The organism is Desulfoplanes sp. PS50, from assembly GCF_053851535.1.
Map to the genome: position 1 here is coordinate 1 of NZ_JBSPZA010000006.1, position 57671 is coordinate 57671.

Consider the following 57671-nt stretch of genomic DNA (forward strand, 5'->3'; position numbering starts at 1 on the left):
TGAACGGATGGTGGCAAACGTTTGGGGATCGGTCTTCGCATTTTGTATAACCTCCTGATATTATTGGCTATACAAAAATGCGGCCCACACTAGCTGCCTCTTGTCAAGTAAAAAATGAGCATTTTTTAAAATAATTTCAAATGGCTACATGCAAAAACCTAACCGGAAATTACTGAGTCCGACATTATCTTAATGGTATTCCCGGGGTGACCGACCGGTCGCCCCCATCCGCGATCATAGCGACACCATCTCTTGGGGTCGTGAATCTCGTCACCGGTATCTACATTCTTGCCTGGCACAGTATACGCCATGGACACCTGCATGACCGACATCACCACAATTCGTAATTTCAGTATCATCGCCCATATCGATCACGGCAAGTCCACCCTGGCGGACCGGATCATGGAACTGACCGGTCTGATTGCCGACCGGGACAAAAAGGATCAGTACCTGGACCGCATGGAACTGGAACAGGAGCGGGGCATCACCATCAAGTCCCAGACCGTCCGGATTCCCTACACGTCTCCAGCGGGAAATAAATATATCCTGAACCTTATCGACACGCCGGGGCATGTGGACTTCAGCTATGAGGTTTCGCGCAGTCTGGCGGCCTGTGACGGCGCCTTGCTCGTCGTGGACGCCACCCAGGGCGTTGAAGCCCAGACCCTGGCCAATGTCTACCTGGCCCTGGACCATGACCTGGACGTGATTCCCGTGCTGAACAAGATCGACCTTCCCAGCGCCCATCCCGAAGAGGTCTGCCAGGAAATCGAGGAGGCCATCGGCCTGGATTGCTCAAACCCCATCATGGTCAGTGCCAAAACCGGGGAAGGGGTGCCCGAACTCCTGGAGCGGGTGATCACCGACATCCCTTCACCCAAAGGGAATGCCGATCAACCTCTCAAGGCCCTTATCTTCGATTCCTGGTATGATTCCTATCAGGGCGTTGTTGTGCTCTTTCGCATTCTGGAAGGAACGATCACGAATCGCCAACCGATTCGCATGGTCTCCACAGGTAAGGAGTTCGAGGTCACCCGACTGGGTGTTTTTTCTCCCGAACCCCTGGATATCGCCGAACTCGGACCCGGAGAGGTCGGCTTTTTGTGCGCCAGCATCAAGGAATTGGACGAGGCACGGGTTGGAGACACCATCACCCATCCCAAAAATCCGACCACAACCCCCTTTCCCGGATTCAAGATGGTCAAGCCCATGGTCTTTTGTGGTCTGTACCCGGTCGAACCTGCCCAATACAATATCCTGCAATCAGCCCTGGAAAAACTCCAGCTGAACGATGCAGCCTTTGCCTATGAAGCAGAAACATCCCAGGCTCTGGGATTTGGTTTCAGAGCGGGCTTTCTGGGACTGCTGCACATGGAGATCATCCAGGAACGGTTGGAGCGTGAATTCAAGGCAAATCTCATTGCCACCGCGCCCTCGGTAATATACGAAATCCACAAGACCAATGGTGAGGTCTTTGAGATTGACAACCCGAGCAAACTGCCGAACCCGGGGGAGATCCAGACAATCAACGAGCCGTTCGTGCGCATGGAAATTCACGTACCCAACGACTATGTGGGGAACGTCTTCAAGCTCTGCGAAGAAAAGCGGGGAGTCCAGAAAGACCTCAAGTATCTGACGGCCAACAGGGTCATCATCACCTATGAACTCCCTTTTTCAGAAATCGTGTATGATTTCTTCGATCGGCTCAAATCCATGACCCGGGGATTTGCCTCCCTTGACTATGAAATCGTGGACTATCGGCCATCGGATCTGGTCAAACTGGATATCCTGATCAACGGCGATCCCGTGGATGCCATGTCCTGCATCGTTCATCGCGATACAGCCTACTACAGGGGTCGGGCCCTGGCGCTGAAACTCAAACGGCTCATCCCCCGACAGCTCTATGAGGTTATCGTCCAGGCGGCTATTGGTTCCAAAATCATCGCCAAGGAACGCAACGCCCCCCTGCGCAAAAATGTGACCGCAAAGTGTTATGGCGGAGACATCACACGCAAGCGCAAGCTCTTGGAAAAACAAAAAGAGGGCAAAAAAAGGATGAAGCGCATGGGCAGCATAGAGATCCCACAGGAGGCCTTCTTGGCCGCCATGCAGGTGGATGACAAATAGCCCGGCAGGCAAACGACTTGTCCGGTACCACCAGCTCTATTCTGCACGCTGTTTTCAAAAACATGTCACCTTGGAATTGATCAGGGTAGTGTGCCCGCACCAAGCGCAAAGGCACTCCCCGCCAAACTCATTCATCAACGAATATCAATCAGGACCTTCCCATGGAACCACGCTGGCTCACTGTTTTAAAAGAATATGCCGAAGCCCTTATCATCGCTTTCATCCTGGCCTTCATCATCCGATCCTTTGTGGTCCAGGCCTTCAAGATTCCCTCGGGTTCCATGCTCGAGACCCTGCAGATAGGCGATCATCTCCTGGTCAACAAATTTGTCTATGGTCTCAGGATTCCCTTTACCGATTTTTTTGTCACCCGTTTCTCCGACCCCGAGTTCAAGGACATCATTGTCTTTGAATTTCCTGAAGACCCTTCCAAGGATTTCATCAAACGGGTCATCGGCACACCAGGGGATGTCCTGGAAATGCGCGACAAGGTACTTTTTCGCAACGGCCAGAAACTGGATGAGCCCTATGCCCAGCATGTGGAGCCTACCTATCGCCCCACGCGAGACAATTTCGGCCCGATTACCGTTCCCGAAAACAAGTATTTCGTCATGGGGGATAATCGGGACCAGTCCTATGATTCACGTTTCTGGGGATTCGTGGATCGCGACAAGATAGCCGGCAAGGCCATGATTCTGTACTGGTCCTGGGAGGGCTTCTCGAACATCCGCTGGAATCGCATCGGCAGACTCGTGGAGTAGCCATGGTCTCCAAGGTCGAAACAACCGCCCTTTTAGGCATCGATGCCTTTACCGTTGAGCTTGAAGTCGATCTGGCCAGAAGCGGAATGCCCGCATTCTGTATGGTTGGACTTGCCGAGGGTGCAGTACGCGAAAGCAAGGAACGAGTGTTCTCGGCTTTAAAAAACAGTGGATTCCGGTTGCCGGCTTCTCGGATCACGGTCAATCTGGCCCCGGCCGATGTGCGCAAGGAAGGCAGCGGCTATGATCTGCCCCTGGCACTCGGACTTCTGGCTGGTGCCGGAGAGATTCCCGAGCATGCCCTAAATGGTTACTACATGGCCGGAGAACTCTCCCTGAACGGGGAACTCAGGCCGGTCACCGGGATTCTCCCCATGGCCCTCAAGGCCCGGGACATGGGGGCCAAGGCTCTGTTCGTACCCAGAGACAATGCAGCCGAAGCGGCCGTGGTCAAGGGACTAAACGTCCTTCCCCTGGATTCCCTGTCCCAATCCATCCAGTTTTTCCTTGGCGAAATGTCCATCGAACCAGTGGTCAACGATCTGGATTCCATATGGGCTCTGCGTGAAAAACATCTGGTGGATTTCTCCGAAGTCAAAGGCCAGGAACATGCCAAACGGGCCATTGAAATCGCATCGGCTGGAGCCCATAATCTCCTTTTCCTCGGTCCTCCTGGTAGTGGAAAAACCATGCTGGCCAAGCGTATCCCCACCGTGCTCCCGCCCCTGGGGTTTGAAGAGGCCCTGGAGGTGACCAAGATCTACAGCGTGGCAGGTCAGCTCAAACCAGACCAGCCCCTGATCGTAGCGCGCCCTTTCAGATCTCCTCATCATACCATTTCCGACGCCGGACTCATAGGTGGTGGTCAATACCCCCGGCCCGGTGAGGTCTCCTTGGCTCACAGGGGTGTGCTCTTCCTTGATGAGCTCCCGGAGTTCAAGAAACATGTCCTTGAGGTTCTCAGACAGCCTTTGGAAGATGGCAATGTGACCATCTCCAGGGCAGCTGTCTCGTTGTCCTATCCAGCCGACTTCATGCTCGTGGCAGCCATGAACCCCTGCCCCTGCGGGTATCTTGGCGATGAACGTCATCCATGCGTCTGCACACCGGGCCAGATTCAGCGGTACAGATCCCGGCTCTCCGGACCACTCCTGGATCGTATCGATCTCCAGGTCGAGGTCCCGGCCGTACCCTACAAGGAACTCCGTCAGAATGCCGGGGCGCTCGACTCTGCGACCATGCGCACCCGTATCCAGACCGCCCGGGACATCCAGGCCAAACGCTATCAAAACACCCCCCTGCTGACCAACGCCCAGCTCTCGGGAAAATGGCTCCAGGAATTCTGCCCTCTCGGTGATGCTGAGCACGGTTTTCTGGAATCCGCAGTCAAAAATCTTGGTCTTTCGGCCCGCGCCTTCACTCGCATATTGCGCATCGCCCGAACCATTGCCGATCTTTCCGGCGATCCCGGCCTCAACGCCCACCACCTGGCCGAAGCCATCAACTACCGCACCCTGGACAGGCAGAACGACTATTTTTAAACAGAGACCATTTTCCATGCAGAATCGCTTTGCGATTCTTTCACCAACCATTCCATTTGCCGACAATGACAACCATCTTCCAAAAACGCCAGCAACGCCTGGCCAGATCCCTCCAAAAAAACGACATCGCGGCCCTGCTCGTCACCCACGCGGCCAATCGCTATTATCTTTCAGGCTTCGAACTCCATGACCCCCAATGCAACGAAAGTGCGGGGGCCCTTCTTGTAACCCGAGAAGGTGAAGCATGGCTGCTGACAGACAGTCGGTACAAAGATGCTGCAACCCGGCTCTGGCCAGAGGAACGTATCTTCATATACGCAGGGGGCAAGGACGAGCATATCGCCAGCTGGATACATGATCTTGGTATCCGGACTTTGGCCATCGAAGCTGTTTCCATGCCAGTTGTCCAGTACAAAATACTTGAACAAAAAGTGGATCTGGTACCCACCAAAAATCTGGTTGAAAATCTCAGAATCATCAAGGATAACGCCGAGATCCAGGCGCTCAAGCAGAGTTGCTCGCTGAATCATCACGTTTTTTCCCAGCTGGAATCACTCCTTGTCCCTGGAATGACCGAAGCCGACCTGGCCTGGAAAATTGAACGGCTCTTCCGGGAACAGGGCGCCTCGGAACTCAGCTTCGAGACCATTGTCGCGGTCGGACCGAACAGCGCACTGCCCCATGCGATTCCGGGCAGCGCGGCCGTGACCCGGGATTGCCCGGTTCTTGTGGACATGGGATGTCGTCTGAACGGATATTGTTCGGATCAGACTCGAACCTTTTGGGTTGGAGACACCCCGAGCAAGGCGTTTCTGGATACCCTCAAGCGTGTCCAGGAGGCCCAGCAGATTGCCCTGGAACATTATAAACCGGGCGAACCGATAAAGCATGCCGACCAGGCGGCGCGGTCCTATTTCGACAAACATGGTCAAAGCATGTATTTCACCCACTCGCTGGGCCATGGAGTCGGGCTGGAAACCCATGAACCACCAGCGATAAGCCCCAGAGCACAGACCGAGTTCAGACCCGGCATGGTCGTCACTGCGGAACCCGGACTTTATTATACGGAATGGGGCGGAGTCAGATGGGAGCACATGGTTCTGATAACGGAAGATGGTCATGAGGTCCTCTAAACCCCGTCTTCAAAAACACAGATCCGGACAAATTTCGCCTCGATCCTCATTCAGCGTGTCCAGCCCGCCGACCTGGTCTGACCACATCTATGTCGAACTGGCCCGTGCGGATATCGCCTTATTCAAGTTCATTCTTGAGTCTTGTGATAATTTGGCGTATTTGTCGGTGCTTGATAAATATCGGGCCATGATTCGGCTGACCTTTGCTCCGGAGGCCCGGAAAACGGTCGAAAGCCTGCTTGAATCCCTGAACGGTGTCCTTGACCTTCGCGCCTGCTTTCACATCCCGCACAAGGACGAACCATCCTTCGCCCCTTAAGCCATCTTCTCATCCATGCACACATCACATCGCGCCACCTCTGAAAACGACCGGCAACCCCCTGGCATTGAATCCTTTGCAGAAGGGGATATCATCTTCAATGCCGGCGATCCCGCCCACCGCTTTCACATTCTTCTTGGGGGCAGCGTTGCACTGTCCAAACACAACGAGCCACCCATACACATCACGGGGCGCCATGCCTTTGGAGTGGAAGGAATCATCAGTACGGCCGGTGTGTATCCCTGCACCGCACTGGCGCTGGAACCCTGCAGAGTGGCCACCTATCAGGCCGATGTCATCGACGACATCCTGCAGAACTCCCCACGGACCATCCAGCTTATCATGGAAGGGCTTTCCCATGTTTTGGAGGCAAGCTGGACAAGGTTCGGCAAAAACAATCCCGCGAACATGCAGACCCAATTCGTGGGCCGGATCCAAACCAAAGGTCCTGGCCAATGGGTCATGAAAGATGGAGAAATGAGCACGGAAATCTACCGGATCATTTCAACGGACAAGGGGCTCGAAGTTGTTAAGAACGACAACCAGCTGGCCGTGATCAAAGAGCCGGGAGAAATATTCGGGGAAATGGCCTTCCTGCTCAACGAAGGAAGAACCGCAGGGATCAGATCCCTGGGCAATTCCGTGCTCGAGGTCTATTCGCCCGAGCAATTGACTTCCATGCTCTCGGACTACCCTGATTTTTCCCTGCGGGTGATAACCACTCTGGCCCAACGTCTTGCCAAAACCAGCCGGGAATTGGCCGAAACCAAAAACCGCATGGAAAAAAGCATGTGAGGCCGACAATCCTGTCCTGAACACCGTTGCCTTTTTTGTATTTTATCCGAACCGATCACCCCGACAAAAAAATGAAATGCCCCTTGCCAGACAACCGGTGAGGGGCAAAGACATACTGAAATCAAGGAGTATGATATGAAAGATGATAAGGGACTCTATTACTATCCCAATCCCTCAAGCAAACAGGAACGCATGTATGTCCGCGAGAACGACGGGGCCATCGAGTTCAGACTCTGGAGCAGCCGAAGCCCTGAAGTGTGGGATCGACACGGCTGGCTGGACATGGATATCATCCAACGGGCTGCGGAGATGCAGAAACAGCGTGGCAACAAGGCCCCCACTGAAATCTATGATCTGGATTCCGCTAAATTTCTGCTCAAGAATGAAAAATAGGAGAAAGGGAGCAGCGCACGGTACGTAGCAGGCAGTGCGCAGTGCGCAGCTTGAAAAAAGCCCTGAGTAACACCATGAGGATTGGGTGGCTCTGGGCTTTTTTCTGGGTTTCACGCGGCAGAGATTTACTGGAATTGCACCACAATCTTCTGATTCTTTCCTTCACGGCGAACCTGAAAGACCAGATCCTGATCCTTCTGTGCTGCGGGAAAGGCTGCTCTGTGCAGATCGAGCCCGCTTGTAATCTCGTGGCCACCAGCGGTAACCAGAACATCACCCGGCCTGAATCCCGCCCTGGCAGCCCTGGAATCGGGAATCACTCCCTTCACCACAAGCGCGTCATCCCGTGATTCGAGAACCAAGCCCAATCGGCTGCCCGTGCCTGTTGACGGGCAGAGATAGTAATAGTCGGCGCCCGCCGGCGTGATTTCGCTGCTCGCTCTCACCGGCATGACCGAAACGACACGGGCTTCCGGATCCAGCACACTCAGGCGATCTGCTATGCCCCAGCGGTTCTCCACATGCCCGGCTCCCGCCAGAATAACCACCTTGCGCCCGGTTTTTTCCCGCTACCCGACCGCGGTCTCAGCCATGGCCGTATCCCAGAGGGACTGGACCAGGAAAAACGACTCGGTAAGGGAATCTTCCTGATTACTCATCTGGGCATGCATGAGCAGCATGGGGCCAAGAGCCTTTTTCTGTTCCTCGGGTGCCAGAATCAACGGATCAGGAATATATTTCTGGTCCGGCTCTACAACGCCTTCCAGCCCGTTTTTCCGGACCGTATCCACAATCCTGCGGGGAATGTTCAGGGCTGCCATGGGAAGGCCGAATTCCCGACAAATCTCGAAAACAGGCTTGTACAAATGAAAAGGATGTCCCCAGCGATCCTTCCACTCAAGACGGGATGGAATGTCAGCCATGGAAATCGTCCCATTATTCCACGCATCCAGCACAGGCTGCATGTCCCGTGAAACCATTTCCAGGCCAACCACGGGCCGATCTTTGCTTTCGGCCAGGGTGCGAAGGATCGTTGCCTGCCCCAGATGATCGCAGGCGTTGGTATGTCCCTCACCGAGAAGGATGTAATCGGCAGTGCCGACCTGAGCCGACAAGCAATTCGGGGAAATGGTTTCTCCCTGGTTGGTATGCAATATGGGATTTGGAACCGGTTCGTGGACCGTACGCATTGTCTTATGCCCGGCACACCCTACAGCCGTCACGATCATCCCGGCAAAGGCGACTGCCAGTAAAATCTCTTTCATATCCATCTTCCTCTCCATGCTTGGATTGGTACAAACATTGGCAACCCTACCCCGTGCACGGCATAATCACCAAGCTCTTTCTCAACGCTTACCCGGCGGACAGTACATGCGCCACATCGTTTTCTGCAAGCCATCCAAATGAAAAACCGGCAAGGTCACCCCTGCCGGTTTATATATCGGATTACAGGATCATGCCCCTAATCCCACTTGCGCTTGTCCTCGATAAGACGGATCTGGGGAGGCAGACTTCCCGGATCGAGAACCTTGAGCAGAGGACGGATCTTGATCTTCTCGCGGAAGGAGTGGAGCAATTCGTCTTCACGGCTGAAACTGCTGGCCTCGATGGACAGGATCATTTCATCGATTCCGCCGGGATTGGTCACCTCGATCTGCCACCGTTTGACCTCTTCGAAACTGGCAAGAACCTGTTCCACCTGATGCGGATAGACGAACATGCCCTTGATCCTGGCCGTGGTGTCCACACGACCGACAATCGTTCCGAGCCGCGGAGAGGTTCTTCCACAGGAGCAGGGCTCACGATCGATATAGGAAAGATCCCCGGTGGCCAGACGGATCAGGGGATAGGTCTTGTTGAAGGCAGTGACCACGATCTCGCCCACGTCACCGTCTTTCAAGGGGATACCTGTGTCCGGATGGCAGATTTCCACAAAACAACGATTGGCCACATGCAGCCCGTTCTTCTGAAAACACTCGTAGCCGATGCACCCGACGTCAGCGGTTCCGTATCCCTGGCGCATGATCAAATCGAATTTCTTCTCTATGGTCGTGCGCATCTTTTCGGAAAACTTTTCCCCGGTGACAAAGGCCACTTCGAGATAGAGCTCCTTGCGCAGGTTAAGCCCCTTTTCTTCTCCCTTCTGTGCCAGATGCATCAGATAGCTCGGTGTGCCCACATATCCGGTCACCCTGAGTTTCTGCATGATATCCAGCTGGTTATTGGTATTGCCCGGGCCTGCAGGAATGACCGCGCAATTGAGATTCTTGAGAGGCTCCTCAAACATGAGCCCGGCAGGATTCATGTGATAGTTGAAGGTGATCTGCGCCAGATCGCCGGGTCTGAAACCGGCTGCATAAAAGCTCTCCGACCATCCCCAATAATCCTCACTGCGATCCTCGGGATCGAAAATCGGGCCGGGTGACAGAAAAATGCGGCGCAACTCCCCGAGATCCTTGGTCAACAGTCCACCCAGACGGGGTCCCATGGACTGGAGAAAGATAAGCTCTTTTTTCTTGAGAATGGGTATATGCTTGAGATCGGACAATTCTCTGAATTTTTCCACATCGAACTGGGCCCGATCAAACCGTTTCTTGACATCCTCGGAATATCTATACGCATAAGAAAGCAGATCTTTGAGCTGAATCTGATAAAATTTTTTGCGCTCGCTCTCGTCGAGAACCTCGCGTCGGCTGTAGATTCCTTCTGTGCGGTCTTTGCGGGTCATGTGCCGCCACCCCCTTGAAATGGATTGTATTCCCATCCCTTGCGATCTATCTGCAAACCACAGGTACGGGTACTCTGATGTAAACCGTGTCTGATAGAGTTTTTTGCCCCAAAAAGCAAGTAGCAGCCGGACCACTTTCAGCGGTCCCTGCACCTATTCAGGATAATTGGCGTTTCAAAAAACTGCTGACAGCATACCCGTCATCCCGATGCGCGCCAACGACGCAACGTTCCCATGCTCCCCCACACGACTACCGGCCAGTGACCCCGTATACGTCCCTGGATCAAACCGGGGATAACGCTTTTTTCTTCGAGTCCTGAAAAAAATTGTCGCGTTCCGGTTTGGGCGAACACGAGGTTCGCCCCGGACATTCACCTTCCATTCGCCTTTCCCGTCAGCTTTGCATAAGGTCTGCTAACCTCGCAAGCTCGCTAAGCATTCACTTTTACTCTGCATAAGGTCTGCTAACCTCGCAAGCTCGCTAAGCATTCACTTTTACTCTGCATAAGGTCTGCTAACCTCGCAAGCTCGCTAAGCATTCACTTTTCCCGCCCTTCCTGCGCACTGCGCCCTGCGTACTGCGCACTTTTTTCCTGTCGAGTCCTACCACCTCTCCCTCCGCCCCTTTTTTCCGGGCAAAAATCAGGAAACCGGTATGGGCGACCATCCGGTCATCCGGGCGGAATCGCTCGCCGTTGATCTTGTATTTGCGCAGCAGGATCTCGAGCACCTCGACATCGCCAAAAGGCGCATGCTCAAGGGCAAGGAGCAGGTCCTGAACCTGATTGGTGGTTGGAAGCAGAAATCCAATCGGGGCACCTGGACGCATGGCCGCGGCTGCCTGCTCGAGATACTCCCAGGGCGTACGCACATCCAGAAAGAGTGCGTCCACATCGGTCTGCAAAAACCCTTCTGTAATGTCCCGGTTGAACCATTCGACCCGCGAAGCAAGCCCGGCCCATTCGAGATTCTGGGAGCACAGGTCGCTGAATTCCTCCCGTCTGTCATAGGAGAAAACCCGTCCCTGTTCACCAACACTCCAGGCCAGGGCCATGGTCATCCCGCCGGAACCGCTTCCCGCCTCGATGATCCGCCTCCCCGGGCCCACGCCCAAACGCAGCATGGCATAGCCGATGTCCTTGGGATACATGATCTGGGTATGTCGTTTGATCCCCTTGATCAGATCGTACAGCGTGGGCAATAAAACAGAATAGGGACGTCCAAGATGGGTGTTCACGCTTGCCCCGAATCCCTGATCCAGAACATCGGCGAGCTCGAGCTTGCCGTCATGGGTGTGCAGGGTTTCTTCGGGATCGAGAACACGAAAGTATCGCTTGCCCTTGGGGCTGACTAACATTACCAATTGACCGGCTTGTAACATGGGGGTTCCTCCTCGAGAATAAGGGGCGAGGTATCCCGGGTTCAACAATCCTGTCAATAAAGGGTTCTGACAAAAAAGCACCCAGGGCACATTTGTTCGAATGCAGGCACCTGAAAGACGGGGCCGGCGAGAGAACTTCAAACCGCCCGGAACGGGGCGAGCTGGTCATGCGAACAAATTGGCCCTGAAAAAGCACCTCCATGCCCTTGTCATTTCCCCAAAACGACCTATATTTACCTATTGTTTTTGATACGCACTCACTCACCTCAGGCAAGGAATTTCACTGACGTGGATTTCACATATATTTTTGGACCCGTACCCTCGGGCAGACTCGGCCGCTCTCTTGGCCTCGATCTTCTGGGCCACCCTATCTGTGACTTTGACTGTTTGTACTGTGAAGTGGGCAAAACCCGAGTCCACACACTGACGCGCAAACCATGGGTCAAGGCCGGGACCATTCTGAACGAACTCGAGGCATGGCTCTCTCTCGGCCTGCCGCTTCCCGAATACATCACCCTGGGGGGAAAGGGGGAGCCCTGTCTGAACAGCGAGATGGGTGCGATCATCCAGGGCGTGCATCGCCTGGCTCCACGGATTCCCGTTGCCGTACTGACCAATGGGACGCTCCTTGGAAATCCCGAGGTCAGTGAGGCCATCAGCCAGGCCGAGGTCGTCCTGCCCTCCATGGATACCCTGATCAACGATGAATTTCTCAAACTCAATCGCCCCTGTCCCGGGCTGAATCTGGAAGCAATCCGCACAGGGATTCTGTCGTGGGGCTCCACCTATAATGGGTCCATCTACCTGGAAATCCTTCTTGTAGCCGGAATCAACGACACGGAAAACAATCTCCGGGCCATGGTCTCGTTCTGCAAAAAACTGGCACCGGAACGTATCGACGTGGTCACCATGACCCGACCAGGTGCGTATTCCGCTGCGCGACCCGTTGACGCTGCCACCCTTGATACATGGCGAGCCGCCCTGGCCCCAGCCCAGAAGAACGCTTCCTTCACCCATACGGCAAAACATATCGATCCTCGCCTCTTTGCTACCATGGATGACATACAGCTGAAAAAGGCTATTCTGAACTCCATTGCCATCCGCCCCCAGACCGTCCAGCAACTCGGTCTGGCCATGGACATTCGCGAGAAACAGATCAAAAAGGTCATCGATCATCTCGTTGCCACGCGCCAAGTTACCGCGATCATCGATGCCGATAGCACATTCTATTCCTGTCTCGATCAAGATCGGGAATAGTCGATCAACAAATTTCCGTCGTCTCCAGACCCGTATCGAACCAGTTTACACGGAAATCGATACCTCCTGCCGAACCGTTATCGTCGAGCAGGGAAATGGATTTGGAGATGATTCCAACTTTTTCAAGCATATAGAGGAAACTATGGCCTCCAACAAAAACCGTCGCAAGATGTTTATCAGCGTTCTTCCCGGAGAACAGGTCGAAGTGGTCCTGACCCAGGACGGCCGGGTCGAGGAATACTATCTGGAAATGGTTCATCAGAGCAAAACCAAAAGCAATATTTACAAGGCAAAAATCCACAACATCGACGCAGCCCTGCAGGCAGCCTTTATTTCCTATGGAGCCCCAAAAAACGGCTTTCTGCAGGTAGACGAGATTCATCCCGAGTACTACCAACCCGGAACCAGACACAAAAAGGGAAGCAAATATCCCCCCCTCCAGGAAGCCCTCAAACCCGGTCAGGAAGTTCTGGTCCAGGTTGTCAAAGACCCTACAGGCTCCAAAGGGGCTTTTTTGACCACCTATCTCTCCCTGCCTGGACGATACATCGTTCTCACCCCGGGACGTGAGCAACTGGGGATTTCGCGCAAAATCGAAGACCCCAAGGAACGCGAACGCCTCAAAAAGATTTTCGAAGAACTCAAAGTTCCCGAAGGCCTTGGACTCATCGTGCGCACCGTCAGCGAGGGCCAGAGCAAGACCACCCTTGGCAGGGATCTGCAATTTCTGAAACGGTTATGGAAGGAAGTCCGCAAGAAGGGGGTCGAGGCATCCGCTCCGAGCCTGGTCTATGAGGAAAAGGATCTGGCCTTCAGGGCCGTGCGGGATTATTTCACTCAGGATGTGAACGAAATCTGGGTGGACCACGAAGACACCGCCAAAATGGTCAAGGATACAGTTACCTTGCTCTATCCCCGGCGGACCAAGATGGTCAAACAGCATACGGATTTCGAGCAGACCCTGTTCGAACGATTCAATATTGAAAACCAGCTCATCCAGATCTTTCGCCGGGAGGTCAACCTCCCCAGTGGCGGGCAGCTCTGCTTCGACCAGACCGAGGCCCTCATGGCCGTGGACATCAACTCAGGCAAGATCGGCGGCAAAAAGAACTTCAAGGAAATGGCCCTGCGAACCAACCTTGAGGCGGCCGAAGAAATCCCCAGACAGCTCCGTCTGCGTGACGTCGGCGGGCAGGTGGTCATCGACTTCATCGAGATGAAGGACAGAGGTCATATCCAACAGGTGGAAAAAACCGTGCGTGCCGCCATGAAGGGCGACAAAGCCCGGACCGATGTGGGCCGACTTTCCAAATTCGGACTCATGGAACTCATTCGACAACGGCTGGGCACATCGGCACTCTCCCTGAGCATGGAACCCTGTCCCTGCTGCAACGGGGTGGGAATCCGGAGGAACCTCGAATGGCAGGCCATCCAGACTCTCAAGGAAATGTACAGGCAACTGCGCCGCAAACAATGCCCCTCGCCCTTTGAATACTGCACCAGCCCGGAGTTGGCGGCCTATATTCTCAATCACAAACGGGATATGATCCATCGGTTCGAAGAGGAATTCTCCAAGGACATCTTTCTGGTCTCAGCCAACAGCCCCGTAAGCACGTAGACGTCATGGCCAAAAAACGCCTTCTGTTACATATCTGCTGCGGCCCCTGCGCCATCTACCCGGTCCAGGTTCTCAGGGACCAAGGGTATGACGTCACAGGGCTGTACTTCAATCCCAACATCCATCCCCTTCAGGAGTATCTCAAACGGCGTCAGGGGGTTGTGGAAACCGCCGAAAGACTCGATCTCCCGGTCATTTACAAAGACAAGGACCATGATCCGGCCTCGTACCTGCGTGCCGTGGCCTTCCGGGAAAACAACCGCTGTTTCCACTGCTATACCATGCGGCTCGAGAAAACCTGGTCCGTGGCCAAACGGGGCGGGTTCGATTGTTTCACCTCCACCCTGCTGTACAGCAAATTCCAGCAGCACCAGACCATTGCCGATCTGGGTCGCGATATTGCGGGCAGGGGCGCGACCCAATTTCTGTATCAGGATTTCAGGGAAGGCTGGAAACAGGGTATTGACATCTCCAAGGAATGGAACATCTACCGGCAGCAGTATTGCGGATGTATCTATTCGGAAATGGAACGGTATAAACGAGAGTTGGAAGGGCTGTTTTAAGGATTAAGGGTTAAGGTTTAAGGGGGGAGGACACTGGAACCTGGGGGTCTTTTCGATAAAAACGTCATTCCGGACTTGAACCGGGATCTCTCCGGGTTGGGCACTGCTTGGACGTTTCAGCCTCATTCTTTGCCTTCAAGATCCCGGCCTGCGCCGGGATGACGGGTATCGTCGGGATGGCGGATTTCTTGATTCCCGGAACATCAGGATTTGTCTGAAATCGGGAAAAGGGCACGGCGCGCCGTGCCCCTACGGGTGTTGTTTCCCGTCTCCAGACTCACCCACCTTAAAACCTAAAACCTACACTCGCCTTTGCTCCTCTACCTCCACGTCCCCTTCTGCCGCAAAAAATGCCGGTATTGCGCCTTTGCTTCAGGCCCTTTTTCCCAAGGGGCGATGCAAACCTATGTGGATCTCCTTCTTCAGGAACTCGCATTCTGGAGCGATCGCCTGGAATACCCCGTTTTCGAGACCATCTATTTCGGCGGGGGTACCCCCTCGCTCCTGCCTGTCAGAAATATCGAACGTATCCTGGCCACCATTTCCTCCCGATTTCACATAGCTGCGGGTGCCGAGATCACCCTGGAGGCCAATCCGGAATCAGCCAACGATCAAACCTATCTCCGCGTGCTTCACCAATTGGGTGTGAACCGCCTGAGTCTCGGGGTACAATCCCTTGATCCCAAACAGCTGCAAACCCTTGGACGTATTCATTCGCCGGATCAGGCAATCCAGAGCCTGGACAACGCCCGTGCAGCCGGATTCACCAATATCGGTCTGGATTTCATCTGGGGAATCCCCGGACAGACCACGGCCCAATGGCTTGATCAATTGGAAACCGTTGTCACTCTTCGCCCTGATCATCTTTCCTGTTATGGATTGACCGTTGAGCCCGGGACATTGCTCGAGCAGGATATTGCAACCGGAACTCTCAGCCTCCCCCCGGAAGACGATCAGGCATCCATGTTTCTTGAGGGATCGGCCCTGCTTGCCTCCCAGGGGTACGACCATTACGAAATCTCCAATTATTGTCTCCCCGGAAAACAGAGTCGCCATAATACCGGATACTGGGAGGGAAAGGAGTATCTGGGCGTCGGTCCTGGCGCGGTATCTACAATCTCTTCAAATCGCTGGACAAATCCAGCAAGTCTACCAGCCTATACCTCGGCCCTGAAGCACAAGGAACTCGATGCAGACAGGGAATTTCTTGCGCCCGCTACCCTGAACAATGAACGAATCATGCTCGCATTGCGCACCCGCAAGGGGCTGAATCTCGACATGATCCAAGCCGATGTACCGGAAGATCCGACGCGCAACCATGCTTACTCCATCGAAACCTTGCGCAGGCAGGGGCTCGCCTATACAATGGGGACTTCCTTGTGCCTGACCACAAAGGGGATGCTTGTGAGCAACGATATCATTTCTGAATTTCTCTTCCCGCAGGACATCGACCAGAATGGGTGATCTTCCATGTACGGAAAACTTTTCGGGCAATTTCTCTATGACCAGGGTGTTATCTCGAAGTCACAACTCAGAGATGGCCTTCTCCAGCAGGACAAGATCAACCATCCCCTGGGGGTCCTGGCCCTGGAACAGGATATGCTTGTTCCGGAACAACTGCGAAAGCTTCTGGCCCTCCAGAAGAGATCGGACAAACAGCTCGGTCTGCTCGCCATTGAACAAGGCTATCTCAATGCCGAGCAGGTTGATTTTCTTGTAAACATCCAGAAGCGGGCCCACCTTTTTATCGGCGATATCTTGGTTCGACAGGGGAGCGTCTCTCCCGAGGTTTTGCAAACCCAGCTCACTCTTTTTCATGAATTCAACCGCGAGATAGCATCCCGAATCAAGAATCGTCTCAAGAGCCTGCCCGCTTCCGTGCTTATCGAACACATACTGGAGACCACCCAGGCCTATATATCCCGGGCCATCTGCGGCAAGGCAAAGGCCACGGACATTCTTTCCTGTCACCATCCGGACCTGAAAGACACATGCATCACCGCACACCTTACCCTGCATGTAGCCGCATGCAGGGTGCACATCAGCTTTGGATTCAGTCTGGACAGGAGAGAGGCTCTCTCCCTATGCTATTGTCTGACCGACCGAAGCATTCAGGGGCAGAACCGGGTGAGCTCTGTGATAGGAGAGTATGCTGATTCCCTCGGCTATCTGGTGGACAATGCCCTGCGCCGAGCCGGATATCCGGTGACCGGCAGCTGCATGACCATGCACACAGACACCGAACCCGCTCGAAACGCCATGCTCTGTCTGCGCATGAGCACGACCATCGGCCCCTTTGTTCTTTTCTTCAACATCATCCCTTTGGATTAAGGCTGGCATGGCCCCTCTTACCAATAATCTTTCCATCGGCGTATTCGATTCCGGCGTAGGTGGCCTGACCGTACTCAAGGCATTGCGGGACCGACTTCCCCAAGAAAATCTCGTATATCTGGGGGATACGGCCCGTCTTCCTTATGGAACCAAAAGCCCTGACACGATCACCCGGTACGCCGTGCAGGTTGCAACCCGGCTGATCTCCCAGAAGATCAAACTTATGGTCGTGGCCTGCAACACGGTATCATCCGTGGCCCTGGAAGATCTGAAAACAAAATGCGCGCCCATCCCGGTCCTCGGTGTGGTCGATCCCGGAGCCCGAGCTGCATGCCGGACGTCGGTAAACAAACAGATCGCTGTCATGGGAACGGAATCGACCATTTCACGGGGTGCATATCAGAAGGCCATCCACGCCATCGCCCCGGACGCGACCATTCTGTCCAAGGCCTGCACCCTGTTTGTGGCCCTGGCCGAGGAAGGGTGGCTGGACGGACAGGTCGCCACATCCGTGGCCAGGCGCTACCTGGACGAGCTCCTTGCAGACAACCCGGGCGCGTCCCCGGACTGTCTGGTACTCGGATGCACCCATTTCCCACTGCTCGCACCGGCCATCGCCAGGGTAACCGGCCCCGGCATGACCTTGGTTGACTCGGCAAGCACCACGGCATCGGAAGTTGCCGAAATTCTTCGTCAAAACAACCTTGTTACTGATTCCGACGAACCGGGCAGAACACGTTTTTTGGCCACGGATTCGGCCTCCCGGTTCGCCAGGGTGGGAACCATCTTTCTGCAGCGACCCATCCTTCCCGAGGATGTGGAAATCATCGATTTATAGACAATACTCTCTTTTCACCCCACACGTTGTTCCATGGTCCAAGCAAACAAATCACTCATTCTGGCGGAAAAACCTTCAGTCGCCCGGGAAATCGCCAAGGTCCTCGGCATCCGAGGACGCGGCCAGGGATATCTCGAAGGCGACCGCCACGTGATCACCTGGGCAGTGGGTCATCTGGTGAATATCGCCGAGCCAGGAGACCAGAACCCGGCCTGGGGCAAACGTTGGTCCATGGATCAACTGCCCATGATCCCGGCACGGTTCACCCTCACGGTGCTCGATCAGACAAAGGACCAATTCGTCGTGGTCAAATCCCTGCTCACACGCGAGGATATCACCGAGGTCATCAATGCCACGGACGCCGGCCGCGAGGGCGAACTCATTTTCCGGCGCATCTATCTGATGGCCGGATGCGACAAGCCCATCAAACGTCTCTGGGCCAATGACATGACCGAGGCCGGACTCAAGAAGTCCCTCGCCTCCCTGGTCCCGGGGGAGGACAAGCGCAATCTCGGGCTGGCCTCCTTTGCCCGGGCCGAGGCGGACTGGCTCGTGGGGATGAACTTCTCCCGGCTGTTTACGGTCAAGACGGGCGGACTGGTCACGGTGGGCCGGGTGCAGTCTCCGGTCCTGAAACTGCTCGTGGACCGGCGCAAAGAGATCGAACATTTCAAGCCCGAGGATTACTGGACCGTCGAAGGGATGTTCGGTCAGAAAGACGAGCCCTTCAAGGGAATCTGGTTCGCCCCGCCCAAGCGCAAGGACAGCCGGGTCTGGGAAGAGGATCGTGCCCGGAAACTGGCCGAAGACTGCCAGGGCAAACTGGGTGTGGTGGAATCGGTTGCAAGCACCAAGGGCCGCCAGCGCCCCCCCCTGCCCTTTGACCTGACCACCCTGCAGCGCGAGGCCAACACCCGGCTCGGTCTGTCCGCCAAAAGGGTCCTGGAAATCGCTCAGGAACTCTATGAAACCAAAAAAATTCTCACCTATCCGCGAACCGATTCCCGGTATCTGACCACCGAGGTGTACAAGGAGATCCTGGATCACCTTCGGGCGGTGTACCCCCATTTTCCCGAGATCAGCGCACAGGCCGCCGAACGGATCAAGGCAGCCAAAAAGAAATTTACCTGCGTGAACGACAAAAAGGTCTCGGACCACCACGCCATCATTCCGACGACCAAACCGGCCGTGCGGGACCAGCTTACCCCGGACCAATGGAACATCTATGAAATGGTCTGTCGCCGGACCATGGCCGCCTTTCTTCCGGACTGCACCTTTCTGACCTCCCTGGTCTGGATTCTGGTGGACGAACAGCCCTTCAAGGCCACAGGCAAGATATTCACGGACAGGGGGTGGTTCGCTGCCGAGCCCTGGCGCTCTGCCCAGGACAACCCCCTTCCCCGGGTGACCAAAGGGGATGGCATCGAGGTCCGGGAGGTCGGACCGGTCAAACATACCACCAAGCCCCCGGCCCATTTCACGGACGCCTCCCTGCTCGGGGCCATGGAAACCGCGGGCAAACTTGTGGACGACGAAGCATTGCAGGAGGCCCTCAAGGAACGGGGACTGGGCACTCCGGCCACCCGGGCCCAGATCATCGAGACGCTCGTCAGTAGAAACTACGTGGCCAAGCAGGGCAAGAAACTGATCGCAACCGACACGGGCTGCCACGTGGTCGAAACCGTGGAATCCTCCCTGCCTGATCTGGTCTCTCCGGAACTGACCGGGGCGTGGGAACAGAAGCTCAAGTCCATGGAACAGGGAACGATCACCTATCCGGAGTTCATGGGCAGGATAAAAACCATGGTCAAAAACGGGGTGGACAACCTGCGCGATACAAAATTCGCCACCAGCCCGGCCACCCTTCCTCCGGGCAAGACATCCCTTGGCACATGCCCTTTATGCGGGGGCGCTGTGGTGGCGAATCCCAAGGCCTATGGATGCATCAATTGGCGCGAACCCAACGGCGGATGCCCCTTCACCATCTGGAAAAACATGTTCGGAGGAAAAATCACCCAGACCCAGGTAAAGGAACTCCTGACCAAGGGCGTGACCGCCAAGGAACTCGACCTGAAAACCAGAGACGGCAACCCCTTCAAGGCGCGACTGGAAGTGCGCCAGGGCAGGGTCGCAATCAGACGTGACCAACCCCCGACGCCCAGCTCTATCCCGCAGCAATAATTTCCCCGGCGCACCACCCTTCCCATGACTCACATCCCCGGGCCATCCTGACATCTAGTATGACAGGATGGCCTTTTCTGTTTTCAAAAACCAGCTGATTTGCTGCAATGCCCCCAAAAAAAATCTGGTAAAAACATATAACTGTCTATATCACACAACGCACCGAAGATGTCTTACACCTTCCACTCTCCTTTCACTGTTGCGAGGTTGTATCATGCTCGTACCCATCCCCGGCTTCAGACCCTTTTTCTTTTGCTGTCTGTGTTCCCTGTACGCGATTTTGTCTCTTCCGGCCTCCCTGTTCGCCGAACCCGCTTCTCTGCTCTCGGCATACGATCTTCGTGACGTGAACGGGGTGAGCTACATCGGTCCGGTCAAGAACCAGAACCCTTTGGGTACCTGCTACGCCTTTGCTGCCGTTGCCACGGCCGAAGGCACCTACAACAAGGCACAGGCCGATTATGACGGCAATCCCGTCTCCCTGTCAGAATCCTTTGTCGTCTGGAGTCTGGGCCAGAAATATGAGGGTTTCCCCACAGGCCGAAACGGGGGGGGGAGCCAACTACGACTACGACGAACTCCAGGCCTTGGTGGATTATGGCGTCTGTTACGAAGAGGAGTTCCCCTATACAACCGACTGGGACGTGATCAAACAGTATGACAAGGATAGCTCCCATGAATTGGACTATCACTGGGACGCCCCGCGCATCCAGTTCGCCGGATTTCACCGATTGCCCACCAACGATATCGAAACCATCAAACGAGCCATCCATACATTTGGAGTCGTGGACGCCGCGGTCGATGTAACCGACGAATTCCAGACATACACCGACGGCATTTTTTCGGACAACGCCACCACAGCCGCCAATCCCCTTGAATACTTTACCCCGACCAACCACGCCATCTCCCTGGTCGGGTGGGACGACAATTCCACCGGCGAAGGCAAGGGCGCCTGGTTCCTGCGCAATTCATGGAGTGAGAACTGGGGCGAGGACGGCTACATGCGCATCGATTACGCTTCCGCCCGGGTGGCCACATCTGCCTGCTATCTGCATTACAAAGAGTGGAACGATCACGGATTCGACTCCATTGCCCTGACCAATACGGGGTCCGTAGCCGGCACGCTCGATGCCACCGGCTATCAGCCTGTTGCCCGGGGATGGTACGAATGGGGCGATGACACCTCGTTCATGATCAACAACGGGACCATCATGGCTACCGGTACAGTGGACTCAGGCAATCCCTATGTGCACGGCATGTTTCTCTGGGCGGGCAATGTCGGCCGGATCGAAAACAACGAAATTCTCAGTGCAACGGCATCCACGGACGAGGGACAGTCCACGGCCTACGGGGCGTGTCTGCAGGGACATGAAATCATCAATACAGGGACCATCTCGGTCAATGCCACCTCGAACGATGACCGGGCCACGGCCTACGGGGCCCGGTTTTTCAGTTTCGATGCAAACGGTGTTTTAACAATACCGGCTCCATAACCGCCAGGGCGGGGGGCAGCGACGGGTGGGCCTATGGACTTCTGAGCACGGATGCGGACCGCGTGGAAAATACCGGAAACATGACCGCCATTGGTAATGGATATGCCGTAGCCATTCTCGCCGAGGGTCCCACAGAAACCTTCAATCAAGGCAATCTGATAGCCAACGCAACCACGGGTGATTCATTCGGACTGGCTGTTTATGCGGGTTCAGGAACCAATACCGGGACCATCCGGGCGGAGGCGTACGATGACGATGGAAGCGCATGCGGTATCAAGGCGGATGAAGCGGTTTTGATCAGCAACGAAAATACGATCACGGCCAAGGCGGTTGGCGCAACCGGCAGTGCAAAAGGGATATCAAGCTGGGGTTCAGAAACAATTTCCAACAGCGGGACCCTCACTATTGAAGCCAAACATGCGGCCAGGGGCATTGACTCCCTGTACGGAAACCGGGTCACCAATACAGGGACAATCAACGCGACCGCAGCAAATGCCAGAGGCATCTCGACCTCGGACACTGAGCAGGTCACCAATGCAGGAACCATTACTGCAACGACCACCACGGGACAGGCCTGTGGCGTGAATCTGAAGGGCGGCACCCTGACCAACACTGCAACTGGAACCATTGTGGCCACTACCACAAGTGGGACAGTCAGAACCCTGAATCTGGTGGACTCCAGGGCGACCAATGCGGGGACCATCACGGCAGCAGGACCGGGCAGTGATGTCTATGCGGTCTATCTCACGGAATCCACCCTGCTCAATGACGGGTCAGTAAACGGTAATACCTTTGTGTGAGAAGAAAGCATTCTGGGCGGGGATGGAACGTTCACCGGGGATGTGATCAATGACAGTGGAACCGTAGCCCCGGGAAATTCCATCGGGACACTGGCCATTGTGGGGAATTATGTCCAACGACCGAACAGTGTTCTGGAAATCGAATTCGACAACGTTGCATCCGACAGGCTGAATATCTCCAATATCGCCGACATCCAGGGCGGCACCCTTAAATTGGTCCCTCTGGGCTACACGACCGGGGGTAATCATCTTTTCTTGAATGCCGCAACCATTACCGGGAAATTCGACCAGATCCTCTCCCCTGCGATTTTCAAAACCGGTTTGTCAGGCGGCACCCTGGCCCTTTCCCGAAACAGCTATGCCTCTCTTGGAGCCAATGACGGCCAGCGGGGCGTGGGCGGCGCCCTGGAAGCAATCAGGCCCACGGCCAGCGGAGACATGAACACAATTCTCAACGGTCTCGACACCATGCAGCTCGCCCCCTTGCAGAACGCCCTGAACGACATGACCCCGGGCATGCACGCGGCTGCCAGCTACGCAGCTCTTCAGAACACCCACCGGTCCATGGGCTATGTGCGCCGTCACTGGAAGGATCTGCAGACCGAATCCATGCGGCCGACACTCCGTATGAATCCTCCGAACAAGGGGTTAACGGAACCCGGTTCAATGCCTGGGGCTCCTTTCTGGGCGCAAGCTCCAGGGCAAAATCCCAGGACGTAATCCCCGGATGCAACGAGTCCATGACCGGCCTGGTCCTGGGACTGGATTACAGGATCGGGGACAACCTGACCACCGGGCTGGCCGGTTCCTACACCACCCAGTCCCTGGACCAGGAGGACGGTTCGGGTTCCTCGACCATCAAGACCTTCAGAGGCTACGTGTACGGATTGTGGGATGAAAATCCCGAGGCCAAAGGCTGGTACGTTGCAACGGCCCTGGGAATGGGTGCCATCCGTTTCGATACCGACCGGGACATCGCCTTCCTGAACCGCGAGGCCGAAAGCGACCATTCCGGCCAGGACTACTCCCTGCTGGCCACCACCGGGTATGACATGGAAACGGGCAACTGGACCATCCGGCCCAGCCTGAATCTGGAATACGTCTTTCTCCACGAAGAAGGATATGACGAATCCGATGCCGGAGACATGAACCTGCATATAAGCAGCCATGACTCCCACTCCCTGCAATCCGCTCTGGGGGTGAGCATCGCCCGCAGATGCCGCATGAAACAGGCAGTCATCATCCCGGAGATCCGCCTGGCCTGGACACACGAATTCCTGCCCGAGCAGGATGATCTGACGTCCCGGTTCCTGGCAGCGGGCCCCGGATTTGACATCCCCTCGCGCGACATCCCCAAGGACGCCCTCAATCTCGGCCTGGCCGTCAAGGCCCCCCTCTCCCGGGACATCCTTGCCGCCTTTGACTACGAATGCACCCTGACCGAGGCCAATGAATCCACGGACCACCGATTGGGCGCCCAGCTCAGAATAAGGTTCTGAATCCAAACAGACAATGCATCCACAAAGCCCCGGAAAGAGACTTCATCACCGGGGCTTTGTGCGTTGAAAACCAAAAATTTTTGTGCTCGGAAGAACGAGAAACTTTAAAGACTATCGACTTCCATTTGCCATTCATTCCTGCGAGAGTTATTTACAAACAGTACACAACGATCATTAACGCTTCAGGAACGAATATCTTGAAAAAACCGTATGCCCCTCCTTTTACAATCAGTCCACGCATACTCGAGCTCGTGGAACACATCGGCGAAATCCTCGGACGCCTTTCACTGACCATGGACTCTCCCGGTTCTCCTGTTCTGCGCAAAGAAAACAAAATCCGAACCATTCATGGCTCGCTGGCCATCGAGGGAAACTCACTCAATCTGGAGCAGGTGACCGCCATTATAGAGGGCAAACGGGTTCTTGGGTCGTTCCGGGATATCCAGGAAGTCCACAACGCTGTCCGGGCCTATGAATCCATTGATCTCTGGGACCCATACTCCATGCAGGATTTGCTTGCTGCACATACAACCTTGATGCATGGTCTCATGGAGAAACCGGGAGTTTTTCGTAATGGTACCGTGATCATCAAACGCGGAATGACGATGGTCCACATGCCTCCACCGGCTCACCTGGTTCCGGATCATATTGAACGATTTTTTAGATGGCTTGCCTCGACCAAGGTACATCCCCTGGTATCCAGTTCCATCTTCCATTATGAACTGGAATTCATCCATCCCTTTTTCGATGGTAACGGTCGGCTGGGACGGTTGTGGCAAACCGTTATCCTCGGCCACTGGAAACCCATTCTGGCCCTTCTACCTCTGGAATCATTGGTCCACGACCGACAAAAACAGTATTATGAAGCCCTGGGACAATCCGATCAGTCAGGCGAATCCACGCCGTTTGTAGAATTCATCCTGTCTGCCCTCAAAGATACATGCTCAGAGATTCAGGAAACCGACCATGTAACCGATCATGTAACCGACCATGTAGAAAGCCTCCTCTCCATCATGAGCGCATCCCCTCGCTCTGTCAGGGAACTCATGAAATGCCTGAACCTGAACCACCGTCCCAGCTTCAGACAAAACTACCTCACCCCGGCCTTGGAAGCCCATCTCGTGGAAATGACAGACCCAGACTCACCCAAAAGTCCGAAACAAAAATACCGACTGACGGGCAAGGGCAGAAGATATAAATTCGCGAATCAACATTCAGACTGACGCATGCCATTGCTCTGTATGCAGCCACAAACAAAACCCTGTTGGAATATAATTCCAACAGGGTTTTGTTTGTGGCTGATTATGGTGTAAAAATTCTGAACCGATGCAGGCCTACAACAATTTCAAATCCCAGTTCCAGAGTCCGGGCCGGTCCTTGACCTCCACGGTCTTGGGGACCCGCTCGCGCAGATGGACAAAAAGCTGGTACCCGGCATTGGCCAGTTCCTGTTTCTTTTCCCGGATATCCAGGAACCAATTGGGAAAGGTCCAGAAAAGGTCATCATATCTGAGGGTCCATGCAGTTTCGCCCTTGGGGCTTGAAAAGGGTTCGGCAGGTTTGAGATGTTCAGCCTTGATCCGGGAGACACACAGGGGCCAGATGCCGTTTATGACCACGCCCAAAGGCAGCGGGGAACGCTCGGGCAGGGCGAGAAAATCAGGTCCGGAAAGCTCGGGACTGACAATAACTCCCGAGGCACCCAGATCCTTGAGGGTCTGGATGGCCAGTGGATTGGCCACATTGCAGAATGGTCCCGCCCAGACCTGACAAGCCGGAGCTTTTTCAAACAGTCCCATCTGCCAGGGGGCTCCTATGACGATCGTCTGTGCCCCCCGATTGACCAGGGTGTTTACGGTCTTTCTCCATATGCCGTCATTGTCAGGCCAGATGACCGGAGGAAGCCACCACCAGGTCCTGGTCACCAGGGAACGGGGGATCTTGTCCACCTGCCCGGGAGTGACCCATGTGCCCATGGGAGGTCCTTTGCGCTCCACCTTGGGGAGGTGGCGGAACACACGAATTTCCTGGGCCCTTCGTCCCTTCCCCTGGGTTTTGGCCGGACTCCAGGCCCTGGGAAGCTTGACCTTGAAATCCGAGGATTCAGACTCCTTGTGGGTGATCGTCTGCAGTTCCTGATTCAGTTCGTTGATCAGTTTGGAGAGCTCGGGTTCCCGCCTGTCGACCAGAAACACCGGTGTGCCCTTGGGCGCGGACCTGTTTTCACCTGCGGGAATATCCAACCGTCCTTTTTTGGGCAGGGCACGCCGGATACGCAGGGTGGTGTGCCAGGGCTGATCTTCATACCCGATACGCAAAAGATCGCCCCCCAGAAGCTTGGTCCGGGGTGAAAACCATGTCCTTCGTCCACCCCCCTGGACCGTTCCCATAAACAGTCCGGACCCGGTGTCTTCTCCCTGGACAAGGGGCACCACCTTGCGCTGGGGCAGAAAATAATAGTGCGAAGTCGGGCGGGACAGGGCCATGTCCAGAAGCTCCTGGGCCATCTTCCGGCTGGCCGGATCATTGCCGTGATCCCTGAGCAACCGATAGGCCTTGACCGTATAGAACACATAATGGGGCCCTTTTTTGCGCCCCTCGATCTTCCAGGAACGTACCTGGGGGATACCCGCCACGGGACGCACAAGAACATCCAACCCCAGATCCTGGCAGGAAAAAAACCGGTCCCTGCTTCCATCCTGTTCGTAGATCCTGCGGCACGGCTGTACACATCGTCCCCGAAGTCCACTGCGCCCACCCAGGAAGCTGGACCAATAGCATCGTCCGGAAACCGCGTAGCATAATGCCCCGTGCACAAAAATCTCAAGATCCAGACCCGGAGGACAGGCCGCAGCCATCTTCTTGAGTTCATCGATGGTCAGTTCCCTGGGCACAACCACTCGATCGATATGTACTTTCGACTGCACCAGGGCCAGAGCCGAGGGAAAGCTGCAATTGGCCAGGGTGGAAAGATGGAGTTCGCCCGTATATCCGGCCTGTCGGGCCAGGGCCGGCAGACCCGGGTCCTGGATGATCAGCGCGTCGGGGTGAACAAACCGCTGCAGCCGGTCGATCATCCTTCCGGTCCGGTCCAATTCATTGTTCTTGAGCATGGTATTCAGGGCGATATGCACCCGGACACCCTTGGCATGGGCCAATTCGGTCAGCCCGGCCAGTTCCCCCAGGGAAAAGTTATCCGCCTCCATGCGTGCGGAAAAATTTTTCAGCCCGCAATACACGGCATCGGCTCCGGCAGCCACAGCGGCCAGAAAGCTTTCCCGGCCGCCGGCCGGGGCCAGAATCTCAATGGGTCGTTCTTGGTTGGTCATGGTATCTCGTCACCGTCATTTGCGGTGTATTGGAATGGGTTAAACGGATGTTCCGTGCGAGGGAACAAAATTGGTTGGGATTGATTCGTCTCGTGCACAGAGACGCGTACACCTCTCCTCCAAGGACACTCACCATTCGCAGGGGATACCGCATGCACGAGCTCAACATACATTGTCCCTGGATCAGGCTGTCTCGAACAGAAAACACTTCACCCCGTGCCCCGGCGAAACCTCGATTTCCTCGGGGATCTCCCGGGAACACCTCTCCATGGCCATGGGACAACGGGTATGAAACACACACCCTGTCGGCGGGTCAAGAGGGCTGGGAAGTTCACCGGTCAAAGCGATGTCCGGCACGATTCTGTCCGGATCAGGGCGGGGTACGGCCGCAAGCAGCGCCCTGGTGTAGGGATGACAGGGATTTTCATACAGATCGTCCCTGTCGGCTATCTCCACGATCCGTCCCAGGTACATGACCGCGATCCGATGGCTGACCTTCCTGACAACGGCCAGATCATGGGAGATAAAAATATACGTCAGCCCGAGATCTTTTTGCAAGGCTACGAGCAGATTCAAAATCTGGGCCTGGATGGATACGTCCAGGGCGGAAACCGGTTCGTCACACACGATCAGCTCGGGATCAAGACTCAGGGCCCGGGCTATGGAAATCCGCTGTCGCTGTCCCCCGCTGAACTCATGGGCATACCGGTCTCCATGCTCAAAAAGGATGCCGGTCATGTCCATGAGCTCCGCCACCCGTTTGGCGCGTTTCTCCCGGGTGCCCATGCTGTGGATATCGAGCCCCTCGCCAATGATCTTCCTGACACGCATCCTGGGATTCAAGGACGAAGAAGGGTCCTGAAAAATCATCTGAATCTTGCGCCGAATATCCGGTTGATCAAACCCCTTTACTGCCCACAAAGGTTTCCCCTGAAAGCGGACCTCACCGTGGGTGGGAGGAAGAAGCCCGACAACCATCTGGCCCAGGGTGGATTTTCCGCACCCCGATTCACCCACCAACCCCAGGGTCCGGCCGCGATCCACCTGCAAGGAAACATGGTCCACGGCTCGAAGCACTGCTGTCTTTCCCAGTTTACCGCCGGTCTTGACCTCGAAATCCCGTGTCAGTTCCCTGAGTTCCAGAAAAGGCGTTGCACTCACTGACATATCATCTTGCATTTATCTATAATCATTTAAAAAAGAGCCCTTTTTTTCGGGTCGTGAAAAACAAAGATTCCCACAACCAAAAATCAAAAATATGGATCACACCCGGCCTGCAATCAGGTACAACGCACCCTTTCCCGGCAATACGAAAAACCTACTTTCTCAAATGTAAATCTCTCATCCCCCGCATTTTCTGCGCCCTGCGCCCTGCGTACTGCGCACTTTCTCCCTCTCATCCATACAACCAACACCGAGCCATATGCCCGTCTTTGGGGAAAAAACGTTCGGGCCGCTCGGCAAAACAACGATCAAAGGCCCGGTCACACCGGTTGGAAAAGGGACACCCGGAAGGCAGGTCCAGAAGACCGGGGACAACACCGGGGATGGTCGCCAATTCCCTTCCATTGGGGTCATCGATCCGGGGTACGCAGGCCATGAGTCCTTTGGTGTAGGGGTGGAGCGGGTCGGCAAACAGCTCGGAAACCCTGCATACCTCCATCATGGCTCCGGCATACATGATGGCTACATGATCGCAATTCTCGGCAACCACCCCCAGATCGTGGGTGATCAGGATGACGGCACTTCCATGTTCCGATCGCAGGGATCGAAGAAGTTTCAGAATCTGGGCCTGGATGGTCACGTCCAGGGCGGTTGTCGGCTCATCAGCCAGGATGAGGGACGGATTGCAGGCCAGGGCCATGGCTATCATGACCCGCTGGCGCATCCCTCCACTCATCTGATGGGGAAAATCCCTGATCCGCTTGTCAGGTGAGGGAATCCCCACCTGCTCGAGCAGGGAGACGGCCTTGGAAATTCCCTGTTTCTTGTCCAGGCCGAAGTGATGGCGCACGGTTTCGGCTATCTGATCGCCGACCCGAAAGACAGGATTGAGCGAGGTCATGGGCTCCTGAAAAATCATGGCCATCTCCCGTCCACGGATCTTCTGCATGGCCCTTTCCGACAATTTCAGCAGGTCTCTGCCTTTGAAAAGAATCTCCCCCTCGACCACCTTGGCCGGCGGATAGGGCACGATCCCCATGATCGACAGGGCGAGCATGGATTTTCCGCATCCGGATTCTCCAACGATCCCAAGGGTCTTTCCACTATCAAGGCTCAGGGAAACCCGATCAACGGGTCTGGCTGTTCCCCGGGAAGAGAAGATGTGCGTGCTCAATGCGTTGATTTGAAGAAGAGGAGACATCGATCCTCGAGAAGGCCATCAAAAGGGGTGGAAGAGATTGAAAAACACAGCATAGTTGTCTAGAATAGTGATTTTCCATACGACATGCAACCAGACGATTGGAAAGTCAGCAAGACACATGTGTTCTCATTCAACCATCTGGAATATCGAGGCTGGCTCACCCCGCTTTGGTCGGCTTGAAACTTCCTCGCGGGCCTCGTACCATCAAACCGTTGCTCAATACAGGTTGGAAGTTCCAGCAAGATGCCAGGCAACGGTTTGATGAACGATGCCTGGCTCGGTCAGACAGTCAAACCGACCAAAGCGGGGTAAGCCAGCCTTGAAGACACATCAGCCCTGTATGAAAAATCAGCAAAGCAATCTTTGCCAGGATGTAAAGACGAAAAAACGCCTGCAGGAAATCTCTTTCCTGCAGGCGTCAGCTTCTGGGGCCACAATAAGGTGGATCCTTCCTTGCTGTGGACGAGCCCCTAGATTTTATTTGAAGAGCCGAGCACGCTCTTGATCTTGTGGACAACCATGTCCTTGACCGCCTGGCGGGCGGGTCCAAGATATTTTCTGGGGTCGAAGTTGGCGGGATTCTCCATGAGGGCCTTGCGGATGGCCGCGGTCATGCCCAGCCGGATATCCGTGTCGATATTGATCTTGCACACGGCCTTGGAGGCCGCCTTGCGCAACAATTCCTCGGGCACGCCCTTGGCTCCTTCGACCTGGCCGCCATAGGCGTTGCACTCCTTGACGAATTCCTGGGGAACCGAAGAGGCGCCATGCAGAACAATGGGATACCCGGGCATCTTCGAGGCGATGGTGTCCAGTCGTTCGAAATCGAGCTCAGGCTCGGCATCCATCTTGAATTTGTAGGCCCCATGGCTGGTGCCGATGGCAATGGCCAGGGAATCGCACCCGGTCCGCTCCACGAATTCCTCAGCTTCATCCGGATCGGTGTAGATGGATTTTTCCGAATAGACATGCTCCTCCATCCCGGCCAGGCGGCCCAATTCGGCCTCGACCCAGACCCCTTTGTCATGGGCGTACTCGACCACCTTTTTGGTCTCGGCGATGTTCTCCTCAAAGGGCAGATGGGAGCCGTCGATCATGACCGAAGAAAAACCGCCGTCAATGACCTCCTTGCAGATCTCGAAATTGGCGCCATGATCCAGATGCAGGACCACGGGCAGATCCCTGTCTTCAACGGCCGCCTCGACCAGCTTGCGGATGTACACCAGCCCGGCGTATTTTTTGGCCCCGGCGGAAACCTGGAGAATGAGGGGAGACTTCTCCTCGTCACAGGCCTCCATGATGCCCTGGATGATTTCCATATTGTTGACGTTGAAGGCTCCCACAGCGAATCCTTCCTTGTAGGCACGGTCAAACATTTCCTTGGGTGATGTCAGGGGCATGTAGTCCTCCTTGCTGCTCGAATCGTGGGTGATTGGCGATTAGTGTCCGCCATTGGTAGGTTGCATCATGGTTGTAAGCGTTCCCAGAAAATCCCAATTGGTAAAATCAAAACTCAAGGGGGTCAACGTGACATATCCTTGGGTAAGCAGATCCCTGTCCGTTCCCGGCGCGACCTGATCAGGCGGGATCTCTCCCGTGAGCCAGTAGTAGGGACGTCCCCTGGGGTCGTTGCGCGCGTCATAGCCGTCGCGGTACACGGCCACGGTCTGGGAACAGACCCGGAGTCCCAGGGAATCGGCCAGATCCGTGGAGGGAAAATTCAGGTTTAGGACGCATTTTTTGGGAACCTGATCCCACTGCGTCCCGGCGATGAATTCCCGGACAAATCCGGCCTGCTTCGAGAGATCCCGGGGATTGAAATCGTCTATGGACACGGCTAGGGCAGGAAATCCCCCCAGAGCACCCTCGGTGGCTGCGGAAACCGTGCCTGAATAGAGCACGTCCACGCCCACGTTGGCCCCGTTGTTGATTCCGGAAAGAATCAGATCCGGCGGGGTATCCAGCAGGGTGGTCAGGGCCAGCTTGACGCAGTCAACCGGGGTACCGAAGACCCCCAGCCCCGTGAATGCCGGTTCCACGACCTCCTTGACCCGCAGGGGAGAAAAAAAGGTCACCGAATGTCCCACAGCGCTCTGTTCAGTCATGGGGGCGACCACGGAAACCCGGTGTCCCGCCCGAATCATTTCCGCATACAGAGCCCGCAGTCCAATGGCCCTGATACCGTCATCGTTGGTCAAAAGAATATGCATGTCGAATCCTGAAAAAATTGTCACACCGGGAGCCGGATTTGGCCCAGTATAGTCATCTCAACGCAGCCCGGGATCAAGCGGAACGTCCCGACATAAAAGCTGTCACTTTTTTGTCTTTCTCTGCGTACTGCGTACTCCGGCCTCCCGTCTCCCTGCGCTGGACTTGCCAGGCTTGAACCCGTATACGGACAAATCCGTGTCCTGTTCAAGCGCACGTACGCCGGGCACATACCCAAACCCCTCTGCCTTTGCAATATCGATGATGGAAAAGCAAACCTATATCAATGAACTCGCGGACCAGATGGCCTTTGACGACATCTTCGCCCTGGCCGCAGCGCGGATGAACCAGGCCAAAAACGGACCCTACTGGCAGCTGACCCTGCAGGACAGGACCGGAACCCTGGAAGCCAAGATATGGTTCCCGGCCAGCCAGAATTACGAAGGGCTGGCACCCGAACAATTCGTCCGCGCCCAGGGCCGGATCAGCACCTTCAAGGACCAGCTCCAGGCGAACATCGATGCGCTCCAAATCCTCGATCCGACCGGCATCGACCGAACCTGCTTCCTGCCCAGCTCGGACAGCCCCCCCGAAGATCTTCTTGAAGAGATCGAGACCATCCTGCATCAGGAAGTCGTCTTCCCGGGCTGGAAAAAACTGTATAGAAAAATTCTCAGAACCCAGGACATCCGTGAAGCCCTGCTGACCGCGCCCGGGGGGAAATCCATCCACCACGCCTACGTGGGTGGGCTCCTGGAACATACCCTCGGGGTGCTCAAGGCATGCAGGGCCATGAGCGATCTCTATCCCTCCCTTGACCGGGATATCCTGCTCGTGGCGGCTACCTTCCACGATCTGGGCAAGGCCTATGAGATCAGTCACGGCATCTCCCGGGAATATACCTCACCCGGCAAGTTGCTCGGACATATCCACCTCGGTCTGGAGGTGCTCACCCCGTTTTTGATGAAATCAGGTCTTGACGAGGGGCTGATTCTCCATTTCAAGCATCTCATTTTGAGCCATCACGGCCAGTACGACTACGGCTCCCCCAAACTTCCCATGACCCACGAGGCCATGGTTCTGCACATGGCCGACAATCTGGATGCCAAGATAAACACCATGGACAAGGCCCTGGGCCAGACCGAACCCCAGGCCTGGTCGGGATTTCAACGATCCTTGCAACGGGATCTGTATACCCCTGTCAGAACCCCGCAACCAGAAAAACAGACCCGCAAGGGTCCGCATAAAAAGGAAGACCAATGTTCATTACCCTTGAAGGTATAGAGGGCTGCGGCAAATCGACCCAGAGCAAAATGATCGAGGACTACCTGCACTCCAAAGGGTTGAAGGTTACCCAGACCCTGGAGCCGGGTGGTTCGAATCTGGGCACGACCCTGCGCCAGATCCTTCTTGACCCGAAAAATGACGACATCACCGGACTGACGGAATTGTTCCTTTATCTGGCCGACCGGTCCCAGCATGTCGCCTCGGTAATCCGTCCGGCCCTTGACCGGGGCGAGGTTGTTCTCTGCGACCGGTTTGCGGATTCCACTGTAGTCTATCAGGGATATGGGAGGGGACTTGATCCCAAGCTGCTTCATCAATTAAATGAAGTGGCCGTGGACGCCACCTGGCCCGACCTGACCCTGCTTCTGGACCTCGATCCGGAAATCGGTCTCAAACGGGCCCTGACCCGCAATTTCCAGGATAACAAACACACCACCGAAGGCCGTTTCGAGGCCGAGAGCCTGGCCTTCCACACCCGCATCCGCGAAGGCTACCTCACCTGGGCGGCCCTGAACCGAAAACGGTTCGTGGTTATCGATGCAGCGGGGAGTGTGGAAGACACCTTTGCTGCGATTCGCAAGGTGATTGATTCTAAATTGTAGAACTTTAGTATCTATTCAGCAGGGTTGAAACGGATGTCGTAAGCACGTCATCCCGGCGCAGGCCGGGATCTCCAGGGCCTCGGGCATTGTATGTCGGATAAGCAGCTGCCCAGTAGAACAAGATCCCGGATCAAGTCCGGGATGACGATCAAAGAAGACCTGCGTCTTTTGAGCTACTTCTGAATAGTTACGAACTTTATTAAATTCTTAACACAATCGATGCATACAATCCGTACCATTCACGACGTCAGCGTCCTCACCTTCCCCAAGATCACCGACCCACGAGGCAACCTGACCTTTGTGGAGCAGGAACGCCATATTCCCTTCTCCATCAGCCGGGCCTATTGGATCTATGACGTCCCTGGCGGGGGAAAACGCGGGGGCCATGCCTACAAGAATCAGCATGAGTGCATCATCGCCCTGTCCGGCAGCTTCGATGTCTTCGTGCACGACGGCTCGACCCAGAAGACAGTCAGTCTGAACCGGGCCTATTACGGATTATATATCCCGAACATGATCTGGCGCAGGATGCAGAACTTTTCCACCAATGCGGTCGCCCTTGTCCTAGCCTCCCATCCCTATGATCAAAGAGACTATGTGCGCGATTTCGAGAAATTCAAGACGCTCAACAGGACCGGACAATGAATACGAGCATCGACGATTGCGAACTGATCAAGCTGGACCGTTTCTACGACACCCGTGGGTCCCTCACCCCTGTCTACAATCAGGTCCACATTCCCTTTGACATTGCCAGAACCTATTATCTCTACGATGTTCCCGGGGGCATGAACCGAGGAGGTCACGCACACAAGGAGTTGCAGCAGCTCATTGTCTGCGTCATGGGGGCCTTTGACGTGGTTCTCGATGACGGGGCCCGAACAAAGACCCTCAGGCTGGAGCGTGCCTACTACGGGCTGTATGTACCCCGAATGATCTGGCGGGAGTTGATCAATTTTTCCTCCGGGGCCATCTGTCTGGTCCTGGCCTCACTGCCCTATGACGAGTATGAATACGTTCGCAATTATGAAACCTTTGTCAAACGCAAACAGACGGGCCACCATGATTCCCTTTCTCGACCTTGAAGCTGTCAACCGTGTCTATCGTGACGAACTCGTGGCCGCGGCCACGCGGGTCATTGACTCGGGCTGGTACATCCAGGGCCGCGAGGTGCGGGCCTTTGAAGAGGAATTCGCCGCCTTCTGCGGGGTTTCCCAGGCCATCGGTGTAGGAAACGGGTTGGATGCCCTGATTCTCATTCTCCGGGCCTACAAGGAGATGGGTGTCCTCAATGAAGGCGACGGGGTCATTGTCCCTGCCAATACATATATCGCCACCATCCTGGCGATCACGGAAAACCGTCTTGTCCCCATTCTTGTGGAACCGGACCCGGCGACCTGCAATCTCGATCCCCGTGCGGTTGAGGAATTTCTCCGATCAGGCCGCATCCCGGGCACTTCGGAAATCTTTCCCCTCGACCGGGTCAGGGCGGTCATGCCGGTGCATCTCTACGGCCGTCTGGCCCCCATGGATGCCATCACCCCCATCGCACAGGCACACGGCCTCAAGGTGATCGAAGATGCAGCCCAGGCCCACGGAGCGATCCTGAACGGACAGCGGGCCGGAAGTTTCGGTGACGCAGCCGGATTCAGCTTTTATCCGGGCAAAAATCTCGGGGCCCTGGGTGATGCAGGGGCCGTGACCACGAATGATCCGGACCTGGCAGCCATGGTCCGCGCCCTGTCCAATTACGGATCGCACACAAAATATGTCAACGAAACGACCGGGGTGAATTCACGGCTGGACGAGATGCAGGCGGCCCTGCTTCGAGTCAGACTCGCCCACCTGGACGAGGACACGAAAAAACGCCGAGCCGTGGCCCGGGCCTATGTTGCCGGGATGAACCACCCCGGGATTACCCTGCCGGTCACCAAGGTGGACGATTCCCATGTCTTTCATCTCTTCACCGTCAGAACGCCCAGGCGGGACGCCTTGAAGTCCCATCTGGAACAAAACGGCATCCAGACCCTGATCCATTATCCTATTCCCCCGCATAAGCAAAAGGCCTATGCAGCATGGGCGACCAGATCCCTGCCGATCACCGAGGCCATCCACCGCGAAATCCTGAGCCTGCCCATGGGGCCGACACTGAGCCCGGAGGAAATCGAACAGGTCATTGCCTGCGTCAACGAATTTGAAAAATCGTAAGCATCGTTACCTCCACCAATCCCATGCATCCTGAAAAAAATTTATGTCCGAAAAAATAACCGGCCTCATCTGCACCTTCAATGGTGAACGTCTTTTGGGAAAAACCCTTGCCTCGCTGGATTTTTGTGATCATATTCTGGTCATTGACTCGGGAAGTACCGACCAGACCGTGACCATTGCCAGGGACGCAGGGGCCGAGGTAGTCTATCACCCCTTCGAGGGTATGATCGCCCAGCTCAAGTTCGGTTTCACCAGGATCACAACCCCCTGGATAATCACCCTGGATCAGGACGAATATCTCTCGGCGAAATTGCGAACCAGTGTGCAAAAGGCCCTTGAACACCCCGGGACGACCAGTGGTTTTTACCTGCCCAGAAGGTCCTTTTACTACGACCGGTTCATCATGCACAGCGGCTGGTATCCGGACTACCTGCTCAGGATGTTCCGACCCGAGGCCGTGGAGATCAGGGGAACCCTTCCCCACGAGGAAATCCACCCTCAGGGAAAAACCGAAAAACTGTCCGGAGACATCATCCACTATCCGTACAGGGATCTTGCCGAGCACTTAAGCAAGATCAACGCCTACACCCAGACAGCGGCAGACGAGCTGGCCGCGAGGGGTGTCTCCGGCTCCCTGTTTAAAGGATTGAGCCATGGAATGGGAAAATTTCTCAGGCAATACGTGCTCAAACTAGGCTTTCTGGATGGCAGGGCCGGATTTCTCCTGGCCGTGCACGCCTTCTTCTATGCGCTTCACAAATATGTGCGCATCGACGAACCCAAACCGCAACCACTTCAGGAGTCGGATCATGAACAGTGATATCAAGCTCTACGCCCTGTCCACGTGCATCCATTGCAAGAATACCAAACAATTCCTGGACGAAAGCAAGGTCGACTATGAATGCTGTTACGTGGACAAACTGGAGGGCGAGGAACGCACAAAGGCCATCGAAGAGGTCAAAAAGCTCAATCCGAGTCTCTCCTTCCCCACCCTGAGCATAGGGGACAAGGTCATCGTGGGATACAAAAAGGATGCAATCAAGGAGGCGCTCGAATCATGAACGCGGAACAGCTCTATGAACAGCTCAGGAAATTCCAGGAATCCAAGGGGTATTTTTTCAACAAGGACAAGGAAATGGTCATGGACCTGCTTGAAAGCCTGCTGGTAAACAAGGAGCGATACGGCTATATGGCCTGCCCCTGCCGGCTCGCCTCGGGCGACTACGACACGGACAGGGATATCCTCTGCCCGTGCACCTACCGCGAAAAGGATGTCGAGGAATACGGGGCCTGTTTCTGCGGACTCTACGTCTCCAAGGCCTGGAACGATGAAACCATCCCCCACGAAACGGTTCCCGAACGCAGAAACCCGGCCAAAACCCTCGCGGCCCTGGGAATCACCAGTTGATTGACACCCCCCCGTCCCCCCTTTAAGGACGTGCCGTACCCATTCAAGGAGAAAAATCATGGAACTCAAAGAGAGAGTGCAGCAGGTATTGGATCAGGTTCGCCCCGCCCTGCAGGCCGACGGCGGTGATGTGGAATTTGTGGAATTGACCGAAGAGGGTGTGGTCAAGGTCCGTCTCCAGGGGGCCTGCAAGGGATGCCCCATGTCCCAGATGACCCTCAAGCAGGGGATCGAAAAATTCATGCTCAAGGAGATCCCCGAGATCAAGGCGGTCGAACCGGCCTGACCGTTGAGTCTCGAACGATTCCCTATCATCCGCTGCGTTCCCGTGCCCCGCATTGGAACGCAGTTTTTTGACGCTGTGCATTATTCATCCTGCATCTTATATCATTAGTACCTTACTCAGAATATTCTGTAATAAAAAACAAGAAAATTCCGTAACCGCTTGAACTTAAAACTTAAAACCTAAAACTTAAAACTGCGGCTTGGCCGCATTAGTATCGTTTCCGGAGAGTTAAACCATGCACCCCCTTGTCACCCGTTTTCCCCCGAGCCCCACGGGCTTCCTGCATATCGGCGGTGCACGAACCGCCCTGTTCAACTGGCTGCTCGCCCGGCAGCACAAGGGCACCTTTGTGCTGCGTATCGAAGACACGGACCGGGCCCGGTCCACCCAGGAGATGACCGACGCCATTCTCGAAGGCATGACCTGGCTGGGCATGGACTGGGATGAAGGACCGTATTTTCAGAGCGAACGCACGGACATCTATAACAACTATGTGGATCAGCTTCTGGAAACCGGACACGCCTATTATTGCCAGTGTACCCCCGAAGAGGTCGATGCCATGCGCGAGAAGGCCCGCGAGGAAGGAAGAAAACCCAAGTATGACGGATCCTGCCGGGAACGCGGTCTTGGCCCCGGACCGGGACGGGTGGTTCGGTTCAAGGCACCCTTGACGGGTAAGACCATTTACCACGATCTGATCAAGGGTTCCGTTGCCGTGGACAACCAGGAACTGGACGACTTCATCATCCGCCGGGCCGATGGAAGCCCCATCTACCATATGTCCGTGGTCGTGGACGACGCCCTCATGAAGGTGACCCACATCATCCGTGGGGACGATCACGAGAGCAACACCCCCAAACAGGTCCTTTTGTACAAGGCCCTGGGATTTACAGTGCCCCAGTTCGGCCATGTGCCCATGATTCTCGGCCCGGACAAGAAAAAACTTTCCAAACGCCATGGGGCCACCTCGGTCATGGTCTACAAGGAGATGGGATATCTGCCCGAGGCCATGATCAATTATCTGGCTCGGCTGGGCTGGTCCCACGGAGATCAGGAAATCTTCTCCCGCGAGGAACTCATCGAACATTTCTCCACGGATCACCTGGGCAAATCCGCGTCCGTGTTCGACATGGACAAGCTGAACTGGCTGAACGCTCATTACATCAAAAAAGCCGATCCCGAACGACTTGCCACCATTCTGGCCTGGCATTTCGACAGGATGGGCCACAGCGGTCTGGACTCGAACTATCTCAAAACCATCATCCCCCTGTACCAGCCCCGGGCCAAGACCATGCAGGAAATGGCCGACCAGGCCCTTTTCTTCATCATAGACAGCGAGGCCATCGAGTATGATCCCAAGGCGGTCAAAAAATTCCTCAAGCCCGAACACCGGGAGCATCTGGCCAACCTGACAACCCGGTTCGCGGACCTGCCATCCTTTGATCAGCAATCTCTGGAAGAGGTTGCCGCCGCCTATCTCGAAGAAAATGAGATCAAATTCAAGGCGGTCGCCCAGCCCATCCGGGTCGCCCTGACCGGCAGAACCGTCAGCCCCGGGCTCTTCGAGACCATGGAGGTCCTGGGCAAGAACCAGACCCTGGCCAGAATGAAGCGGGCCATAGAACTGCCAGAGGAGTAACCCATAGGCGACGAACGAATGTTCAACGGGCGGACACAGAGGTCCGCCCCTGCATCGCCTCAATTAACCTTTCGGATTTTTAGTTTTTTCTGTGCACTGCGCACTGTGCACTGTGCCCTTCCCTAAACCCTTACAACCTAAAATCCACCCATTGCCAAACTACGACTACCAGAAATCCAACCGCTATTTCGCCCAGATCGCCGACGGGCTTGAACCCCTGGGGGCTGAAGAGCTTGCCGGACTCGGGGCTACGGATATCGGGCAGACCTTTCGGGGACTTTTCTTTCATGCCGATACCCCGGCGCTCTACCGGATCGTCTACCAATCACGTCTGATCACCCGGGTCATCGCGCCGCTTTGTTCGTTCGACTGCCATGCCACCAAATACCTGTACAAGCGGGCCAGGGCCATGGACTGGTCCGATTTCATGGGCGTGGATCAGACCTTTGCCGTGTTCAGCCATGTCTCCGGATCGGCCATCAAGAATTCCCACTACGCGTCTTTGTGCCTCAAGGATGCCATTGTGGATTATTTCCGGGACACGACCGGCAAACGACCCGATATCGATGCCAAAACCCCGGACGTCTGGTTCCACCTGCATATTCGGGAGAACCAGGCCACCATCAGCCTGGAACTTTCCGGAGGTTCCCTGCACAGACGGGGTTACCGGGTCAAGACGGTTGACGCACCCATGCAGGAGACCGTGGCTGCGGCCATTGTACGCATGTCCGGCTGGTCAGGGACAACCCCCTTGTGCGATCCCATGTGCGGATCAGGCACCTTGCTGTGCGAAGCGGTCATGCACGCCAGACAAATGCCTGCGGGATATCTGCGCGAACACTTCGGGTTCGAACATATGCCGGAATTTGCCGCGGATATCTGGAAGGCGGTCAAAGACACGGCCGACGCACAGATCATCGAGCTTCCTGCCGATCTCATCTGCGGTAACGACCGTGACACACGGGCCATAGAGGCAACCCGGGCCAACCTGGCGGTTCTGGGGGCGGATACAAAGGTACGCCTGACCACCAAGGACCTACGCTCCCTGTCGGATCTTTCCCGGACGACCATCATTACCAACCCGCCCTATGGCATCCGACTGGGTAAGGAAGAGGAACTCCAGAAATTCTACAAGGATATTGGCGATTTTCTCAAACAACGCTGTCTGGATTCCACGGCCTTTATCTATTGCGGCAATCGCGAGCTTATCAAATCCATTGGGTTACGCACCAGCTTCAAAAAGGCCATCAGGAGCGGGGGCCTTGACGGAAGATTGATCAAAATTGCAATCTACGCCAGGTCCAAAAAGGACAAAAGCAGAGTATAAAATGGGAACAACCGTCCTGAGTTGGACACAAAAAAGGGCGACCACCAAGGTGATCGCCCTTTTTTGTCTCATTTGAAAAAAGCTATTTGGCAACCGGCTTGGTCACCGCTCCGGAACGGATGCATTGGGTGCAAACGGACATCTTCTTCACGCCGCCGGAAGACAGCTGAACCCGAACTCTTTGCAGATTGGGCATAAAACGACGCTTGCTCTTGTTATGTGCATGGCTGACATTGTTTCCGACCTGGGGCTTTTTCCCGCAGATTGCGCATTCTTTAGACATTATATCCTCCTGGAATAAATCTGAAATTTTCTATGCTCATCAAAATATCAGGACGCTTTGGACACAAACACATCCCGAGCAGGCTTCAAGGAAGACGATCTCTTATCCGGAGCTTAAAAAAATAGCAAGCCCAAAATCCTTGACATTGAAATTGATCTCACTATAGAAACTTCTCCTTCGAGGCAAGTATGCAAACACAATGGATAGCTCTTCATGATGTCCCGGCAAACGGCCGGGAATTTTCTTTTCATGATCAGGACGTTTGGAACGAACTCTTTGCCGGATTCGACCTGAAGTACCGATCCAAAGAACCTGTTCAGGTGGATTTTACGGTCATTCCGGCCAACGACGGAATCTTTGTTCAGGGCTCCGTGCGCGGAACCATTATTACTGAATGCAGCCGTTGCCTGGACGATGCCCAGGTCGTTCTTGATGAAACCTTTGATTTTTTCGAACCGCTGACGGCAGAGGACACCGCTTCAAGGAGCAGTCTGGTCCGGGAGCAGGGTGGAATCATGGAGTTCGACATCATCGGCCTGGTCTGGGAACAATTCCTCATTGCCCTGCCTGACAAGCCATTGTGTTCTTCGTCATGCAAGGGTATCTGTTCCCATTGCGGCCAGAACCTGAATAAGGAAGCCTGCCAGTGTCACGAGGTCTCTGGTGATCCTCGGCTCAGCGTGCTCAGGAATCTGAAAGTTTCCAAAAACTGATTTTCTCCATCATTACCATATTACTTCTTACGAGGTGGAACCATGCCATTACCCAAGAAAAAAACCTCCAAGTCCAAACGGAATATGCGCCGCTCCCACGATCACGTGGATGTCCCCAATTTTATCTACTGCGAGTGTGGTGAAGCGACCATGCCGCACACCATCTGTCCTGGTTGTGGCAAATACCGTGGTCGGACCTATGTAACCAAGGAAACGAATGCCTAGTCATCCTTCCGGAGTGAGCATAGCGGTCGATGCCATGGGCGGCGATTTCGGTCCCGAAGTCGTGGTCAAGGGCGCGATCGAGGCGGCTCAGGCAAAGGGGATCTCCCTTCTTTTGGTCGGTCGGGAAGAGGAGATCCGCCAGGAACTTGCCAAGTACAAGACGGGTGAGCTTTCCATCGAGGTCGTCAACGCCTCGCAGGTCGTCGGGATGACGGACAAACCCTCCGATGTCCTGCGCAAAAAAAAAGATTCATCCGTCCATGTGGCCTGCCAGATGGTCAAGGAAGGCCGGGCGCATGGCATGATCAGTGCGGGCAATTCCGGAGCTACCCTGGCGTGCGGCATGTTTGTTCTGGGACGGATCAAAGGGGTTGAACGACCCGCTCTGGCCACGATTCTTCCCACGGAAAAGTCCCCGCTGGTTTTTCTGGATGTAGGCGGCAATGTCGACTGCAAGCCCTATCATCTGGTCCAGTTTGGAGTCATGGCCGAGGTTCTGGCCAAGGATCTGCTGGGTATTTCCAATCCCAAAATCGGGCTTTTGAGCATTGGCGAGGAAGAAGGCAAAGGGAATCTCCTGGCAAAGGAAGCCTACAAGCTCTTCAAGCTCTCCTCCATGAATTTTGTGGGTAACGCCGAGGGACGGGATCTTTTTGCCGGCAACTTCGATGTGATCGTGTGCGATGGATTCGTTGGCAACGCTGTCCTCAAGGTCAGCGAGGGGGTCGCCAAATCTATCTCCAATATCCTCAAGGCCGAGATAAAAAACAGCTTCCTCTTTCGACTTGGCTGCCTGCTGGCCCTGCCGGCCTTCAAACGACTGGCCAAACGTCTCGACTATGCCGAGTATGGCGGGGCCCATCTTCTGGGACTCAACGGCACCGCCGTTGTCTGCCATGGCGCTTCCAACGTCCGGGCCATACGCATCGCCATAGAAAAAGCCGTGGAATTCGTAACCAGCAAGGCCGACGAAGACCTGGTCAGGGGACTTAAGGCCAACAAGGAACTTGCCCTGTTCGGCAAACATCCCAAGGCCTGACCTCCATGCTCTTTCGCGTACCCCCAATATTTTCCCAACAGGTATTTTATCCATGACTCGATATGCCACCCTTATGGGACTCGGTTTTCATGTTCCCGAACACATACTCACCAATCAGGATCTCGAACGAACCATTGAAACCAGTGACGAGTGGATAACGTCCAGAACAGGCATCAAGACCCGTCATATCGCCGCGCCAAATACCGGAGCCTCGGTACTGGCCCTTGAAGCTGCCAAAAAAGCCCTGGATCATGCGGGGATGGCGGCCTCCGAGATCACGCATATCATCGTCCCGACCTTCACTCCCGATTATTACGTGCCAAGTACGGCGTGCATCCTGCAGCACAAACTGGGCATCCCCGGCATTCCGGCCTTTGACATGTTCGCCGCCTGCTCGGGATTTCTCTTTGGATTGGAACAGGCCCGGGCCATCGTGGCTCTCTACCCCCAGGCCCGTGTTCTGGTCGCGGCCAGCGAAGTGATCTCGTCGCGTACGGATTTCACGGACCGTTCCACCTGCGTTCTTTTCGGCGACGGTGCCGGAGCAGCCATAATCGGAAGCTCCGAGAACGAAACAACACCCGGATGCATCCAGGACATTCTCCTTCGTGCCGACGGCTCTCTTGGTGAACTGCTGACGGTCAAGGGCGGGGGATCGGCATGTCCGCCGGTCCGGGATGAACGTATCGGCCCCGACTTTTTTGTTCAGATGGAAGGCAGAGATGTCTTCAAACACGCGGTCCGGTCCATGGCCACTGTATGTAACGAAATCCTGGACAAGAATCAGTTGACCACCCACGACATCGATCTGGTCATCCCTCATCAGGCCAACATCCGCATTATCCAGGCCCTTGGAAAAAAACTCGATGTCTCCATGGACAACATCTTTGTCAATGTGGACCGTTACGGCAACACATCGGCCGCATCCGTGCCTATCGCTCTGGCCGAGGCCAAAGAACAGGGCCGGATATCTGCCGGCGACACCGTCCTTCTGACCTCCTTTGGCGGGGGATTCACTTGGGCTTCGGCCCTGATCCGGTTCTAGAATCAGCAACTTCGAGGTGAACACCATGACCGAGAAACTTACCAGCACGGCTCTTGTCACCGGAGGTTCCCGTGGTATCGGCAAGGCAATAGCCCTGCGGCTGGCACACGACGGATATCAGATCTTTCTGACCTATGTGAGCAAACCCGAACAGGCCGAAGAGGTCTGCAAGACGATCCATGCCCAAGGCGGCAAGGCATCGTGCTTCAAAATCGACGTGAGCGACTGGGATCAGGTCAGAGAATTTTTCAAGAACGAGATCAAGAAAAAAGTCAGCCTGGACGTGCTCGTGAACAATGCCGGCATCACCAAGGACGGCCTGATCATGCGCATGAAGCCCGAACAATGGCAACAAGTGCTTGACGTGAACCTCGGAGGATGCTTTGTGTGCCTGCAACAGGCTGCAGTGATCATGATGAAGCAGCGTTATGGCAGAATCATCAATATCACCTCTGTCGTAGGCCAGCGCGGCAATGCAGGTCAGGCCAACTATGCAGCCTCCAAGGCGGGGGTTATCGGTCTGACAAAAACGGCCGCCCAGGAATTGGCCGGGCGCTCCATAACGGTCAATGCCGTTGCGCCGGGATTCATCGAGACCGATATGACCTCGGTCCTGCCCGATGAGGTCAAAGAAAAATTTCTGTCCAACATCCCGGCCGGAACCCTGGGCACCCCCGAAGATATTGCCGAAGCCGTTGCCTTTTTCGCCTCTCCCAAGGCGGGTTATATCAACGGGCAGATTCTCGGTGTCAACGGTGGGATGTACTAATTTGATTCACTGTCCGGCAGGAAGATCTGCACGTTCTTGCCGTCCCCAAAACCATCAAGCATTGTATCGTACGTGGAGGAAAATATGTCCGTAGAATCCAAAGTCAAAGAAATCGTCATCGAACAGCTCGGCGTCAGCCGTGAAGAAATCAAAACAACCTCTTCTTTTGTCGAAGATCTCGGAGCCGATTCCCTGGACCTGACTGAACTGATCATGGCCATGGAAGAAGAGTTCGATATCGAAATCGAAGATGAAGACGCCCAGAGCATTGCTACTGTTCAGGACGCCGTCAAATATATCGAAGCACATATGTAAGCAGTGCCCAAGGGGTGTTCGTCACCTTCATGCAAGAGACGAACACCCTTTTTGTAACCAGATGCAGGGGCAACGGGCTTTGCCGTTGTTGTCGTATCTCATACATGCGTTGTTCGCGGACGACCGGATCCCCTCGTGAAGAGGGACATGCATTCCAAGCCTCTTTTTCCTTTCCTTCCGCCCTTTCCGACAGCACCCGCCCCAAACAGCGCCGGGTTCATCCATAGATGCGACCTTGCGCAATGATTCACCATCAACCACAGTGTCATGAGGACAGCATGATTGGAAAAAGGGTTGTTGTTACAGGACTTGCAGCCATCACACCCATTGGAAACGATCTCACGACAAGCTGGTCGAATCTCCTCCAGGGGATATCCGGAATCGGTCCCATTACGCAGTTCGATTGTTCTGAATTCCAAACGAGAATCGCGGGCGAACTCAAAGATTTCAATCCCGACGAGGTCATCCCTCCCAAACAGCTCAAACGGATGGACCGATTCGCCCAGATCGCGGTTGTTGCGGCCCATCAGCTTCTCCAAAACGGTAACTTCACCATCAGCGAAGAAGAGGCTGCCCGATGCGGAGTCATTCTCGGATGCGGCCTGGGTGGGCTCAAGACCGTTGAGGATTTCCACAGCCGGCTTCTCAAACGCGGCCCGAACAAAATTTCTCCCTTTTACATCCCTGAACTCATCGCCAACATGTCGGCCGGCCAGGTTTCCATCATGTCCGGGGCCAAAGGGCCCAATCTGACCACGACATCAGCATGCGCTTCAGCCCTGCACGGCATCGGATACGCCTATTCGGACATCCGCCTCGGACGGGCTGATGTCATGATCACCGGCGGCGTCGAATCGACCATCACCCCCATGGGGGTTTCCGGGTTCAATGCCATGAAGGCCCTGTCCACGCGCAATGATGAGCCTGAAAAGGCCAGCCGTCCCTTTGACCGGGACCGTGACGGATTCATCATTGGCGAAGGCTGCGGCATGCTTCTTCTGGAATCTCTGGACCATGCCCTGGCCAGAGGGGCCACCATCTACGCCGAAGTAGGCGGATACGGGGCATCTTCCGACGCCTACCACATGACCGCTCCCGATCAGACCGGCGCAGGCATGGCCATGGCTATGAAGGCGGCCATGGCCGATGGTGAGATCCGCCCTGAAGATGTGGATCATGTCAACGCTCACGGCACCTCGACCGTTCTCAATGATTTGAGTGAATCCCGGGCGTTGAAATCGGTCTTTGGCGACCATGCCGGAAACATCTCCATCACCGCCAACAAATCCATGATCGGTCACCTGCTGGGGGCTGCCGGCGGAGCCGAAAGCGTGTTCACGGCCATGAGCATTGCCGAGTCCCTGATTCCCAGAACCATCAACCTGGACAACCCGGACGACGAGTGCGACCTGAATTTTATCGTCGGTGAGAACCGCAAACAGACCATTCAACACGCTCTGTGCAACTCTTTCGGGTTCGGCGGCACCAACGCATCCATCCTCTTCAAGAGATACGAAAAATAGCACGTTGCCAACCGATCAACTGACACCTTGCATCTAAAGGCCCTTTGTCAGGCAGTGCCTGCTCCGGGCCTTTTACTTTGACACCTGATCAAGAGAACCGTATCGTTTGCGAGTTTTTTCAACGACCCGACCATTGCACAAGAAAGGTCGCCGTGAACGAACCTCCCCACCATCCATCTATCCACCCAAGGAGAACCTTATGGGCACTCTCGAACATAGTGATCCGGAAATCTTTGAAGCCATAGCCAGGGAAAAAAACCGCCAGGAAAGCAAACTCGAACTCATCGCCTCGGAAAATTTCACATCTGAAAGCGTCAGAGAGGCCATGGGTTCGATCATGACCCATAAATACGCCGAGGGATATCCCGGAAAACGGTATTATGGCGGATGTGAATTCGTGGATATAGCCGAGGATCTGGCCAGAGAACGGGCCAAACAGCTCTTTGGGGCCGAGTACGTCAATGTCCAGCCCCATTCGGGTTCCCAGGCCAACATGGGGGTCTATTTCGGGGCCATCAAGCCCGGCGACACCATCATGGGAATGGATCTCTCCCATGGCGGCCATCTGACCCACGGCAGTCCGGTCAATTTTTCGGGCAAGCTGTTCACGACCTGTTTTTATGGGGTGGAAAAGGAAACCGGAAAAATCAATTACGATCATGTCCAATCCCTGGCCAAAGAGCACCGCCCCCAGATTATCGTGGCCGGTGCCAGTGCCTACCCCCGAACCATCGACTTCAAACGGTTCCGTGAGATTGCCGACTCTGTGGGCGCCAAACTTATGGTGGACATGGCCCACATTGCCGGACTCATCGCCGCGGATCTGCATCCATCCCCGGTGGAATACGCCCATTTCACGACCACTACCACGCACAAAACCCTGCGCGGACCGCGCGGCGGAATGATCCTGAGTTCCGAAGAATTCGGCAAGATCCTCAATTCCCAGATCTTCCCCGGCATCCAGGGCGGACCACTCATGCATGTCATTGCGGCCAAGGCCGTTGCCTTTGGCGAGGCCCTCAAACCGGAATTCAAAACCTATCAGCAGCAGGTCATCGACAACGCAAAGACCCTGGCAAAACACCTCGAAGATGCCGGTTTCAATCTGGTTTCCCAGGGCACGGACAACCATCTCATGCTTATCGATCTGACCAACAAGGATGTCACGGGCAAGGACACGGAAATCGCCCTGGACAAGGCCGGGATGACGGTAAACAAAAACACGGTTCCCTTTGAAACCCGGTCCCCCTTTGTGACCTCGGGAATCCGCGTGGGCACCCCAGCCATCACCACCCGGGGCATGAAGCCCGAGCACATGGAAAAGATCGCCGGCTGGATTACCGCCACAGTGGAAAATATCGACAACGACTCCAGACTGCTGGCAATCAGCAAAGAAGTGGAAACCTTTGCCCGGGCCTTTCCCTTGTTCGCCTGGTAAACGGGACATAACTATTCAGGTCGCAAACAAACTGCGTTACGGAAGTGCAGCGCAATAAAGAAATGGGGAACATATACGCTAACCAGCTATAGTTTATTAAATTTTTAAATTATAACTTCCCGAATTTTTGGAATACGCACCCGAATAGTTACTATTTTTTATCTGTTATCTTATATCCTCTATCTCTTAATCTACCGAAACTACCGTGACCACATCGACCCACTCCGACCTCCTTCCGGTCAGGGATGACCGGATTCCCTGGCCCCAATACTTCATGCAGATCGCCTATCTCGTGGCCCAGCGGTCCACCTGCCTGCGTCGGCGGGTCGGGGCCGTTGCCGTCCGGGACAAGCGCATCCTGGCCACCGGCTACAACGGCGCGCCGACCGGCCTCAAGCATTGCAAGGAGGTCGGCTGCCTCAGGGACCAGCTGAAGATCCCCTCGGGTGAGCGCCACGAACTCTGCCGGGCCCTGCACGCCGAACAAAACATCATTGTCCAGGCGGCCACGTACGGGGTGAGCATTGACGGGGCCGAGCTCTACTGTACCACCCAGCCCTGTCTCATCTGCACGAAGATGCTTATCAACTGCCGGTTCACGGCCATATATTTTGCTGAAGGGTATCCGGATCAACTTGCCCGGGACATGCTTGACGAGGCCGGGATCACCTATATGTCACTTCCGGTTCAACTCCCATGATCATGGACCAGTCATTCAAAAATCATTGCATGCGCACGGCCATTGAACTGGCCATGCAGGGCAGGGGTACGACAGCACCCAACCCCTGTGTGGGCGCGGTGCTCGTCCGGGACGGTCACATCGTTGCCTCGGGCTGGCATACCCGATGCGGCAAGCCCCATGCCGAGATCGAGGCCCTGGCCGACGCCCAGGCCAAGAACATCGATCTGTCCACATGCACCCTGTTCGTTACCCTGGAACCCTGCAACCACACGGGTAAAACCCCGCCGTGCACCCAGGCCATCCTCCAGGCGTCCATTCCCAGGGTAATCATCGGAGCCATGGACCCCAACCCTCATGTCCAGGGAGGGGGTGCCGATTTTCTGAAAGCCCACGGGGTCACCGTGGAGACGGGTGTCCTGGAACAGGAATGCAGGGATCTCATTGAAGATTTCATCCTCTGGCAGAAAGAAAAACGTCCCTTTTCCATGCTCAAGCTGGCCACGACCCTGGATGGAAAGATTGCCACCAGAACCGGACATTCCGCCTGGGTCAGCGGGGAAACCTCCCGAACCCGGGTTCATGAACTCAGATCACGGGTTGCAGCGGTCATTGTGGGCGGAGAGACCTTCAGAAAGGACAATCCTTCCCTGACATGCAGGCTCTCAGTCTTTGACGGTCCCCAGCCCCTGGCTGTGATCATCACCCGACACCTGCCCGAGCATCCTGAACATTTTACGTTGCTCACCGATCGTCCTGCCCAGACGATATTCTGGACAACGGCCGAGGAGGCCGATTCCACCAGGGGTGACCGGCTCACGGCCCTTGGTTGCCAGCTTGTCGCCCTGCCTGCAATCCATTCCGGACTCAAACTCCATGAAGGGTTCGCCTGGCTGTACAAGGAACGTGGGTGTCATTACACCCTGTGCGAGGGGGGAGGTTCCTTGGCCATGTCCCTGCTGGTCCAGGGTCTGGCCGACGAGATCAACCTGTTCCAAGCCATGAAGGTTCTGGGCGACAATCAGGGAAAAGCCTGTTTTTCCGGCCGGGAAGTCGCATCCATGAAGGATGCCCTGTCCCTGCGTTTGAGCGAGGCATCCCCCTGCGGGGAGGATCTTTTCCTGAGGCTCTTGCCAGGGAATCTATAAGGGAAACCACCATGTTCACCGGACTCATCCAAACCATAGGCACCATTCTGTCACTCGAGAACAAGGGGAACGAGACCCGTTTGCGCATTGCTACGGATACACGGCTCAGAGACTTCGTTCCCGGCGAATCCATCGCCGTCAACGGGGTCTGCCTGACCGTGGAGATTTTTTCCTCGGACTGGTTTTCAGTATATGCCTCGGCCGAAACCATGTCCCGGACCAATCTGGGCTCTCTGGGGGTCGGCAGCCCGGTCAATCTGGAACGGGCCCTGGCCCTGGGCGACCGGCTGGGCGGTCACATGGTTTCCGGGCATGTGGACTGCGTGGCCCGGGTCAACAAAATCGAACCGGCCGGGGAATCCCGCATGTTTACCATTTCCTTTGATCCCAGCCACTCTTCCCTGGTCATCCCCAAGGGGTCCGTGGCCCTGGACGGAATCAGCCTGACCGTCAATGATTGCGGAAACGGGTTCCTTACAGTAAACATCATCCCCGCCACCCAGAAGGAAACGACCATTGGTTCATGGAAACCGGAATCACGGGTGAACATGGAAACCGACATCATCGGCAAATACGTTCACAGCATGACTGCGCCCTGGACCGAAGGTGCAAGCGCACAGAACCCTCCGAGCCGGATCAGCATGGATTTTCTCAGGCAGAACGGATTTTAGTACCTTACTCGTGAAAGTCTGCCATAAAAAACAAGAAAATTTTATAACCGCCTGAACTTAAAACTTAAAACCTAAAACCTAAAACTGCGGCTTGGCCGCATTAGATCACCAACCAAGCAACACTCCGACATAAACTCTTCATACCAGTCCCTGCGGACATCCGAGGTTATCATGTCCAAAAAAACATGTTCCTGTACCATTGAAGAAGCCCTGGAAGAAATCAAACAGGGTAAGATGATTATTCTGGTCGACGATGAAGACCGGGAAAACGAAGGCGACCTGTGCATCGCGGCAGAAAAGGTCACCCCCGAGGCCATCAATTTCATGGCCACCAAGGCCCGAGGGCTGATCTGTCTGGCCCTGGCCCCGGAAATGGTCGACAAGCTTCAGCTTCCCCTGATGACCCAGCGGAACACTTCGAAATTCGGTACGAACTTCACCATCTCCATCGAGGCCGCCCAGGGAGTGACCACGGGCATCTCGGCCTATGACCGCGCCACCACCGTACTCACAGCGGTTCAGGATAACGTCACGCCTGAAGACATCGCCACGCCCGGGCACATGTTCCCCCTGCGCGCCCGACCCGGCGGGGTTCTGGTCCGGGCCGGACAGACCGAAGGAAGCGTGGATATTTCCCGTCTCGCCGGTCTCAAACCCGCAGCGGTGATCTGCGAGATCATGCGCGAAGACGGAAACATGGCCAGACGTCCGGCCCTGGAGGAATTCGCGGCCAAGCATGACATCCGCATCGTCACCTGCGAGGACCTGATCCGCTACCGTTCCAAATTCGACTCCCTGGTCTACCGCGTGGGCGAGGCCAATCTGCCCACCTGCTACGGTGATTTCAGGGCCATCGCCTTTGAAAGCGATATCGATGACTACACCCATATCGCCCTGGTCAAGGGAGAATGGGAAGAGGACGAACCGGTCATGGTCCGGGTTCACAGTGAATGTCTGACCGGGGATGTCTTCGGTTCCCTGCGCTGTGACTGCGGTGGCCAGCTGCAATCCGCCATGCGCATGGTTGAGGCGGAGGGCAAGGGGGTCGTCCTGTACATGCGCCAGGAAGGCAGGGGCATCGGCCTTGGCAACAAGATCAAGGCCTACCATCTGCAGGATCAGGGAAGAGACACTGTCCAGGCCAATGAAGAACTCGGATTTGCCCCGGATCTTCGGGATTACGGCATCGGCGCGCAGATCCTGGTCAATCTGGGCATCTCCAAAATGCGACTCATGACCAACAATCCCAAGAAGATCATCGGGTTGGAAGGCTATGGCCTGGAAGTGGTCGAACGGGTGTCCATCGAGATTGACCCCTGCAATGAAAACGAGTTCTATCTTCTGACCAAGCAGGAAAAAATGGGCCATCTCCTTCATCTCAAGGAAAAGGCCAAAAAAAAGAAGCAGGCTGAAAAAGCGGATAAAAAAAATGCGCAATAGCCAGGGCACAGTGCACAGCAAGAATTCAATGACTTTCAAGTGACATTGATGGAAAAACCATGCCCTGTGCGTGTGTTTATAGAATCCAACAAATACCAGTAATTCCCGACGTAATTTGCCATAAATGCAATCATCTCCGATAGATTGATAGGGGCAATTCACGAATTGCCCGTTGTATCGAACCCGGGGAGGCGAGAGAAAACACGCATTGCGGCATAGACCGGGAGACAATAAACATTTAGCACCTTCGGAGTTAACCATGCACCATATCACAACCATCGAGGGCAACCTGGACGCCAAGGGGCTCAGATTCGCCATTGTCGCCGCACGGTTCAATGATTTCATTGTGGATCGTCTGGTCGGCGGGGCCGTTGATTATATCGTCAGAAATGGCGGATCACGTGATGATCTGACCATTGTCAGAATTCCCGGGGCCTTTGAGATGCCCCTGGTTGCCAAGAAGCTCGCTGCAACCGGAAAATACGACGGCATCATCTGTCTGGGCGCGGTCATTCGCGGGGCAACCCCGCATTTTGATTTCGTGGCCTCTGAGGCCGCCAAGGGCATTGCCCATGTCTGTCTGGACACCGACATACCCATCGGGTTCGGCGTCCTGACCACGGACAATTTGGAGCAGGCCATTGAACGGGCCGGGAGCAAAGCTGGCAACAAGGGCGTGGAAGCGGCCGCAGCCACCCTTGAATCCATCCGTGTCCTGGAGCAGATTTAGACTATGGCCGGCAAGACTTCCCGACGCAAAGAGCGTCGTTTCGCATTCCAGGTCCTCTACTCCATCAATTTTGAACCTTCCCCGTCCATAAAGGGTGCGGAAGCAACCTTTGCCAATTTTCTGGAAACCGACGAACAGACCGAGCCGGCAGCGGATATGCCTTTTGCCCGCAGTCTGGTTCAGGGAGTGGTCGCCCATATCCAGGAACTCGACGCGATCATTGCCCGGTTTTCCAAGCACTGGAAACTCTCGCGCATTGCTCACGTGGAATTGACCATCCTCAGACTGGGGGTCTTTGAAATGATCCACGTCCCGGATGTTCCTGTCCGGGTGGCCATCAACGAGGCCATTGAGCTGTCCAAGGATTTCGGAGATGATAATTCCAGAAATTTTATCAACGGCATTCTGGACGGAATCGCCAAGGACCTGGCCCGGCAGTCCGGTTGTGACGACAAGAAATAACCTCACGGTATCAATCCGTGTACGCCCGTGATTCAAGACGGTTCTACGGATAATCCGGTACTCCCGGTGAAATCCGCTTTTCACGTTACCATGCAAGGAATAAACATGTCTCTTTCTCACTACGATCCGGAAACCATCGAAAAAAAATGGCAGGCGCTCTGGGAAACCAACCAGACCTTCCATGTCGAAAATGTGAGCGACAAGCCCAAATATTATGTCCTTGAAATGTTTCCCTATCCTTCAGGACGGATCCATATGGGCCATGTACGCAACTACTCCATCGGGGATGTCGTCGCCCGGTTCAAGCGCATGCAGGGATGCAATGTTCTTCATCCCATGGGGTGGGACGCCTTTGGTCTCCCTGCGGAAAATGCGGCCATCAAGCACAAGACTCATCCTGCCAAATGGACCTTTGAGAACATCGACTACATGCGCACCCAGCTCAAACGACTGGGGTATTCCTACGACTGGTCCCGGGAACTGGCCACCTGTCATCCCAAATATTACAAATGGGAACAGCAGTTCTTTCTCAAGCTTCTGGAAAAAGGGCTGGTGTACCGCAAAAAGGCCCCTGTCAATTGGTGCCCTTCCTGTCATACGGTTCTGGCCAATGAGCAGGTGGAAGACGGTTTGTGCTGGCGGTGTGACTCCGAGGTCGTGCACAAGGAACTCTCCCAGTGGTTTCTCAGGATCACCGAGTATGCCGACGAGCTCCTGGACTGCCTGACCACCCTTGGCAAGGGATGGCCCGAGCGGGTCCTGACCATGCAGCGCAATTGGATCGGCAAGAGCCACGGTATGGAGATCGATTTCCCCATCGCGGACAGGGATCAATCCATCACCGTATTCACCACCCGCCAGGATACCCTGTTCGGGGCCACGTTCATGAGCCTTGCCCCAGAGCATCCCCTGGTGGAGAGCCTGATTGAGGGCAAGCCCGAGGCCGAGGCGGTTCGGGCCTTCAAGGACAAGGTCGATCGGATGGACAATATCGTCCGTACGGCCGAAGACCTGGAAAAGGAAGGGTGTTTCACCGGCAGCTATTGCATCAACCCGGTCACCGGGATCAAAATGCCCGTCTTTGTGGCCAATTTCGTGCTCATGGGCTACGGCACTGGAGCGGTCATGGCTGTTCCGGCCCACGACCAGCGTGATTTCGAATTCGCCCGCAAGTACGATCTGCCCATGACGGTGGTCATCCAGCCCAAGGACGAAACCCTCGATCCTGCCGCCATGACCGAGGCCTATGCCGATCCCGGTTATCTGACAGGTTCCGGGGAATTCGACGGGCTGTTCAACGAAGAGGCCAAGGAAAAGATCGCCGTGACCCTGGACGCCAAGGGCATCGGCAAAAAAACCGTCAATTACCGGTTGCGCGATTGGAACATCTCCCGGCAACGGTTCTGGGGAGCACCCATCCCCATTGTCTATTGTCCTGAATGCGGTGCCGTGCCTGTCAATCCGGCCGATCTGCCCGTGGAACTTCCCCAGGACATCACCACCCGGGAAGACGGAAAATCGCCTCTGCCCGACTATGCACCCTTTGTGGAGACCACCTGCCCAAAATGCGGGAAAAAGGCCCGGCGGGAAACCGACACCATGGATACCTTTGTGGAGTCATCCTGGTATTTTGCAAGATACACGGACGCCAGGAGGACCGAATCGGCCTTTGATCAAGAGGCCATCTCCTATTGGATGCCCGTGGACCAGTATATCGGTGGTATTGAACACGCCATCCTGCATCTTTTATATGCCCGGTTCTGGGTCAAGGTTCTGCGGGATCTGGGAGAAATGGAAGGGGTCGACGAGCCCTTTGAGAATCTGCTCACCCAGGGCATGGTCCTCAAGGACGGGGCCAAGATGTCCAAATCCAAGGGAAACGTGGTCGATCCGAACAATCTGATCGCACACTACGGCGCCGACACCACACGGCTGTTCTGCCTGTTTGCCGCGCCCCCGGAAAAGGATCTGGAATGGTCCGATGCCGGTGTGGAAGGAGCCCATCGGTTCTTGAGCCGGCTGTGGCGTCTGGTGGACGAGCTCCTCCCCCTGCTCTCTCCCTGCGGTCCGACCCGAGCGGTTGAAGGACTCACCCTGACCACCGAGGAGAAGGATCTCCGTCGCAAGGAACACGAGACCGTGCTCAAGGCGACCACGGACATCCAGAACAAATTCCAGTTCAACACCGTCATTGCCGCGGCCATGGAGATGGTCAATCATCTCTATAAATCCAAGGAGATGCTGAAGACCTCGGAGAATGGTCCCCTGCTCCTTTCTTCGGCCATCAGTTCGGTGTTGACCATCCTTGCCCCGATCACCCCGCATGTCTGCGAGGAACTCTGGCAGGCCATGGGATATGAAGTACCCCTCTCCGAACAGCCCTGGCCGGATCATGATCCCGCAGCCCTGACCAAAGAAGAGATCACTATCGTGGTCCAGGTCAATGGCAAGCTCAGGGGCAGGATTTCCGTTGCCGCAGATGCGTCCAGGGAATCGGTCCAGAAAATCGCATTGGCCGATCCCAATGTCTGCAAGCACATCGAAGGCAAAACCATACGCAAAGTCATCGTCATCCCGGAGAAACTGGTCAATGTGGTCGTCGGTTAGAACATTCGCAATCTGGTTCGTCCTGGTCTGCGTCCTGGCAGGGTGTGGATATACCTTCAGTGGCATGGCACCCATCGAACTCCCTCAGGGGCAGAAACTGCTGTGCATCACCAAATTCGAGAATCCCACCACGGAACCGTGGCTTGAGCCCTCCCTGCGGGCTGAACTCAGGGATGAATTCACCCGAAGAGGCCAGGTCAAATGGGTCAGTAGAAACGAGGCAGAGACCCTGGTGACTATCCGGGTGATCCGGTACAGTTCATCGAGTACCCTCAAGGGATCGGATGACGAGACCGTGACCTCGGCCGTCCAGCTGACCACTGCCGTTGACATGTACAATGCGGCTGATCGCACCCTGATCTGGACATCAGGAACCATCAACGTGTCTGAATCCTTCAGAGGGAATTCAGGAGAACCAAAAGCCCGGGAGGACGCTGTCCGTCTGACTGCGGAAAGAATTGCCGATCGTCTGGGACAGGCCTTTTAAGCACAAGGTGAAGCCAACAATGTGCATGGAGCTTCACATCTACCGACACAACCGAGCAACCACCATCCGGCCACGGGAAAATTCCCATGGCCGGATGTATTGATGTATCTCATATCTCCTCATACCATCCCCCATTCTCCCAACCTTCAAGCCCCGGGAGTCGTCGTGATCCATCCTTCATCCCCCGCATCTCCCAGCGACCAGCGTCCCGGATTCAGTTTCTGCATCTGTCCGGATCCCGAACGCCTCAGGGCCCATATCCGCTTCGTCCTGCAGCACAACGCAAAGACGGATTGGGAACAAAAGATATTCTGGGGGGATGAGGACCTTCCTTCTTCTTTCTGGGAAGCCCTTTCCGTGCCGAACCTCATGGGTCCACCTCGGGCCCTGGTTCTGCGCCGGGCCCATGGACTGACCGTGGATTTCTGGAAGGCCCTGACTCCCCACCTCAAAGGATTCAAACGGTCCATCTGGCCTTTTTTCTGTCTTGAAGGGGCATGGACCAAGAACAAACCGACCATTCCCAAAACCATCCAGTCCAGGCCCTACTGGAAGGTGGCCGCAAACAATCAATGGATCTGGCAGGATCCCGGACTGACCCGAAACAACCTTCCCCGGGAAGTCAGTCAATGGGCCCGAACCCATCAGATAAGCTTTGAGCAGGGGGTCCTGCAGGCCTTTTGCCAAAGCCTGCCCCTGGAAACCTTTGCCCTGCACAACGAACTGGAAAAACTTTCCCTGCACCTGGGCTCGCGCAAGACAGTCTCCCAGGCGGACCTCGTCCTGTTCGAACATCCCATGGACATGGACATGTTCACCTTTCTGCGATCCATCCAGGACAGGGGACAACGGTTCACCGTCTGGAAAAAAATCCTTGCCGATCACGGGAGTTCCGGCTCCGACATGCTTTTTCCCTTTCTTGGCCTGCTGACCTGGGAAACACGAACCATGTGGCAGCTCGCCTCGGGAGAAGACAACGCGGTTCGGCTTCCTCCGTCTATCAAATCCATGAAAAAAAACATGGCCTCCCGACTCGGCCTGCCCAAACTGGCCCGGATCTTTGATCTTGTCCTGGATGCAGAAACCTCGGTCAAATCCGGCCGCAGAACACCGGATCAGGCTCTGGAATACATTGTCCAGGAACTCATGCGCGTGTTTTCGTGATTATTTCCGCAACCCGGGGTTGCCCGATAAAGGATTCGTACCTATATGGAAAATCAATCAAAAAAACCGCATTATCATCACCATCGCCAGCGCCTTAAAAAACGGTTTGCCAAGAATGCCACCGAGCTGGCTGACTACGAGATTCTGGAACTCCTGCTCACCTATGCCATCCCGCGCAAAGACACCAAAGCCCAGGCCAAGGCCCTGCTCGAGCGGTTTGGCAGTCTGGGCGGCATTTTTCAGGCCAGGGATTCGGAAATAAAGGCCATTGAGGGGATAGGGGATGCAACGATCCTCTTTTTCCGGGTTTTGGAGGAATGCCGGGCCAGGACCTCCCAGACCCCGCTGGCGAAAAAGGCAAGCTTCTCCCATCCCGGTGAGGTCTGCGACATGGTTACTGCCAGGCTGGGACGGTGTGAACATGAAGAATTCTGGACCATCCTGCTGGACAACAAGAACCGGCTCCAGGCCTTTGAAAAGGTGAGCAAGGGGACCATTGATCAGGCACCGGTCTACCCC

Annotated in this window: 59 protein-coding genes (1 of these 59 running past the window's edge); 49 read left to right on the forward strand and 10 right to left on the reverse strand. The window is 55.3% G+C overall.

Going from position 1 to position 57671, the window contains the following annotated elements:
- The first annotated feature begins 321 nt into the window (after window positions 1–321).
- The 7 genes from lepA (at window position 322) to ACTVJH_RS03915 (ending at window position 7069) form a co-directional block, all read left to right on the forward strand.
- Window positions 322–2127, forward strand: a complete 1806-nt coding sequence (gene lepA, locus ACTVJH_RS03885; RefSeq protein WP_455987660.1) for a translation elongation factor 4 — start codon at window positions 322–324, stop codon at window positions 2125–2127.
- Between the two features lie 161 nt (window positions 2128–2288).
- Window positions 2289–2888, forward strand: a complete 600-nt coding sequence (gene lepB, locus ACTVJH_RS03890; RefSeq protein WP_455987662.1) for a signal peptidase I — start codon at window positions 2289–2291, stop codon at window positions 2886–2888.
- A 2-nt stretch (window positions 2889–2890) separates the two neighbouring features.
- Window positions 2891–4429, forward strand: a complete 1539-nt coding sequence (locus ACTVJH_RS03895) for a YifB family Mg chelatase-like AAA ATPase (protein ID WP_455987664.1) — start codon at window positions 2891–2893, stop codon at window positions 4427–4429.
- Between the two features lie 65 nt (window positions 4430–4494).
- Complete coding sequence (locus tag ACTVJH_RS03900) at window positions 4495–5562, forward strand: M24 family metallopeptidase (protein ID WP_455987666.1); 1068 nt, start codon at window positions 4495–4497, stop codon at window positions 5560–5562.
- Entirely contained in the window at window positions 5549–5881 is a 333-nt protein-coding gene (locus ACTVJH_RS03905; protein ID WP_455987668.1) for a DUF4911 domain-containing protein, read from the forward strand. Before ACTVJH_RS03900 ends, ACTVJH_RS03905 begins: the two co-directional genes overlap by 14 nt.
- Window positions 5882–5896: 15 nt before the next feature.
- Window positions 5897–6676, forward strand: coding sequence for a cyclic nucleotide-binding domain-containing protein (locus ACTVJH_RS03910; protein ID WP_455987670.1), 780 nt, complete (start codon window positions 5897–5899; stop codon window positions 6674–6676).
- Window positions 6677–6811: 135 nt separating this feature from the next.
- Window positions 6812–7069, forward strand: a complete 258-nt coding sequence (locus ACTVJH_RS03915) for a hypothetical protein (protein ID WP_455987672.1) — start codon at window positions 6812–6814, stop codon at window positions 7067–7069.
- Between the two features lie 125 nt (window positions 7070–7194).
- On the opposite strand, the gene ACTVJH_RS03920 is transcribed toward ACTVJH_RS03915, so the two are convergent.
- From ACTVJH_RS03920 to ACTVJH_RS03935, 4 genes are all read right to left on the reverse strand, one after another.
- On the reverse strand, window positions 7195–7617 hold the full coding sequence (locus ACTVJH_RS03920) for a PDZ domain-containing protein (protein WP_455987674.1): 423 nt from the start codon (window positions 7615–7617) through the stop codon (window positions 7195–7197).
- 21 nt (window positions 7618–7638) lie between these two features.
- Window positions 7639–8334 carry a ChaN family lipoprotein gene (locus ACTVJH_RS03925; RefSeq protein ID WP_455987676.1) on the reverse strand — a complete coding sequence of 232 codons (696 nt, stop codon included), beginning with the start codon at window positions 8332–8334 and terminating at the stop codon, window positions 7639–7641.
- Window positions 8335–8531: 197 nt separating this feature from the next.
- Entirely contained in the window at window positions 8532–9797 is a 1266-nt protein-coding gene (locus tag ACTVJH_RS03930) for a phenylacetate--CoA ligase family protein (RefSeq protein ID WP_455987678.1), read from the reverse strand.
- 514 nt (window positions 9798–10311) lie between these two features.
- Window positions 10312–11178 carry a tRNA (adenine-N1)-methyltransferase gene (locus ACTVJH_RS03935; RefSeq protein ID WP_455987680.1) on the reverse strand — a complete coding sequence of 289 codons (867 nt, stop codon included), beginning with the start codon at window positions 11176–11178 and terminating at the stop codon, window positions 10312–10314.
- Window positions 11179–11466: 288 nt separating this feature from the next.
- On the opposite strand from ACTVJH_RS03935, the gene ACTVJH_RS03940 reads away from it, so the two are divergent.
- From ACTVJH_RS03940 to ACTVJH_RS04000, 13 genes are all read left to right on the forward strand, one after another.
- Window positions 11467–12435, forward strand: coding sequence for a radical SAM protein (locus tag ACTVJH_RS03940; protein WP_455987682.1), 969 nt, complete (start codon window positions 11467–11469; stop codon window positions 12433–12435).
- A gap of 142 nt (window positions 12436–12577) precedes the next feature.
- The gene (locus ACTVJH_RS03945; protein ID WP_455987684.1) at window positions 12578–14053 is read left to right on the forward strand and encodes an Rne/Rng family ribonuclease; all 1476 of its coding nucleotides are present in this window, start codon (window positions 12578–12580) and stop codon (window positions 14051–14053) included.
- Between the two features lie 5 nt (window positions 14054–14058).
- Complete coding sequence (locus ACTVJH_RS03950) at window positions 14059–14616, forward strand: epoxyqueuosine reductase QueH (RefSeq protein ID WP_455987686.1); 558 nt, start codon at window positions 14059–14061, stop codon at window positions 14614–14616.
- A gap of 312 nt (window positions 14617–14928) precedes the next feature.
- Window positions 14929–16080, forward strand: coding sequence for a radical SAM family heme chaperone HemW (gene hemW / locus ACTVJH_RS03955; protein ID WP_455987688.1), 1152 nt, complete (start codon window positions 14929–14931; stop codon window positions 16078–16080).
- 6 nt (window positions 16081–16086) lie between these two features.
- Window positions 16087–16947 carry a hypothetical protein gene (locus ACTVJH_RS03960; protein WP_455987690.1) on the forward strand — a complete coding sequence of 287 codons (861 nt, stop codon included), beginning with the start codon at window positions 16087–16089 and terminating at the stop codon, window positions 16945–16947.
- 7 nt (window positions 16948–16954) lie between these two features.
- Entirely contained in the window at window positions 16955–17785 is an 831-nt protein-coding gene (gene murI, locus ACTVJH_RS03965; RefSeq protein WP_455987692.1) for a glutamate racemase, read from the forward strand.
- Between the two features lie 33 nt (window positions 17786–17818).
- Window positions 17819–19966: a DNA topoisomerase 3 gene (locus ACTVJH_RS03970; RefSeq protein ID WP_455987694.1), complete on the forward strand. Its 2148-nt coding sequence runs from the start codon at window positions 17819–17821 to the stop codon at window positions 19964–19966.
- Window positions 19967–20180: 214 nt separating this feature from the next.
- Window positions 20181–20627, forward strand: a complete 447-nt coding sequence (locus tag ACTVJH_RS03975) for a C1 family peptidase (RefSeq protein WP_455987696.1) — start codon at window positions 20181–20183, stop codon at window positions 20625–20627.
- On the forward strand, window positions 20557–21459 hold the full coding sequence (locus ACTVJH_RS03980) for a C1 family peptidase (RefSeq protein ID WP_455987905.1): 903 nt from the start codon (window positions 20557–20559) through the stop codon (window positions 21457–21459). The genes ACTVJH_RS03975 and ACTVJH_RS03980 overlap by 71 nt, the downstream gene beginning before the upstream one ends.
- Window positions 21460–21521: 62 nt before the next feature.
- Window positions 21522–22259 carry a hypothetical protein gene (locus tag ACTVJH_RS03985; protein ID WP_455987698.1) on the forward strand — a complete coding sequence of 246 codons (738 nt, stop codon included), beginning with the start codon at window positions 21522–21524 and terminating at the stop codon, window positions 22257–22259.
- Between the two features lie 42 nt (window positions 22260–22301).
- Window positions 22302–22979 carry a hypothetical protein gene (locus ACTVJH_RS03990; RefSeq protein WP_455987700.1) on the forward strand — a complete coding sequence of 226 codons (678 nt, stop codon included), beginning with the start codon at window positions 22302–22304 and terminating at the stop codon, window positions 22977–22979.
- Entirely contained in the window at window positions 22943–23758 is an 816-nt protein-coding gene (locus tag ACTVJH_RS03995) for an autotransporter outer membrane beta-barrel domain-containing protein (protein ID WP_455987907.1), read from the forward strand. The genes ACTVJH_RS03990 and ACTVJH_RS03995 overlap by 37 nt, the downstream gene beginning before the upstream one ends.
- A gap of 197 nt (window positions 23759–23955) precedes the next feature.
- On the forward strand, window positions 23956–24981 hold the full coding sequence (locus ACTVJH_RS04000; RefSeq protein WP_455987702.1) for a Fic family protein: 1026 nt from the start codon (window positions 23956–23958) through the stop codon (window positions 24979–24981).
- Between the two features lie 111 nt (window positions 24982–25092).
- Here the strand turns inward: ACTVJH_RS04000 and ACTVJH_RS04005 are convergent, their stop codons facing one another.
- From ACTVJH_RS04005 to surE, 5 genes are all read right to left on the reverse strand, one after another.
- Window positions 25093–27087, reverse strand: coding sequence for a U32 family peptidase (locus ACTVJH_RS04005; protein ID WP_455987704.1), 1995 nt, complete (start codon window positions 27085–27087; stop codon window positions 25093–25095).
- Window positions 27088–27270: 183 nt separating this feature from the next.
- Window positions 27271–28254: an ABC transporter ATP-binding protein gene (locus ACTVJH_RS04010; protein ID WP_455987706.1), complete on the reverse strand. Its 984-nt coding sequence runs from the start codon at window positions 28252–28254 to the stop codon at window positions 27271–27273.
- A 229-nt stretch (window positions 28255–28483) separates the two neighbouring features.
- Window positions 28484–29452 (reverse strand): ABC transporter ATP-binding protein, encoded by a 969-nt coding sequence (locus tag ACTVJH_RS04015; protein ID WP_455987708.1) that lies wholly within the window; start codon window positions 29450–29452, stop codon window positions 28484–28486.
- A 470-nt stretch (window positions 29453–29922) separates the two neighbouring features.
- Window positions 29923–30852, reverse strand: a complete 930-nt coding sequence (gene fba / locus ACTVJH_RS04020; RefSeq protein ID WP_455987710.1) for a class II fructose-1,6-bisphosphate aldolase — start codon at window positions 30850–30852, stop codon at window positions 29923–29925.
- A gap of 39 nt (window positions 30853–30891) precedes the next feature.
- Window positions 30892–31662, reverse strand: a complete 771-nt coding sequence (gene surE, locus ACTVJH_RS04025; protein WP_455987712.1) for a 5'/3'-nucleotidase SurE — start codon at window positions 31660–31662, stop codon at window positions 30892–30894.
- A 259-nt stretch (window positions 31663–31921) separates the two neighbouring features.
- Between surE and ACTVJH_RS04030 the strand changes: the two genes are divergently transcribed.
- The 11 genes from ACTVJH_RS04030 (at window position 31922) to ACTVJH_RS04080 (ending at window position 40414) form a co-directional block, all read left to right on the forward strand.
- Entirely contained in the window at window positions 31922–32944 is a 1023-nt protein-coding gene (locus tag ACTVJH_RS04030; RefSeq protein ID WP_455987714.1) for a 3'-5' exoribonuclease YhaM family protein, read from the forward strand.
- Window positions 32920–33549 carry a dTMP kinase gene (tmk, locus tag ACTVJH_RS04035; protein WP_455987716.1) on the forward strand — a complete coding sequence of 210 codons (630 nt, stop codon included), beginning with the start codon at window positions 32920–32922 and terminating at the stop codon, window positions 33547–33549. The genes ACTVJH_RS04030 and tmk overlap by 25 nt, the downstream gene beginning before the upstream one ends.
- A 219-nt stretch (window positions 33550–33768) precedes the next feature.
- Complete coding sequence (locus ACTVJH_RS04040) at window positions 33769–34194, forward strand: sugar 3,4-ketoisomerase (RefSeq protein WP_455987718.1); 426 nt, start codon at window positions 33769–33771, stop codon at window positions 34192–34194.
- Window positions 34191–34631 (forward strand): sugar 3,4-ketoisomerase, encoded by a 441-nt coding sequence (locus tag ACTVJH_RS04045; RefSeq protein ID WP_455987720.1) that lies wholly within the window; start codon window positions 34191–34193, stop codon window positions 34629–34631. The genes ACTVJH_RS04040 and ACTVJH_RS04045 overlap by 4 nt, the downstream gene beginning before the upstream one ends.
- On the forward strand, window positions 34609–35754 hold the full coding sequence (locus tag ACTVJH_RS04050) for a DegT/DnrJ/EryC1/StrS family aminotransferase (protein WP_455987722.1): 1146 nt from the start codon (window positions 34609–34611) through the stop codon (window positions 35752–35754). Before ACTVJH_RS04045 ends, ACTVJH_RS04050 begins: the two co-directional genes overlap by 23 nt.
- Before the next feature lie 43 nt (window positions 35755–35797).
- Window positions 35798–36574, forward strand: a complete 777-nt coding sequence (locus ACTVJH_RS04055) for a glycosyltransferase family 2 protein (RefSeq protein WP_455987724.1) — start codon at window positions 35798–35800, stop codon at window positions 36572–36574.
- Window positions 36564–36815, forward strand: a complete 252-nt coding sequence (locus ACTVJH_RS04060; RefSeq protein ID WP_455987726.1) for a glutaredoxin family protein — start codon at window positions 36564–36566, stop codon at window positions 36813–36815. Before ACTVJH_RS04055 ends, ACTVJH_RS04060 begins: the two co-directional genes overlap by 11 nt.
- On the forward strand, window positions 36812–37162 hold the full coding sequence (locus ACTVJH_RS04065; protein ID WP_455987728.1) for a ferredoxin-thioredoxin reductase catalytic domain-containing protein: 351 nt from the start codon (window positions 36812–36814) through the stop codon (window positions 37160–37162). Before ACTVJH_RS04060 ends, ACTVJH_RS04065 begins: the two co-directional genes overlap by 4 nt.
- A 58-nt stretch (window positions 37163–37220) precedes the next feature.
- Window positions 37221–37448 carry a NifU family protein gene (locus ACTVJH_RS04070; RefSeq protein WP_455987730.1) on the forward strand — a complete coding sequence of 76 codons (228 nt, stop codon included), beginning with the start codon at window positions 37221–37223 and terminating at the stop codon, window positions 37446–37448.
- Window positions 37449–37683: 235 nt separating this feature from the next.
- The gene (gltX, locus tag ACTVJH_RS04075; protein ID WP_455987732.1) at window positions 37684–39087 is read left to right on the forward strand and encodes a glutamate--tRNA ligase; all 1404 of its coding nucleotides are present in this window, start codon (window positions 37684–37686) and stop codon (window positions 39085–39087) included.
- A gap of 151 nt (window positions 39088–39238) precedes the next feature.
- Window positions 39239–40414 (forward strand): THUMP domain-containing class I SAM-dependent RNA methyltransferase, encoded by a 1176-nt coding sequence (locus tag ACTVJH_RS04080; protein ID WP_455987734.1) that lies wholly within the window; start codon window positions 39239–39241, stop codon window positions 40412–40414.
- Between the two features lie 82 nt (window positions 40415–40496).
- On the opposite strand, the gene rpmB is transcribed toward ACTVJH_RS04080, so the two are convergent.
- Window positions 40497–40697: a 50S ribosomal protein L28 gene (gene rpmB, locus ACTVJH_RS04085; RefSeq protein ID WP_455987736.1), complete on the reverse strand. Its 201-nt coding sequence runs from the start codon at window positions 40695–40697 to the stop codon at window positions 40497–40499.
- Window positions 40698–40885: 188 nt separating this feature from the next.
- Between rpmB and ACTVJH_RS04090 the strand changes: the two genes are divergently transcribed.
- The 18 genes from ACTVJH_RS04090 to radC form a co-directional block, all read left to right on the forward strand.
- Entirely contained in the window at window positions 40886–41410 is a 525-nt protein-coding gene (locus ACTVJH_RS04090) for a YceD family protein (protein WP_455987738.1), read from the forward strand.
- Window positions 41411–41452: 42 nt separating this feature from the next.
- The gene (gene rpmF, locus ACTVJH_RS04095) at window positions 41453–41635 is read left to right on the forward strand and encodes a 50S ribosomal protein L32 (protein WP_455987740.1); all 183 of its coding nucleotides are present in this window, start codon (window positions 41453–41455) and stop codon (window positions 41633–41635) included.
- A complete protein-coding gene (gene plsX, locus ACTVJH_RS04100) occupies window positions 41628–42674 on the forward strand; it encodes a phosphate acyltransferase PlsX (RefSeq protein ID WP_455987742.1) in 1047 nt (348 codons plus the stop codon). The genes rpmF and plsX overlap by 8 nt, the downstream gene beginning before the upstream one ends.
- Window positions 42675–42726: 52 nt before the next feature.
- Window positions 42727–43719 carry a beta-ketoacyl-ACP synthase III gene (locus ACTVJH_RS04105; protein WP_455987744.1) on the forward strand — a complete coding sequence of 331 codons (993 nt, stop codon included), beginning with the start codon at window positions 42727–42729 and terminating at the stop codon, window positions 43717–43719.
- A gap of 25 nt (window positions 43720–43744) precedes the next feature.
- On the forward strand, window positions 43745–44488 hold the full coding sequence (gene fabG, locus ACTVJH_RS04110; RefSeq protein WP_455987746.1) for a 3-oxoacyl-[acyl-carrier-protein] reductase: 744 nt from the start codon (window positions 43745–43747) through the stop codon (window positions 44486–44488).
- 84 nt (window positions 44489–44572) lie between these two features.
- Complete coding sequence (acpP, locus tag ACTVJH_RS04115) at window positions 44573–44803, forward strand: acyl carrier protein (protein ID WP_455987748.1); 231 nt, start codon at window positions 44573–44575, stop codon at window positions 44801–44803.
- Window positions 44804–45081: 278 nt separating this feature from the next.
- Complete coding sequence (gene fabF / locus ACTVJH_RS04120) at window positions 45082–46326, forward strand: beta-ketoacyl-ACP synthase II (RefSeq protein ID WP_455987750.1); 1245 nt, start codon at window positions 45082–45084, stop codon at window positions 46324–46326.
- Window positions 46327–46525: 199 nt separating this feature from the next.
- Complete coding sequence (gene glyA / locus ACTVJH_RS04125) at window positions 46526–47764, forward strand: serine hydroxymethyltransferase (protein ID WP_455987752.1); 1239 nt, start codon at window positions 46526–46528, stop codon at window positions 47762–47764.
- Between the two features lie 205 nt (window positions 47765–47969).
- Complete coding sequence (locus ACTVJH_RS04130; RefSeq protein ID WP_455987754.1) at window positions 47970–48464, forward strand: deoxycytidylate deaminase; 495 nt, start codon at window positions 47970–47972, stop codon at window positions 48462–48464.
- Window positions 48461–49591: a bifunctional diaminohydroxyphosphoribosylaminopyrimidine deaminase/5-amino-6-(5-phosphoribosylamino)uracil reductase RibD gene (ribD, locus tag ACTVJH_RS04135; protein ID WP_455987756.1), complete on the forward strand. Its 1131-nt coding sequence runs from the start codon at window positions 48461–48463 to the stop codon at window positions 49589–49591. Before ACTVJH_RS04130 ends, ribD begins: the two co-directional genes overlap by 4 nt.
- A gap of 11 nt (window positions 49592–49602) precedes the next feature.
- Window positions 49603–50262, forward strand: coding sequence for a riboflavin synthase (locus tag ACTVJH_RS04140; RefSeq protein WP_455987758.1), 660 nt, complete (start codon window positions 49603–49605; stop codon window positions 50260–50262).
- A gap of 171 nt (window positions 50263–50433) precedes the next feature.
- A complete protein-coding gene (locus ACTVJH_RS04145; protein ID WP_455987760.1) occupies window positions 50434–51702 on the forward strand; it encodes a bifunctional 3,4-dihydroxy-2-butanone-4-phosphate synthase/GTP cyclohydrolase II in 1269 nt (422 codons plus the stop codon).
- Between the two features lie 259 nt (window positions 51703–51961).
- Window positions 51962–52432 carry a 6,7-dimethyl-8-ribityllumazine synthase gene (gene ribH / locus ACTVJH_RS04150; protein WP_455987762.1) on the forward strand — a complete coding sequence of 157 codons (471 nt, stop codon included), beginning with the start codon at window positions 51962–51964 and terminating at the stop codon, window positions 52430–52432.
- A 3-nt stretch (window positions 52433–52435) separates the two neighbouring features.
- A complete protein-coding gene (nusB, locus tag ACTVJH_RS04155) occupies window positions 52436–52894 on the forward strand; it encodes a transcription antitermination factor NusB (protein WP_455987764.1) in 459 nt (152 codons plus the stop codon).
- 105 nt (window positions 52895–52999) lie between these two features.
- Window positions 53000–55501: a leucine--tRNA ligase gene (leuS, locus tag ACTVJH_RS04160; protein WP_455987766.1), complete on the forward strand. Its 2502-nt coding sequence runs from the start codon at window positions 53000–53002 to the stop codon at window positions 55499–55501.
- On the forward strand, window positions 55485–55988 hold the full coding sequence (lptE, locus tag ACTVJH_RS04165) for an LPS assembly lipoprotein LptE (RefSeq protein ID WP_455987768.1): 504 nt from the start codon (window positions 55485–55487) through the stop codon (window positions 55986–55988). Before leuS ends, lptE begins: the two co-directional genes overlap by 17 nt.
- Before the next feature lie 102 nt (window positions 55989–56090).
- Window positions 56091–57152 (forward strand): DNA polymerase III subunit delta, encoded by a 1062-nt coding sequence (locus tag ACTVJH_RS04170; RefSeq protein WP_455987770.1) that lies wholly within the window; start codon window positions 56091–56093, stop codon window positions 57150–57152.
- 45 nt (window positions 57153–57197) lie between these two features.
- On the forward strand, window positions 57198–57671 hold the 5' portion of the coding sequence (gene radC / locus ACTVJH_RS04175; protein WP_455987772.1) for a RadC family protein. It continues 213 nt past the right edge of the window; only the first 474 of its 687 coding nucleotides appear in the window; it begins with the start codon at window positions 57198–57200; its stop codon lies beyond the right edge, outside the window.

What these genes read in the sequence shown, in the direction of transcription:
- ACTVJH_RS03970 (WP_455987694.1), top strand. Translation starts at nt 17,819, where the DNA reads ATGGTCCAAGCAAACAAATCACTCATTCTGGCGGAAAAACCTTCAGTC.
- ACTVJH_RS04090 (WP_455987738.1), top strand. Translation starts at nt 40,886, where the DNA reads ATGCAAACACAATGGATAGCTCTTCATGATGTCCCGGCAAACGGCCGG.
- plsX (WP_455987742.1), top strand. Translation starts at nt 41,628, where the DNA reads ATGCCTAGTCATCCTTCCGGAGTGAGCATAGCGGTCGATGCCATGGGC.
- ACTVJH_RS04010 (WP_455987706.1), bottom strand. Translation starts at nt 28,254, where the DNA reads ATGTCAGTGAGTGCAACGCCTTTTCTGGAACTCAGGGAACTGACACGG.
- surE (WP_455987712.1), bottom strand. Translation starts at nt 31,662, where the DNA reads ATGCATATTCTTTTGACCAACGATGACGGTATCAGGGCCATTGGACTG.
- ACTVJH_RS04070 (WP_455987730.1), top strand. Translation starts at nt 37,221, where the DNA reads ATGGAACTCAAAGAGAGAGTGCAGCAGGTATTGGATCAGGTTCGCCCC.
- ribD (WP_455987756.1), top strand. Translation starts at nt 48,461, where the DNA reads ATGATCATGGACCAGTCATTCAAAAATCATTGCATGCGCACGGCCATT.
- ACTVJH_RS03915 (WP_455987672.1), top strand. Translation starts at nt 6,812, where the DNA reads ATGAAAGATGATAAGGGACTCTATTACTATCCCAATCCCTCAAGCAAA.
- ACTVJH_RS03975 (WP_455987696.1), top strand. Translation starts at nt 20,181, where the DNA reads ATGCTCGTACCCATCCCCGGCTTCAGACCCTTTTTCTTTTGCTGTCTG.
- lepB (WP_455987662.1), top strand. Translation starts at nt 2,289, where the DNA reads ATGGAACCACGCTGGCTCACTGTTTTAAAAGAATATGCCGAAGCCCTT.
- fabG (WP_455987746.1), top strand. Translation starts at nt 43,745, where the DNA reads ATGACCGAGAAACTTACCAGCACGGCTCTTGTCACCGGAGGTTCCCGT.
- ACTVJH_RS03905 (WP_455987668.1), top strand. Translation starts at nt 5,549, where the DNA reads ATGAGGTCCTCTAAACCCCGTCTTCAAAAACACAGATCCGGACAAATT.
- ACTVJH_RS04015 (WP_455987708.1), bottom strand. Translation starts at nt 29,452, where the DNA reads ATGTCTCCTCTTCTTCAAATCAACGCATTGAGCACGCACATCTTCTCT.
- rpmB (WP_455987736.1), bottom strand. Translation starts at nt 40,697, where the DNA reads ATGTCTAAAGAATGCGCAATCTGCGGGAAAAAGCCCCAGGTCGGAAAC.
- ACTVJH_RS04140 (WP_455987758.1), top strand. Translation starts at nt 49,603, where the DNA reads ATGTTCACCGGACTCATCCAAACCATAGGCACCATTCTGTCACTCGAG.
- ACTVJH_RS03935 (WP_455987680.1), bottom strand. Translation starts at nt 11,178, where the DNA reads ATGTTACAAGCCGGTCAATTGGTAATGTTAGTCAGCCCCAAGGGCAAG.
- gltX (WP_455987732.1), top strand. Translation starts at nt 37,684, where the DNA reads ATGCACCCCCTTGTCACCCGTTTTCCCCCGAGCCCCACGGGCTTCCTG.
- rpmF (WP_455987740.1), top strand. Translation starts at nt 41,453, where the DNA reads ATGCCATTACCCAAGAAAAAAACCTCCAAGTCCAAACGGAATATGCGC.
- ACTVJH_RS04105 (WP_455987744.1), top strand. Translation starts at nt 42,727, where the DNA reads ATGACTCGATATGCCACCCTTATGGGACTCGGTTTTCATGTTCCCGAA.
- ACTVJH_RS04050 (WP_455987722.1), top strand. Translation starts at nt 34,609, where the DNA reads ATGATTCCCTTTCTCGACCTTGAAGCTGTCAACCGTGTCTATCGTGAC.
- ACTVJH_RS04055 (WP_455987724.1), top strand. Translation starts at nt 35,798, where the DNA reads ATGTCCGAAAAAATAACCGGCCTCATCTGCACCTTCAATGGTGAACGT.
- nusB (WP_455987764.1), top strand. Translation starts at nt 52,436, where the DNA reads ATGGCCGGCAAGACTTCCCGACGCAAAGAGCGTCGTTTCGCATTCCAG.
- ACTVJH_RS03930 (WP_455987678.1), bottom strand. Translation starts at nt 9,797, where the DNA reads ATGACCCGCAAAGACCGCACAGAAGGAATCTACAGCCGACGCGAGGTT.
- tmk (WP_455987716.1), top strand. Translation starts at nt 32,920, where the DNA reads ATGTTCATTACCCTTGAAGGTATAGAGGGCTGCGGCAAATCGACCCAG.
- leuS (WP_455987766.1), top strand. Translation starts at nt 53,000, where the DNA reads ATGTCTCTTTCTCACTACGATCCGGAAACCATCGAAAAAAAATGGCAG.
- ACTVJH_RS03950 (WP_455987686.1), top strand. Translation starts at nt 14,059, where the DNA reads ATGGCCAAAAAACGCCTTCTGTTACATATCTGCTGCGGCCCCTGCGCC.
- fabF (WP_455987750.1), top strand. Translation starts at nt 45,082, where the DNA reads ATGATTGGAAAAAGGGTTGTTGTTACAGGACTTGCAGCCATCACACCC.
- acpP (WP_455987748.1), top strand. Translation starts at nt 44,573, where the DNA reads ATGTCCGTAGAATCCAAAGTCAAAGAAATCGTCATCGAACAGCTCGGC.
- glyA (WP_455987752.1), top strand. Translation starts at nt 46,526, where the DNA reads ATGGGCACTCTCGAACATAGTGATCCGGAAATCTTTGAAGCCATAGCC.
- ACTVJH_RS04005 (WP_455987704.1), bottom strand. Translation starts at nt 27,087, where the DNA reads ATGACCAACCAAGAACGACCCATTGAGATTCTGGCCCCGGCCGGCGGC.
- murI (WP_455987692.1), top strand. Translation starts at nt 16,955, where the DNA reads ATGGCCCCTCTTACCAATAATCTTTCCATCGGCGTATTCGATTCCGGC.
- ACTVJH_RS04065 (WP_455987728.1), top strand. Translation starts at nt 36,812, where the DNA reads ATGAACGCGGAACAGCTCTATGAACAGCTCAGGAAATTCCAGGAATCC.
- ACTVJH_RS04030 (WP_455987714.1), top strand. Translation starts at nt 31,922, where the DNA reads ATGATGGAAAAGCAAACCTATATCAATGAACTCGCGGACCAGATGGCC.
- ACTVJH_RS03960 (WP_455987690.1), top strand. Translation starts at nt 16,087, where the DNA reads ATGTACGGAAAACTTTTCGGGCAATTTCTCTATGACCAGGGTGTTATC.
- ACTVJH_RS04045 (WP_455987720.1), top strand. Translation starts at nt 34,191, where the DNA reads ATGAATACGAGCATCGACGATTGCGAACTGATCAAGCTGGACCGTTTC.
- ACTVJH_RS03910 (WP_455987670.1), top strand. Translation starts at nt 5,897, where the DNA reads ATGCACACATCACATCGCGCCACCTCTGAAAACGACCGGCAACCCCCT.
- ACTVJH_RS03900 (WP_455987666.1), top strand. Translation starts at nt 4,495, where the DNA reads ATGACAACCATCTTCCAAAAACGCCAGCAACGCCTGGCCAGATCCCTC.
- ribH (WP_455987762.1), top strand. Translation starts at nt 51,962, where the DNA reads ATGCACCATATCACAACCATCGAGGGCAACCTGGACGCCAAGGGGCTC.
- ACTVJH_RS04170 (WP_455987770.1), top strand. Translation starts at nt 56,091, where the DNA reads ATGTATCTCATATCTCCTCATACCATCCCCCATTCTCCCAACCTTCAA.
- lptE (WP_455987768.1), top strand. Translation starts at nt 55,485, where the DNA reads ATGTGGTCGTCGGTTAGAACATTCGCAATCTGGTTCGTCCTGGTCTGC.
- ACTVJH_RS04145 (WP_455987760.1), top strand. Translation starts at nt 50,434, where the DNA reads ATGTCCAAAAAAACATGTTCCTGTACCATTGAAGAAGCCCTGGAAGAA.
- ACTVJH_RS03895 (WP_455987664.1), top strand. Translation starts at nt 2,891, where the DNA reads ATGGTCTCCAAGGTCGAAACAACCGCCCTTTTAGGCATCGATGCCTTT.
- ACTVJH_RS03945 (WP_455987684.1), top strand. Translation starts at nt 12,578, where the DNA reads ATGGCCTCCAACAAAAACCGTCGCAAGATGTTTATCAGCGTTCTTCCC.
- ACTVJH_RS03925 (WP_455987676.1), bottom strand. Translation starts at nt 8,334, where the DNA reads ATGAAAGAGATTTTACTGGCAGTCGCCTTTGCCGGGATGATCGTGACG.
- ACTVJH_RS04040 (WP_455987718.1), top strand. Translation starts at nt 33,769, where the DNA reads ATGCATACAATCCGTACCATTCACGACGTCAGCGTCCTCACCTTCCCC.
- ACTVJH_RS04060 (WP_455987726.1), top strand. Translation starts at nt 36,564, where the DNA reads ATGAACAGTGATATCAAGCTCTACGCCCTGTCCACGTGCATCCATTGC.
- lepA (WP_455987660.1), top strand. Translation starts at nt 322, where the DNA reads ATGACCGACATCACCACAATTCGTAATTTCAGTATCATCGCCCATATC.
- fba (WP_455987710.1), bottom strand. Translation starts at nt 30,852, where the DNA reads ATGCCCCTGACATCACCCAAGGAAATGTTTGACCGTGCCTACAAGGAA.